Origin of the sequence: Kitasatospora sp. NPDC058243, from assembly GCF_042882025.1 — a bacterium.
GTDB lineage: Bacteria > Actinomycetota > Actinomycetes > Streptomycetales > Streptomycetaceae > Kitasatospora.
In genome coordinates this window covers 3,221-60,069 of sequence record NZ_JBHVWW010000047.1, presented here as the reverse complement: position 1 = coordinate 60,069, position 56,849 = coordinate 3,221, and the positions used below count along the sequence as shown (strand labels likewise).

Here is a 56,849-nt window from a genome sequence, read left to right as displayed (position 1 = left end):
GGTTCGGTTGCAGACAGCGAGCCGAGGCTGACTCTAGGGTGGCCGGACATGATCACCTCACCTATGGGGTCCGGTACGGTCGATCCGGGGCGGCTGGGCCGTCTCACCCACTGGACGTTGCTCGCTCTGGGGCCCCTATGGTTGTTGCTGGCCGCGAACGACCTCGTCTTCAACCTCGGCCCCGGACACCAGGCACTGGTCGCTCCGGTGCTCGTCGCCGTCGCGGTCCAGCACACTCGGCTCATCCGCCGGGCGGTGCCGGGTGGCCTCGCCGGCCAGGTCCCCCGCCATGGCTCCGCCACCGCCGAGGGGCGGTGGAGCCTCCTGCTGCTGGCCGCAGCGATCGCGACGTGGGGCGACATGGCGGTCCGTCCGTACACCGCACTCGACTGGGCCATGCTGCCGGGGGCCATGGCAGCGGCGATGGCCCTGACCCTGCCCGCCCGGGCGCGCCGCCGGCTGCTCACGACAGTCGCGCTGGGCTGTGCGGTGCTGGGTGAGGCAGTGGCGCAGTGGCGCCAGGACAACCCCTACCTGCCCGGGGTGCCGGCGGCGACCGGTGCGGGGATGGTGCTGTTCATCGCCGGGGTGGAGTTGATGGTGGCCCGGCTGTGGCGGGCGGTCCTGGAGGCCGAACACGTCCGCGAGACCACGGCCACCCTGGCCGTGGCGGAGGAGAGGCTGCGGTTCGCCGCAGATCTGCACGATCTCCAGGGCCACCGGCTCCAGGCCATCACACTCAAGGGCGAGTTGGCCGAGCGACTGATCGGCCGCAGTGACCACGAGGCGCGCGCGCACGTCCGGGAGATCATCGAACTGGCTCGCTCCGCACTCGAGGAGTCCCGGGCCGTGGTCCACGGCTACCGGCGCGCCAGCCTGAGTAGCGAACTGGCCAACGCCGCGGGAATCCTGGAAGCCGCCGGAATCCGCACCGCGATCGACGGAGACGCCGCACGCATCCCTCACCAGCTCCAGCCGGCCTTCGCCGCCTTGGTCCGCGAAGGCATCACCAACATCCTCCGCCACAGCCGTGCCCGCCACTGCCAGATCACCATCACCGCTGCCGCGGGTCAGGCCCGCGTCCTGCTGCGCAACGACGGTGCCCCGTCGCACCCTGCGGACCCCGGCAGCGGCCTGGCCGGACTGCAGGAACGCTTCCACGCCATCGGCGGTTACATTCGCATCGCCACCCACCCCGGCGGCCACTTCGAACTGGTCGGCCACACCCACCGGGAGACCCCGCGTGATTCGCATCCTGCTCGCCGATGACGAAGACCTCACCCGCGGCGCCCTCGCCGCACTCCTCGACCTCGAACCGGACCTGACCGTCACCGCCCAGGCTCCTGACGGCCTCACGGCAGTCCAGACCGCCGCCCGTCACCCGATCGACATCGCCCTGTTGGACCTGGAGATGCCCCACCTCGACGGCATCTCCGCCGCCCAGGAGATCCGCCGCCACCGCCCCATCCCCACTGTCCTCGTCACGCGTCACGCCCGGCCCGGCGTCCTGCGTCGCGCTCTGGCCGCAGGCATCCAGGGCTTTGTCCCCAAAACCACTCCCGCCACCCAACTGGCCGACATCCTGCGCGACATCCACACCGGCGGCCGCTACATCGACCACCAGCTCGCCACCCACGCCCTCACCGAGACCCCCTGTCCTCTGACCCCCCGCGAACTCGATGTCCTGCGTGCCGTCCACCACGGCCACGCCGTCAGCGCCCTCGCCGAACAGCACCATCTCGCTCCCGGCACCGTCCGCAACTACCTCTCCGGTGCCATCACCAAACTCGCTGTCCGCACCCGCCACGAAGCGGCTCGCCGTGCCTGGGAAGAAGGGTGGATCTGATCCTGAACGAGGTGTACTCGCGTCCCGCCCCACTGGCGACGGGTTGGTGGCGTACGGGAGCTGGTGAATAGGGTGGGTACGGCCGATGACCGAGCGCACCACTGGAGACCTCATGAGTTCGACCGCTGTTCCCGACACCCTGCTCCCGGTCGGGGTCATCGGCCTCGGTGACATCGCCCAGAAGGCGTACCTGCCCGTCCTCGGAGCGATGCCGGGCCTCGACCTGCGGTTGATGACCCGGGACCGGGCCAAGCTCGATCGCCTCGGCGACGTCCACCGGATCGCGCCCGAGCACCGCTTCACCGATCTCGGGGAGTTGATCGGGAGCGGGATCCGGGCGGCGTTCGTGCACGCCGCGACCAGCCAGCACGTGCCGATCGTGGAGCAGCTGCTGACGGCCGGTGTCGATGTCTACGTGGACAAGCCGCTCGACTACACCGTCGACGGCGCCCGCCGGCTCGTCGACCTCGCCGACCGGACGGGCCGCTCGCTGATGGTCGGCTTCAACCGCCGGCACGCGCCCGGCTACGCCCAGGCCAAGGAGCGCCCCCGCGACCTGATCGTCCTGCAGAAGAACCGCGAGGGCCTCGCCGAGGCCGCCCGCTCCCTGGTGTTCGACGACTTCATCCACGTCGTCGACACCCTGCGCTTCCTGGCCCCCGGCGAGATCGGGCAGGTGGACGTCCGGGCCCGCGTCCGGGACGGGCTGGTCGAGCACGTCGTGCTGACCCTCGGTGGGGACGGCTTCACGGCGCTCGGCATCATGAACCGGCTCTCCGGCTCGACCGAGGAGATCCTGGAGGTCTCCGGCGCCGACTCCAAGCGGGCGGTGCACAACCTCGCCGAGGTGATCGACCACCGCGGCCAGCCCACCGTCCGCCGGCGTGGTGACTGGGTGTCCGTCGCCCGCCAGCGCGGCATCGAGCAGTGCGTCCAGTCCTTCCTGGACGCCGTCCGGGCCGACAAGACCCTGGACGCGCACGACGCCCTGCGCACCCACGAGCTGTGCGAGCTGATCGTGGAGCGGATCGAGGCGGGCTGAGGGGGCGTCGAGGCAGGCTGAAGGAGCGGGCTGAAGGGACGGGGGTGGGAGCGGAGGCAGGAGCAGGGGCCGGGGCGAGTGTCGGAGCGGAACCAGAAGTTCACTGACGGGGTCTTGTCGCGTCATTTTCTACGCGCGTATCTTGGGGTCGCTGCGGGGGGCGGGTGACCGGCTTCCGCTTCATCTACGCGGGTAGCGCGTGCCATGGGCACGCCGCCTGACCATGCGTCACGGCCCGGCGGCCGCAGACCCGCCGGGTGGACGACGCCCTGTGCCCCGCTCCACCCTCGACCGCCGTGCCACGACCGTGCCGCACGACGGAGCTAGGAGTCATGCCCCGGTGACCACCGCCCCCGCTCCCCGCCCCCGCCGGGCCCTGCTGCGCGCCGCGATCCTCCCGGCCGGACTGGCCGCCTCGCTGGTGCTCGTCCCGCTGCCGGCCGCGAACGCCGCGCCCGCCGCCGCGAACGCCGCCGCCCCGGCCGGGCCGACCGAGGCCGGACCGCTGCGCATCCACGACATCCAGGGCACCACCCGGATCTCCCCGCAGGCCGGGAAGCCCGTCACCGGCGTGCCCGGCGTCGTCACCGGCGTGCGCGCCTACGGCAGCGCCAAGGGCTTCTGGATGCAGGACCCGAACCCCGACGCCGACCCGGCCACCAGCGAGGGCGTCTTCGTCTACACCGGCGGCAACCCGACCGTGAAGGCCGGCGACTCGGTCCTGGTCAGCGGCAAGGTCACCGAGTACTACCCGGCCTTCGCGGGCGGCTCGCAGTCCGTCACCGAGCTCACCGGCCCCGCCGTCACCGTGCTGTCCTCCGGCAACCCGCTGCCGGCCCCGGTGGTCGTGGACACCCGCAACATCCCCGGCACCTACGCCCCGCCGGCGCCCGCGGGCGGCAGCATCGACGCGCTGCCGCTCAACCCGGAGAAGTACGCCCTGGACTTCTACGAGTCGCTGGAGGGCATGCTCGTCCAGGTCAAGGACGTCCGGGTGATACAGGCGACGGACAAGTACAACGAGCTGTGGGTCGCCGCCGACCGGCAGGACCAGCGCAGCAAGCGCGGCGGCGTGCTGTACGAGTCGTACGCGGAGCCCAACGTGGGCCGCCTGATGGTGCAGCAGCAGGCGGCGGTCACCCCGCAGCAGCCGTTCCCGGTGGCCAACGTGGGCGACGTGCTGACCGGCACCACCACCGGCCCGCTGGACTACAACCAGTTCGGCGGCTACACCCTCGTCGCCGGCACCCTGGGCACGCTCCAGGACAACCACCTCCAGCGCGAGGTCACCGCCAAGGCGGCCGACCGCGAACTCGCCATCGCCACCTACAACGTGGAGAACCTCGCCCCCGGCAACCCGGACGCCAAGTTCGCCGAGCTGGCCCAGGGCATCGTCACCAACCTGCGCTCGCCCGACATCGTCGCCCTGGAGGAGATCCAGGACAACAACGGCGCCAAGAACGACGGCACGGTCGACGCGAGCCAGACCGTCGCCAAGTTCATCGCCGCGATCAAGGCGGCCGGCGGCCCGGCGTACGACTGGCGCTCGATCGACCCGCAGGACGGCAAGGACGGCGGCGAGCCGGGCGGCAACATCCGGCAGGTGTTCCTGTTCAACCCGCAGCGGGTCTCCTTCACCGACATCCCCGGCGGCGCCGCCACCAGCGCCGTGGACGTCGCCGGCAGCGGCGCCACCACCGCGCTGACCGCCTCGCCCGGCCGGATCGCCCCGGCCGACGACGCGTGGACCAACAGCCGCAAGCCGCTGGTCGGGCAGTTCTCCTTCCGCGGCAAGAAGGTCTTCGTCATCGCCAACCACTTCAACAGCAAGGGCGGCGACCAGGGCATCGACAGCCGCTTCCAGGCCCCCACCCGCAGCTCCGAGGTGCAGCGGGTCAAGCAGGCCACCATCGAGCAGGCCTTCGTCGCCAAGCTGCTGGCCGCCGACAAGGAGGCGCGCGTCGTCTCGCTCGGCGACTTCAACGACTACCAGTTCTCGCCCGCGCTGGCCGCGCTCACCAAGGACGGCGTGCTGCGCGACCTGGTGAACGAACTGCCGGAGACCGAGCAGTACTCGTACGTCTACCAGGGCAACTCGCAGGTGCTGGACCACATCCTGGTCAGCCCCGAGGTCGGCTACGCCAAGTACGACGTGGTGCACATCAACGCCGAGTTCGCCCAGCAGGCCAGCGACCACGACCCGCAGGTGGTCCGGATCAAGCCCTGACCGCTCCGCATCAGGTCCTGACCGGTCCGCATCGGACCCTGACCTGCAGCTATGCTGCCTTCGCCGGAGGTGACCACCGCCGGCGAAGGCAGCTGCGGCAGTGGGGGTCGGAGAACATGCGGTACCGGATCGAGCGGATGGGAGCCGAGGACTGGCAGCGCCTGCGGAAGGTGCGGCTGGCCCAACTCCTCGACTTCCCGATGGCGTTCGGCGAGACCCACGAGGCCGCGCAGGCCCTGGGCGAGGCCGACTGGCGGGCCCGGGCGGCCCGGGTGAACGAGCCGGGCAGCGTCGGCCTGGCGGCCGTCGACCCGGACGGCGAATGGGTCGGCACGATGCTGTCCGTCCCCGACCGGGACCAGGCCGCGACCGCCGTCCTGATCGGCGTCTGGGTGGCCCCGCAACACCGCGGCCGCGAACGCGGCGTGACGGACGCCCTGCTGGACGCCGCCACCGACTGGGCCCGCACCGAGGGCGGCGCCAAGCGGATGCTGCTCGGCGTGCACGAGGCGAACGCCCGCGCCGCCGCCTTCTACCTGCGCCGGGGCTTCACCTACACCGGCGGAGAGACCCCGTACGGGCTCGACCCGCAGGCCCGCATCCTGGAGATGGCCCTCCCACTGGACTGAAACGCCCCGAGGTCGGCCGAACGTCCGTTCCCACGAAGCAGGTTGGGCGGAAAAGCGCGGGCCCCGAGCGCGCCCGCGCCCTAGGATCGACGGTCATGGTTGATCTCTATCCTCCGACGAGTCCCTACGGCCACGGTTTCCTCGACACCGGAGACGGCAACCGGGTCTACTACGAGCAGCTCGGCAACCCCGAGGGCAAGCCCGTCCTGTACGTCCACGGCGGCCCCGGGGCGGGGACGCCGGACCGGCCCACCCGGGCGTGGGACCCGGACTGCTACCGCGTGATCCGCTACGACCAGCGCAACTGCGGACGCAGCACCCCGCACGCCAGCGACCCGGCGGCGGACATGAGCCTGAACACCACGCAGCACCTGATCGACGACATGGAGCGGCTGCGCGAACACCTCGGCATCGAGCGGTGGTTGCTGAACGGCGCATCCTGGGGTTCGACCCTCCTGCTGGCCTACGCGCAGCAGCACCCCGAGCGGGTCAGCGAGATCATCATCCAGGCGGTGACGACGACCCGCCGGGCCGAGACCGACTGGCTCTACCGGGGCGCCGGGTCCTTCTACCCCGAGGCGTGGGACCGGTTCCGCGAGGGCGTGCCCGAGGACGAACGGGACGGCGACCTGCTCGCCGCCTACGCGCGGCTGATGGAGAACCCCGACCGGGCAGTCCGGGAGAAGGCCGCCGCCGACTGGCTCGCCTGGGAGGACGCGGTCATCTCGAACGAGCCCAACGGCTCGCCCGGCATGTACAGCGCCCGGGAGGTCGACGAGCAGATCGCGTTCGTCCGGATCTGCGCCCACTTCTTCAGCAACGGCGCATGGCTGGAGGAGGACCAACTGCTGCGCAACGCCCACAAACTGGCCGGGATCCCGGCGGTGCTGGTGCACGGCCGGCACGACATGGGCGGCCCGGTGCAGACGGCGTGGGAGCTGGCGAAGGCGTGGCCGGGCGCGCGGCTGCACATCTCCGAGGACTCGGGGCACATCGGCAGCGAGGAGATGAAGGAGACCGTCCGGGAGGCCATCGAGGAGTTCAAGCACCGCTGATCCCCGGGGTGCCCGGCAGGGCGACGCCGGTCGGGGGCGTCGCCCTGCCCATCTGTAGGCGGGGTCTGGCGGTCGCACCTTCTGCGGTGCCGTGTTGCCGGGTGCGGCTAGTGTGCCGGTCATGTCCGATAATCTGCGGGGCATCCGCCCGCGTGCTGAATCCGTCGTGGCCGTTGGGCGGTTGGCCGATCCGGGGTTCCTGGTGAACGCGGACCCGGGATCGGTACTGGCGTTGCTGGACACGGCGTCGGGCCCGGCGGCGCGGTTGGCCGCGTCGGTGTACCGGGCCTCGACAGACCTGCATCGTGACGTCACTGCGGGGGTGCGCCGACAGCTGCTGGCGCTGGACGCGGCCCGTTACGGGGACCGGGAGCTGTCGGCACGGATCACCGCGGTACCGGTGGAGGGCGAACCCGCCGCACCGTGGGGCGTCGAGTGGGCCACCGGCGGCCAGCTCGACCGGTCCCGGCGTCGTATTCCGACCGTCCACACTACCGATGCGTTGCTGGCGGTCGCGACGGCCGTGGTCGACGGCCGCCCCGTGGCGGTCACCGGCAGTTCCTTGGCGGTCACCAACAGTTCCTTGGCGGTCACCGGCAGTTCCGAGCGGACCGTGCGGGTATGGGACCTGACCACCGGCCAGCAGATCGGCAAACCCCTCACCGGCCACAGCGGCGAGGTGTGCGCGGTGGCGACGGCGGTGCTCGACGGCCGCCCCGTGGCGCTCACCGGCAGTGGTGACCGGACCGTGCGGGTGTGGGACCTGACCACCCGCGAGCAGATCGGCCAACCCCTCACCGGCCACACAGCCGGGGTGTTGGCGGTGGCGATGGCGGTGCTCGACGGCCGTCCCGTCGCGGTCACCGGCAGCGGCGACGTGCGGGTGTGGGACCTGACCACGCGCGAGCAGATCGGCGAGCCGCTCACCGGCCACACCTCTGCTGTGTACTCGGTGGCGACGGCGGTGCTCGACGGCCGTCCCGTCGCGGTCACCGGCAGCCACGACGGGACCGCGCGAGTGTGGGACCTGACCACCCGCGAGCAGATCGGCGAGCCGCTCACCGGCCACGAGGAGGCGGTACGAGCGGTGGCGACGGGGGTGCTCGACGGCCGTCCCGTGGCGGTCACCGGTGGCCACGACGAGACCGTGCGGGTGTGGGACCTGGCCACCGGCCGGCAGCTCGGCCGACCTCTCACCGGCCACGACGGCTGGGTGCTGTCGGTGGTCACGACAACGATCGAAGGCCGCCCCTGCATCGTCAGCGGAGGCGAGGACTGGACGCTCCAGGTGTGGGATCTGGCCACGGGCAAGCCGCTCGGCGAGCCGGTGCGCGGCCATACCGACAAGGTGCGGGCGATGACGACGGCGGTGCTGGACGGCCGTCCCCACGTGATCGCCGGCAGTCAGGACGGGATGGTGCGGGTGTGGGACCTGACCTCGGGCGGCCAGGTGGGTGAGCCGCTCACCGGCCACACCGGCGAGGTGGGCACGGTGGCGACGGCGGTGGTCGAGGGCCGCCCCGTCGCGGTCACCGGCAGTTCTGACCAGACCGTGCGGATCTGGGATCTGACCGCTGGTCGCCATATCGGCCGTCACCTCACCGATCGGGACGGCTGGGTGTGGGCGGTGGCGACGGCGGTGGTCGACGGCCGCCCCGTGGCGGTCACCGGCAGCCACGATGAAACCCTGCGGGTATGGGACCTGACCACGCGCGAGCAGATCAGCGAGCCGCCCACCGGCCACGAGGAGGGGGTGAACGCGGTGGCGACGGGGGTGGTCGACGGCCGCCCTGTAGCGATCACCGGCGGCTTCGATGACGTACGGGTCTGGGACCTGCCTTCGGGTCAGCAGGTCGGTGAGCCCCTGACGGGCCACACCGGCGAGGTGAACGCGGTGGCGACGGCGGTGGTCGAGGGCCGCCCCCTGGCGATCACCGGCGGCGACGACGGCACGGTACTGGTCTGGGACCTGACCACGCGCGAGCAGATCGGCGAGCCCCTGACCGGCCACACCGACTGCGTGCTGGCGGTGGCGACGACGGTGGTCGACGGCCGCCCCGTGGCGGTCACCGGCGGCGACGACTGTACGGTGCGGGTCTGGGACCTGACCACCGTCCAGCGGATCGGCCAACCCTTCACCGGCCACACCGGTGAGGTGAACGCGGTGGCGACGGCGGTGGTCGAGGGCCGCCCCCTGGCGATCACCGGCGGCGACGATGGCACGGTGCGGGTCTGGGACCTGACCACCGGCGACCAGGTCGGGCCGGAGTTGGTGTTCCCACTGCGGGTCTGGGCGGTGGCCGTGGTACCGGATGGCCGGTTGGTGGTGGGCTTCGGCTGGGAGGTCGCGGTGTTGGCCCGCCGCTGACCGGGCCCCGCACAAGCGGCTCGCAGTACGAGCCACTTGGGAGACGGTCCCCCGAGGGGCGTGGGGGCAGTGGCGGGAGATGCCGCGTGAGTTCGGCGTCTGGTCGACCGTGCACAACCACGTCCGGCAGCCAGAGCGAAGTCCGTCTCGTCGCCGACCGCAGGTGCCGACCGCTGGAGTTCGTCCCCGTGCTGACGGGCCTACAGCCAGCGGTCGTACCAGGTGCGGATGCGCCGGAGGGCGTCGAGTTGATGGGCGCGCTCGTGCAGCCCGTGGCCCTCTCGGGGGTAGACGACGAACTCGTGCTCGACGCCGAAGTGGCGCAGTGCGCGATGGAAGTGGATCGCCTGGCCGAGGGGCACGTTGGTGTCCTGCTCGCCGTGCAGGATCAGGACCGGGGTGCGGATCCGGGACACGTGGGAGATCGGGCTGTTCCGGTCGTGGAGGTGCGGTCCCGGCCCGTTCCAGCCGGTGCTGCCGCCGAGCGCCGCGTCCATGACTCCCCACTCGCCGGTCCCGGCCTGCAGGCCCCAGTCGGTGATGCCGGCGCCCATCATGGCGGCCTTGAAGCGCTCGGTCTGGCCGATGGCCCAGGCCGCCATGAAACCGCCGTGGCTCCAGCCGGAGATGCCCAGGCGTTCGGGATCGGCGACTCCCTCGGCGACCAGCAGGTCGATCCCGGTGAGGATGTCGGTCCACTCGTCGCCGCCCACCGCGCCCGCCACCACGGCGGCGAATTCATGGCCGTGGCCCGACCCGCCCCGGGGATTGGGCAGGAAGACCGCGTATCCGGCGGTCGCCAGCCACTGCCCGCAGTCGACCGCGGTGAGCGCGAACTCGTCGGCATGGCGGAAGTAAGGGCCGCCGTGGACCATGGTGACGAGCGGGAACGGACCCTGGTCCCGAGTCCGGCCGGCGGGCAGGATCAGCAGGCCGTCCAACTGGAGTCCGTCGGGCGCCTGGTAGCTGAGCCGTTCCTGGACACCCCAGCGGATCCCGCGCAGTTCGGGACTGGTGTCGCTGAGCCGGAGCAGTGGCCCGCCCGTGGGTCCCGCGTGGACGTTCCTGGGCTCGCGCGCGGTGCTCATCAGCACGGCGAGGGTCTCTCCGGAGTGGCTCGCAGTGAGCCCGGCGAGCGTGCCGGGCGTGCCGAACGTGCCTGGCGTGCCGGGCGCGCAGGACAGTCGGCGGAACCGCAGCGACTGCGGATCGAGCCGGTACAGCGGGGTGTCCAGCCCGTCGGCGAACAGCGCCAGCGGCGGCCCGTCGGCGACCTGCACCAGCTCGGTGGGGCAGACGGACATGCCGGCCGTGAGATTGCGCTGTTCGACGGTCGGGCCGGTCGCCGGCGGCACGGTGTCGATCACGGCGAGCGCGCCGACCAAGTGCCCGGGCGTCACAGCCAGGTGGGCCAGATGCCATTCACCGTCGTGATGCCACCAGGCCGGGGACTGTGCCTCGAATCCGACCGGGCCCAGGTCCTGGACGGCTCCCGTCTCCGGGGCGACCAAGTGCAGTCCTGCCGTCGTGACGCCGGGGTCGAGCTCGGGGGTGGCCCAGCTCAGCACGGCCAGCGGGCCGCCGTCCGGACGCTGGGCCACCTCCACGACATGGCGGTCTCCGAGGCCGTCCACGGTGCGGACCACGCCGGTCGCCAGGTCGAGCAGGCGCAGCCGGGTGGCGGGGAGGTGCCGGCCCCAGACCTTCGCGTCGTCACCCTCGGCCTCCCGGTGTTCGTCCTCCGGAGTGGGCTCGTCCTCGGCGAGCAGCGCGACGGTGCGGCCGTCGGCGAGCGGGTAGTGGTCGCCGATGCCCCCGCGCCACCTGGTCAGGGGCTCCGCCTCGGCGCTGTCCTCGCTGCCGTCCAGAAGGATCCGCTGGAGTTGAGCGGTGCCCCGTTCCTCGCGGTCGGAGGTGAAGAACAGGAAAGCCGAGTCCGGCGCCCACTTCGGGGCGGCGGCGCGGGCCGTGCCGTCGGTCAGCCTGTGCGGGGCCGCGCTGCCATCGGCGGCGGCGACCCAGACCGAGCTGTGCGGCCGTCCGTCCCTGCCACTGTTCGCGACCACGCCGTAGGCGACCAGGCGGCCGTCGGACGAGATGGCCGGGGCCACGGGGGCGGCCATGTCCACCACCAGTTCCGCGGTGAGCAGGTCGGTCGATTCGGGAGTCGGTCGCGGTGCAGGCTGCGGCATGCGGACTGCCTTTCACTCGCCAGTACGACGGACGGACATCCTGTCGCACCGACGGGCCGGTGTCAGTCGGGTTTCGGAGAATCAGGCCAGGCAAGGCAGGGCAGGGCAACTGTCGCCGAATCAGTGAGGCTCAGGGGTGCGTGGTTCGACGCGAACGGCGGAGCCATCCTGAAACAAGCAGGCGTGATTGCTTTTTTCTGCGCCCGGTGCCACGCTGCTGCCCGGCGGCGCTCGTGTGGGAGCGTCGCCAACCCGTCGGCAGGGGAGGCGCTTTGGCGCGCGAACGCTCGGTACTGCGGGTCGGCAACGCCTCGGGGTTCTACGGGGACCGCTTCGCGGCGGTGCGGGAGATGCTCACCGGCGGGCCGCTGGACGTGCTCACCGGGGACTACCTGGCGGAGCTGACCATGCTCATCCTGGCCCGGGACCGCCTGAAGGACCCGTCCCTCGGCTACGCCCGGACGTTCCTGCGGCAGATGGAGGAGTGCCTCGGCCTGGCGCAGGAGCGCGGGGTGAGGATCGTGGTGAACGCGGGCGGGCTGAACCCGGCCCGGCTCGCCGCCGAACTGCGGAACCTGGCGCAGCGCCAGGGCCTCGCGGTGGCCGTCGCCCACGTCGAGGGGGACGACCTGTTGCCGCGTCGGAGCGAACTCGGCTTGCCTGAAGGGCTGTTGGCCGCGAACGCCTACCTCGGCGGCTTCGGGGTGGCGGCCTGTCTGGCCGCGGGCGCCGAGGTGGTGGTCACCGGGCGGGTCACGGATGCGGCGCTGGTCGCCGGGCCCGCGATCGCCCACTTCGGCTGGACGGCGGCGGACCTCGACGCCCTCGCCGGGGCGGTGGTCGCCGGGCACGTGCTGGAGTGCGGCGCCCAGGCGACGGGCGGGAACTACGCGTTCTTCCGCGAGCACGACGTGACCCGCCCGGGCTTCCCGATCGCCGAACTGCACGCCGACGGCTCCAGCGTGATCACCAAGCACCCGGGCACCGGCGGCGCCGTCACCGCGGGCACCGTCACCGCCCAACTCCTGTACGAGACGGGCGGAGCGCGCTACCTGGGCCCGGACGTCACCGCCCGGCTGGACACCGTGCGGCTCGCCGAGGAGGGGCCGGACCGGGTCCGGATCGACGGGGTGCGCGGCGAGGCGCCGCCGCCCACGCTGAAGGTGGGCCTGAACCGGCTCGGCGGCCACCGCAACGAGGTGGTGTTCGTCCTCACCGGCCTCGACATCGAGGCCAAGGCCGACCTGGTGCGGCGGCAGTTCCTGGACGCCCTGCCGCCCGCCGCCCGGCCCGCCGAGCTGCGCTGGACGCTCGCCCGGACCGACCACCCGGACGCCGGCACCGAGGAGGCCGCCTCCGCCCTGCTCCGGCTCACCGCCCGCGACCCGGACCAGGCCAAAGTCGGGCGCGAACTGGGCAAGGCTGCCGTGGAGTTGGGGTTGGCCGGCTACCCGGGCTTCCACCTCACCGCCCCGCCCGGCCCCGGCGCGCCGTACGGGGTGTTCGCCGCCGCGTACGTCGACGCCAAGGTTGTCGAGCACACCGCCGTGCTGCCGGACGGCCGCCGGCTCGCCGTCCCGCCGGCCCCGGTGACGAGCCGGCCGGCCGAGACCTCCGAAGAGCCGAAGCTCCCCGACGCGCCCCCCGACGCTCTCCCCACCGGCCCGACCCGCCGCGCCCCGCTCGGCCTGGTGGCCGGCGCCCGCAGCGGCGACAAGGGCGGCGACGCCAACCTCGGTGTCTGGGCCCGCTCCGAGGCGGGCTGGCGTTGGCTCGCCCACACCCTCACCGTCGACAAGCTGCGCGAACTCCTACCCGAGACCGCCGACTTGCCCGTCACCCGGCACCTGCTCCCGAACCTGCGCGCGGTCAACTTCACCCTCACCGGCCTGCTCGGCGAGGGCGTCGCCGCCCAGCACCGCTTCGACCCGCAGGCCAAGGCGCTCGGGGAGTGGCTGCGCTCCCGCCACCTCGACATCCCGGAGGCCCTGCTGTGACCGTGCTGCCCACCCGCGTCGACCCGGCCGGGCCCGAGCACGCCGAGTACCGGGCCGCGATGCTCGCCAAGCTGGCCGGGCTGGACGCCGAGCACGCCAAGGCGCTGGCCGGTGGCGGCCCCAAGTACGTGGACCGCCACCGCGCCCGCGGCAAGCTGCTGCCGCGCGAGCGGATCGAGCTGCTGGTCGACCCGGACTCGCCGTTCCTGGAGCTGTCGCCGCTGGCCGCCTGGGGCAGCGACTACCCGGTGGGCGCGGCGCTGGTCACCGGCATCGGCGTGATCGAGGGCGTGGAGTGCCTGATCACCGCCAACGACCCGACGGTGCGCGGCGGCGCCAGCAACCCGTGGACGCTGCGCAAGGCCTTGCGCGCCAACGAGATCGCGTTCGACAACCGCCTCCCGGTGGTGAACCTGGTCGAGTCCGGCGGCGCCGACCTGCCCAGCCAGAAGGAGATCTTCATCCCCGGCGGCGCGCTGTTCCGCGACCTCACCCGGCTCTCCGCGGCCGGAATCCCCACCGTGGCCGTGGTGTTCGGCAATTCGACGGCCGGCGGCGCCTACGTGCCCGGCATGTCGGACCACACCGTGCTGGTCAGGGAGCGCGCCAAGGTGTTCCTCGGCGGCCCGCCGCTGGTCAGGATGGCCACCGGCGAGGAGGCCGACGACGAGTCGCTCGGCGGCGCCGAGATGCACGCCCGCACCTCCGGTCTGGCCGACCACTTCGCGGCGGACGAGGCGGACGCGCTGCGGCTGGCCCGCCGGATCGTCGCCCGGCTGGACCACCGCAAGCCGGGCCCGTCGCCGGACCGGCTGGCCGAGCCGCCGAAGTACGACGAGGAGGAGCTGCTGGGCATCGTCCCGGGCGACCTCAAGGTGCCCTTCGACCCGCGCGAGGTGATCGCCCGGATCGTCGACGGCTCCGACTTCGACGAGTTCAAGCCGCTCTACGGCACCAGCCTGGCCACCGGCTGGGCCCGGCTGCACGGCTACCCGGTCGGCGTGCTGGCCAACGCGCAGGGCGTGCTGTTCAGTGCGGAGTCCCAGAAGGCCGCCCAGTTCATCCAGTTGGCGAACCAGCGGGACATCCCGCTGCTGTTCCTGCACAACACCACCGGCTACATGGTCGGCCGGGCGTACGAGCAGGGCGGCATCATCAAGCACGGCGCGATGATGATCAACGCCGTCGCCAACTCCCGGGTGCCGCACCTGTCGGTGCTGATCGGCGCGTCCTACGGCGCCGGCCACTACGGCATGTGCGGGCGGGCGTTCGAGCCGCGCTTCCTGTTCGCCTGGCCGAGCGCCAAGTCCGCGGTGATGGGCCCGCAGCAGCTCGCCGGGGTGCTGTCGATCGTCGCCCGGCAGTCGGCCGCCGCGAAGGGGCAGCCGTACGACGAGGACGCGGACGCGGCGATCCGCGCCATGGTCGAGCAGCAGATCGAGGCCGAGTCGCTGCCGGTCTTCCTGTCCGGGCGGCTGTACGACGACGGCGTGATCGATCCGCGCGACACCCGTACGGTGCTCGGCCTGTGCCTGTCCGCGATCCACAACGCGCCGGTCGAGGGCGCGCGCGGCTACGGCGTCTTCCGGATGTGAGGCCGAGCCGCGAGATCGAGCTGCGAGACGGAGCTGCGAGACCGAGCTGTTCGACGGAGCTGTGAGGCCGAGTTGTGAGGGGCACCCGAGACATGATCACCAACCTGCTGGTCGCCAACCGTGGCGAGATCGCCCGCCGGGTCTTCCGCACCTGCCGGGCCCTGGGCGTCGCGACCACCGCCGTCCACTCCGACCCGGACGCCGGGGCCGCGCACGTCCGTGAGGCCGACGCGGCCGTGCGGCTGCCCGGCGCCGCGCCCGCCGACACCTACCTGCGCGCCGACCTGATCATCCGCGCCGCGCTGGCGGCGGGCGCGGATGCCGTCCACCCCGGGTACGGATTCCTGTCGGAGAGCGCCGAGTTCGCGCAGGCCGTGCTGGACGCCGGGCTGGTCTGGGTCGGCCCGCCGCCAGCCGCGATCGCCGCGATGGGCTCCAAGACGGCGGCCAAGCGGCTGATGGCCGCGGCCGGGGTGCCCGTACTGGACGCCCTGACCGACCCCACCGAGGCCGACCTGCCGCTCCTGGTCAAGGCGGCGGCGGGCGGCGGCGGACGCGGCATGCGGGTGGTGCGCACGCTCGCGGAGCTCCCCGGCGAACTGGCCGCCGCCCGCGCCGAGGCGGCGAAGGCCTTCGGCTCGGACGAGGTGTTCTGCGAGCGCTACCTGCCCGCCGGGCGGCACGTCGAGGTCCAGCTGCTGGCCGACGCGCACGGCACGGTCTGGGCGGTCGGCGACCGCGACTGCTCGCTGCAGCGGCGGCACCAGAAGGTGATCGAGGAGGCCCCGGCCCCCGGCCTGCCCGAGGCGGTGCGCGCCGGGCTGCACGCGGCGGCCGTCAGCGCCGCCCGGGCGATCGGCTACACCGGCGCCGGTACGGCGGAGTTCATGCTCGGCGAGGACGGCCGGTTCCACTTCCTGGAGATGAACACCCGCCTCCAGGTCGAGCACCCGGTCACCGAGGCGGTCACCGGACTGGACCTGGTGGCGCTCCAACTCGCCGTCGCCGAGGGGGAGCGGCTGCCCGGGCCGGTCCCGCCGCCCGCCACCGGCTGCGCGATCGAGGCCCGGCTGTACGCGGAGGACCCGGCGAAGGACTGGCAGCCCGCCACCGGCACCCTGCACCGCCTCGAACTCACCGTGCCGTACCAGGAGTTCGGCGGGCAGGGCGTCCGGCTGGACTCCGGCGTGGCGGCCGGCGACGAGATCACCCCGCACTACGACGCGATGCTCGCCAAGGTGATCGCCTGGGCGCCGACCCGCGCCGCCGCCGCCCGCCGCCTGGCCGACGCGCTCGCCCGCGCCAGGGTCCACGGGCCTGCCACCAACCGGGAGTTGCTGGTCCGGGCGCTGCGGCACCCGGCCTTCCTGGCCGAACGCCTGCACACCGGCTTCCTGGCCGAGCACGCGGCCGAGCTCACCGCCCCGGACGGCAAGGAGACTGCGCGCGCCGCCCTGGCCGCCGCCCTCGCCGACGCCGCCGCCCGGCGGACCGGCCCGCACGGCGCACTGCCGTCGGGCTGGCGCAACCTGCCCTCGCAGCCGCAGTCCAAGCGCTACCGCGCCGACGACGGAGCCGAGTTGGAGGTCCGCTACCGCCTCACCCGGGACGGCCTGCGGGCCGACGACCACCCGCAGGCGGAGCTCCTGGACGCCTCGCCCGAGCAGGTCACGCTGCGCGAGGGCGGCGTCCGGCGCGGCCACCGCGTCGCGCGCTACGGCGACCGGGTGTACGTCGACACCCCGAACGGGGGCATCGCGCTCACCGCCCTGCCGCGCTTCCCCGCCCCGGCCGCCCGGACGGACCCGGGCGCGCTGCTCGCCCCGATGCCCGGCACCGTCGTGCGCACCACCGCCGCCGTCGGCGACACCGTCACGGCCGGTCAGCCGCTGCTCGTCCTGGAGGCGATGAAGATGGAGCACCGCGTCACCGCCCCGGCCGACGGCGTCCTGGTCGAACTCCGTGCCGTCCCCGGTCGTCAGGTCGAGCTCGGCACCCTGCTCGCCGTCGTGCAGCCCGCCGCACCGCCCGAGGCCAGGCCCGCCGCAGTACCCGAGGCCGGGCCCGCCACAGATCCCGCCGCCGGGTCCGCCGCAGATCCCGCCGCCGGGTCCGCCGCAGAACCTGCCGCCGGGTCCGCCGCAGAACCTGCCGCCGAGCCCGCCGCAACAGCCGCCGTCCAGCCCGCCGCAGAAGCCTGAGGAAGGACCCCGCATGTCCACCATCGGCAGTCAGCTCATCGAGACCCCCGAACGCCGGGCCCTGCGCCAGGCCGTCGGCGACCTCGGCCGCCGCTACGGCTCCGCCTACTACATGGCCAAGGCCCGGGCCGGCGAGCCCGCCGACGAGCTGTGGGCGGACGCCGGCAAGGCCGGCTACCTCGGCGTGAACCTGCCCGCCGAGTACGGCGGCGGGGGCGGCGGCGTCACCGATCTGGCCATCGTGCTGGAGGAGTTGGGCACGGCCGGCTGCCCCCTGCTGCTGCTCATCGTCTCCCCGGCGATCTGCGGCACCGTGATCGCCCGCTTCGGCACCGAGGAGCAGAAGCAGCGCTGGCTGCCCGGACTCGCCGACGGCAGCCGCAAGATGGCCTTCGGCATCACCGAGCCGGACGCCGGTTCCAACGCGCACCGGATCTCCACCGTCGCCCGCCGGGACGGCGGGGACTGGCTGCTGACCGGCCGCAAGGTGTTCGTCTCCGGCATCGACCACTGCGACGCCGTGCTGTTCGTCGCCCGCACCGAAGACGCCCGCACCGGCAGGCTCAAGCCCTGCCTGTTCATCGTCCCGCGCGACGCCGCCGGCTTCGAGTACCGGGCGATACCGATGGAACTCGTCGCCCCCGAGAAGCAGTTCCAGGTCTTCCTGGACGACGTCCGGCTGCCCGCCGACGCCCTGGTCGGCGACGAGGACGCCGGCCTGCTGCAACTGTTCGCCGGCCTCAACCCCGAGCGCGTGCTGACCGCCGCGTTCTCCCTCGGCCTGGCCCGCCAGGCCCTCGGCAAGGCCGTCGAGTACGCGAAGACCCGCACCGTCTGGTCCACCCCGATCGGTGCCCACCAGGGCCTGGCCCACCCGCTGGCCCAGTGCGCGGTGGAGATCGAGCTGGCCCGGCTGATGACCCAGAAGGCCGGGCTGCTCTACGACGCGGGGGAGGACGTGGCCGCCGGGGAGGCCGCCAACATGGCCAAGTACGCGGCCGGCGAGGCCGCCGCCCGTACCGTCGACCAGGCGGTGCAGACGCTGGGCGGCAACGGCCTCACCCAGGAGTACGGGCTGGGCGCGCTGCTGGCCGCCACCCGGGTCGGCCGGGTCGCCCCGGTCAGCCGCGAGATGGTGCTCAACTACGTCGCCCAGCACACCCTCGGCCTCCCGAAGTCCTATTAGTCCGCAGCGCCGGACGCACCGCACCCAGCGGACGCACCCACCGGACGCACCCGCCGGGCGTGCCCCCGGTGGGTCACCAGAGGGACATCTCGGCGAACTTTGCAGTGGCGGACGTCATGGTCCGTATGCTCCTGTTCGTACCCTCGGTCGACCTTTTGCCGCGCCAGTCGATGCGTCAACTACCTTCCTGGAGGCTTACTTTGGTGTTCCGCAGCGAATTCCCGGACGTGCCGACGGTGGACCTGCCGATCCATGACGCGGTACTCGGCGGCGCGGCGGCGTACGGCGACGGGCCGGCCCTGATCGACGGCGTCACCGGGGAGCGCGTCAGCTACGCGCGGCTCGCCGCCGGCGTCGAGCGGGTGGCCGCCGGGCTGGCCGCGGCCGGGGTGCGCCAGGGCGACGTGGTGGCCCTGTTCAGCCCCAACACGCTCGGCTACCCGACGGCCTTCTACGGCGCCACCCGGGCCGGCGCCACCGTGACCACGGTGTCCTCGATGGCCACGCCCGCCGACCTGGCCGGGCAGCTCGGCGACAGCGGCGCCCGCTGGCTGGTGACCGTCTCCCCACTCCTGCCGACCGCCCGCAAGGCCGCCGCCCTGCTCGCCGAGCAGGGCGGCCCACTGGCCGAGATCCTCGTCCTGGACGGCGCCGAGGGCCACCGCTCGCTCGCAGACCTGCTGGCCACCACCGGCCCCGCCCCCGGGATCGCCATCGACCCCGGCCGGGACGTCGCGGTGCTGCCCTACTCCAGCGGCACCACCGGACTGCCCAAGGGGGTGATGCTCACCCACCGCTCGATCGCCACCAACCTCGCCCAGTGCGACGCCCTCTACCGGCCCGCCGTGGGCGAACGGGTGCTCGCCGTGCTGCCCTTCTTCCACATCTACGGCCTGACCGCGCTGCTCAACCAGCCGCTGCGCTGCGGCGCCACCGTGGTGGTGCTGCCCCGCTTCGACCTGGAGCAGTTCTGCCGCACCATCGAGGAGCAGCGGGTGCAGGCGCTGGTGGTGGCCCCGCCGATCGCGCTCGCCCTGGCCAGGCACCCGGTCGTGGAGCGCTTCGACCTCTCCTCCGTCGAGTACCTGCTGTGCGCGGCCGCCCCGCTGGATCCGGAGCTCGCCGCCGCCTGCGCCCGCCGCCTGGGCCTGCCGCACCTGCTCCAGGGCTACGGCATGACCGAGCTGTCCCCGGTCACCCACGTGGTCTCCCCGCTGGAGCGCGACCCCTCGCCCGGCTCGGTGGGGCGGCTGATCCCGTCCACCGAGCTGCGGGTCGCCGCCCTGGACGGCGCCGGCGAGGACCTCGGGCCCGGCGAGCCGGGCGAGCTGCTGATCCGGGGCCCGCAGGTGATGAAGGGGTACTTCGGCCGCCCCTCCGACACCGCCGCGGTGGTCGACGCCGAGGGCTGGCTGCACACCGGCGACGTCGGCTTCGTCGACGACCGGGGGTACCTGTACATCGTCGACCGGGTGAAGGAGCTGATCAAGTACAAGGGCCACCAGGTGGCCCCGGCCGAGCTGGAGGCCGTGCTGCTCGGCCACCCGCAGATCGTCGACGCCGCCGTGATCGGCGTCCCGGACGCCGACGGCACCGAGTGCCCCAAGGCCTTCGTGGTCCGTGCTCCGGGCAGCGGCCTGAGCGCGGAGGAGGTCACCGGCTTCGTGGCCGGGCTGGTGGCCCCGTACAAGAAGGTCCGCGCGGTGGAGTTCGTCGAGGCCGTCCCCAAGTCCGCGGCCGGCAAGATCCTCCGGCGCGAGCTGCGCGCCCGCGAGGCCTCGCGCCGTGCGTCGGCCTCCGTCTCTACTTCCGCCACCGCCCCCGAGGCCTCCCGCTGAGCGGCCGGGCCCCCGGCGGCCGAAGACCGGCGCCCGTCTGTGAGGATCGACCCGCCGAGCACGGCGGGCCCGCCGAGAGCGACGGGCCCGTCGGGCACGACCGGCCCGCCGAGCCCCCACCGGAACAGGAACCGCCGCCAGCCATGACCAGCCACCCCGCCGCCCGCGCCCCCCAGCAGGACCGCAGCCGCGCCACCCGGGCCCGGCTGCTCGCGGCGGCCGTGGACTGCCTGGCCGAGCTCGGCTGGCACGGCTCCACCGTCACCGTGGTCGCCGAGCGCGCCGGAGTGTCCCGGGGCGCCGCCCAGCACCACTTCCCGACCCGCGAGGACCTGTTCACCGCGGCCGTCGAGCACGTCACCGCCGAGCGGCTGGCCGCCGTCCGCGCCCACACGGGCGAGCTGCCGGCCGCCGGCCCCGACCGCACCCGGGCCGTCGTCGACATGATCGTGCGCCTCTACACCGGCCCGCTGTTCCGCGCCGCCCTGCACCTGTGGACGGCCGCCGCCACCGAGGAGCCGCTGCGCGAGCGGATCATCGCCCTGGAGGGGCACGTCGGCCGGGAGGCCCACCGGGCCGCCGTCGAGTTCCTGGACGCCGACGAGGCCCGCCCCGGCGTGCGCGAGTCCGTGCAGGCCACCCTCGACCTCGCCCGCGGGCTGGGCCTGGCCAACCTGCTCACCGACGACAGCGTCCGACGATCCGGGGTGATCCGGCAGTGGACCGGCGTTCTGGAGAGTACGCTGCGGCCGGTACGCCCATGACTCCCGTACTACCGGAACGGCCGGACGACCCCTGACCAAGGGGTCGCCGGGCGGCCGATGTCCGTGCAGTCTGGAGAAGAATCCCGGCCGGCACGGACCGTGAGGCCCCCGGCCGGGCACGAGCCGAACCGGGGTGCTGCCTGATCATGCACGGAAACGAGTGGGACGTGACCTCCGCCGCCGGCCCCGCACCGGGCGCCACCCCCGTACGCCCCGAAGGCCACCGACTCGTCCCGCTCGCGACGGCCCTGCTCCAGGGCGACGGCCTGATCCTGCACTGGAGCGAGGACGCCGAGGCGCTGCTCGGCTACTCCGCCGAGGAGGCCGTCGGCAGCTACGCCGCCCAGCTGCTCACCGACGGCACCGACCGCCCCGAGGTGCTGTCCCTGTTCGCCCACATCATGGGCGGCTCCGCCGGCTGGTCCGGCGTCTTCCCGGTCCGCCACCGCGACGGCCACAAGGTCGACCTGGAGTTCCGCACCTACCCGATCGCCGGCCCGGCCGGCACCCTGCTGCTGCTCGCCACCGCCTCCGACATCCGCGCCCTCCAGGCGGTCGAGGCCGACCTCGCCGTCCTGGACGGCGTCTTCGACCGCTCACCGATCGGCATGGCCGTCTACGACACCGAGCTGCGCTACGTCCGGCTCAACGAGGCGCTCGCCCGGATGAACGGCGTCCCCGTCGCCGCCCACCTCGGCCGCCGGATACCCGCGGTGCTGCCCGGCATCAACAGCGTCGAGATCGAGCAGACCATGAGACAGGTGCTCAGGAGCGGCAAGCCCGTGGTGGACGCCCGCTCCCACGGCCGGGTGCCAGGCGACCCGAAGCGCGACCGCGCCTGGTCAGCCTCCTACTTCCGGCTGGAGGACTCCACCGGCCGGGTCTTCGGCGTCTGCTCCTCGATCATCGACGTCACCGAGCGATTCCAGGCCGAGGCCCGTGCCGCCCGCGCCCAGGAGCGGCTCGCCACCATCGCCGAGGCGACGGCCCGGATCGGCACCACCCTCGACCTCCAGCGCACCGCCGAGGAGCTGATCGAGGCCGTCGTCCCCCGGTTCGCCGACTTCGCCACCGTCGACCTGCTGGAACCGGTGCTGCGCGGCGCCGAACCCACCCCCATCCCCTCCGACCGGACGGTCACCCTGCGTGCCGTCGCGGTCGGCGAGTCCTACGAGTCGGGCCTCGCGCACGCCGTGGACACCGTCGGCGAGACCTCCGAATACGCCCCCGACCGCAGCTACACCCAGTGCCTGCGCAGCGGTCGCCCCCTGCTGCGCGCCCACGTGGACGCCGAGGTGCTGCGCGGCCTGGTCTCCAGCGAGGACCGGGTCGAGCCCGGCATCGCGGCGGGCATTCACTCGTACCTGATGGTGCCGCTCACCGCCCGGGGCATGGTGCTCGGCGGCTCCGAGTTCATCCGGATGCGCAACTCCGAGCCGTTCAGCGACGCCGACGTGGCGCTCGCCGAGGAACTGGTCGCCCGCACCGCGCTGGCCATCGACAACGCCCGGCTCTACCGGCGCGAGCGGGAGACGGCGCTCACCCTCCAGCGCAGCCTGCTGCCACAGGAGATCCACCGCACCCTGGGCCTGGAGATCGCCTACCGCTACCTGCCCAGCAGCGTGGTCAGCGAGGTCGGCGGCGACTGGTTCGACGTCGTGCCGCTGTCCTGCGGCCGGGTCGCCCTGGTGGTCGGCGACGTGATGGGCCACGGCATCCGGGCCGCCGCCACCATGGGCCAGCTGCGCACCGTCGCCCGGACGCTCGCCACCCTCGACATGCCGCCCGAGCAGGTCCTCACACGCCTGGACGAGACCGCCTCGGGCATCGGCGAGGGCCAGTTCGCCACCTGCATCTGCGCCGTCTACGACCCGCTGGAGCGCACCGTCCAGATCGCCTCGGCCGGCCACCTGCCGCCGATCTGGGTCGCCCCCGACGGCACCGCCCGCCGGGTCGAGGTGCCGCCCGGCGTGCCGCTGGGCGTCGGTGGGGTGGCCTTCGAGTCGATCGAGTTCACCCTGCCCGAGGGCGGCATGGTCACCCTCTACACCGACGGCCTGGTCGAGCGGCGAGGCCAGGACCTCGACGACGGCATCGACCTGCTGGCCGACACCCTCGCCGGGCCCGGCCGCACCCTGGAGGAGAACTGCGACGCCGTCCTCGGCGCACTCGTCACCGACGGCACCGAGGACGACATCGCGATGATCATGGCGCGGGTCCTGCCGCTGCCCGCCGACCGGATCGCCACCCTCCCGCTCACCGGCGGCGGCCGGCTGCCCGGCAAGGCCCGCCGCTTCACCCGCGCCACCCTGGACGCCTGGGGCCTGACCGCCCTCTCCGACTACGCCGAGCTGCTGGTCAGCGAACTGGTCACCAACGCCTTGCTGCACGCCGACGCCCCGCGGCGGCTGCGGCTGTTCCGCGACCGGGTGCTCACCCTGGAGGTCTCCGACGCCGGCGGGGCGACCCCGCAGCTGCGCCCCTTCGCCGAGCAGGACGAGGGCGGGCGCGGCATGTTCCTGGTCAGCGAGCTGGCCCAGCGCTGGGGCAGCCGGCTGACCAGGGACGGCAAGGTGGTCTGGGCGGAGCTGGAACTGCCCTTCGGGGCTGCTTAGTTCCCCGCGGGTTGGTCCCCTGTCAGTGTGCTTCCCCGGTCAGTTCGCTTCTCCGGTCAGTGCGCGGCGAGCGGGTAGTGGTCGGAGAGGTCGGTGTAGGTGTAGCTCTTGCCCCAACTGCTCACCGTCCACGGCGCGCTGTGCGTGCGCAGGACCTGGTTGGTGTACTGCTGCGGGCGGGCGTGGTCGGCCCGGTAGAGCACGTAGTCCAGGTCCTCCTTGGGCTCGCCCGGGTAGCGGTAGGCGGCGACGGAGTTGTCGGCGGTGTCGAAGGAGTACGGCCAGCCGGTGCGGGCGGAGGCCGGCGCCAGGTTGGCGTTGTCCAGCAGGGCCTGGTACTCGGAGCCGTGCGAGTCGATGTTGAGGTCACCGGCGAGCAGGATCGGCTCGTTCGCCGGTATCTGCTTGGCGTCCAGGAAGCCGCGCATGGCCGTGAGCTGCTTGGCCCGGATGGCGGCCGGCTGGCCGCTGGAGCAGCCCGAGTCGGTGGACTGCAGGTGGGTGCCGACCACGTGGGTGCGCTGGCCGTTCACGTTCAGGACGGCGTAGACGAAGCCCTTGTTCGAGAAGTAGTCCGAGCCGCAGGCGTCCTTGTAGACGTACTGCTCCTTGCGCAGGATCGGCCACTTGCTGAGCAGCGTCACGCCGCCGTCCTCGGGGGTGGCGGAGCTGTAGCTGCCGGAGGTCGCGTCCCAGCCGCTGGTGGAGCGGCCGACCACCGGGGTGTGGTACGGGTAGGCGGCCGAGGCCTTCGCGGTCAGGGCGTCGGAGGCCGCGTTGTCGAAGGCCTCCTCCAGCACGACCACGTCGTGGCCCTGGAAGAAGTCCGCCGAGGCGATCGCCTGCGCCCGGTACTGCTGGCCCCAGTTGGGGTAGAGGGTCGTGCTCATCAGGAACGCGTTGTACGTGAGGACGTCCAGCGCGGGCGCGGTGACCGGGGCGCTCTCGGTCGTGGCGCCGGTGGCAGCCGTGGCGGGGGAGGTGGCGAGCGCGCCGAGCACGGCGGCGGCAGCGCAGGCGGCGGCGGCCTTGCGGAGGGACGACAGCGGCATTGGGGCTCCGTGAGGGTATGACGTGAACGCGACGGTCAGCGGATGTTGTACATCCAACGTTGCCGCCCGCACGGTGCACAAGACCGCGCACGAGCATTCGGTGAACGCAGTTGAAACACTGTCACCACCCAGAACGCGCGAACCCCACCACCCGCCGTGGGTGGTGGGGCTCGGACAACGTGCGTGCGTCAGACCTCGCCGAACTCGCCGGCCTGGACGGCGGCGACGAACGACGACCAGGCGTCGGCAGGGAAGACGAGGGCAGGACCCTCGGGGTCCTTGGAGTCACGGACGGGCAGTACACCCGGGAAGCCAGGAGCCACCTCGATGCAGTTGCCCCCGTTGTTGCTGTAGCCGGACTTACGCCACTCGGCACTGGCCAGGTTGGGGATGGGGCCGGTCATTCATAGTCCTTCCGAACAGCGCGGATCTTGGCAAGCGAAGCCACCTTGGAAAGTGACTCCACCTGGAGCTGATCGTAGTCACGGCTCCACGCCTCGACCGTCTTGCGGTCCCGTTCCAGGATGCCACGTGCCTGTGACTCCGCATAGCCGATGGTGGAGCGATCCGGCAGGGTCAACAGAACGATGGGCATCGTGAACGGGATGTGCTCGCCAAGCGTCACCGGGGCTACCTGGAGTGTGAGAAACGGGAGTTCGGCCAGGCTCTCAAGGTGCCGAAGCTGTGCCTGCATGACGGCCGGGCCTCCGACGGGTCGGCGCAGGCAGCTCTCGTCCATGACCGCGTGAAGCACGGGGATGCGTTCGGCTCGGATGATTTGCTGCCGATCCATGAGGAAGGCGACTCGTTGTGCGGCCTGCTCCTTGGTGATGCTGCCTCGGAGAACTGCGGCGTTCGCCAGGGCGCTTGCATACTCCTCGGTCTGGAAGAGTCCCGGGACCACGTTCAGCTCGAACGTCCGTATCTTCCGGCAGCGGGCCTCCTCCCTGGCGAACTCTTCGAACCCCTCCAGCAGGCTGGCGTGCTCGATCTGGCGGAACAGTTCCCGGAACTTGTCCCCTGTATCGAGCGCTTGATCGGCTGCCGTGGCGAAGTTAATGGTTACGGGCTTCTTAGCTCCTTCGACGTACGACACCAGGGCGTGACTGAAGCCCATGATCTTGGCGAGCTTGGTCTGGGAGAGGTTCCTCGCACGCCGTGACCTGCGAAGCTCGTTTCCGAAGCGGATGGCCGGAGATGACGGTTGATCAGTCTCCTCGAACTCCATGATTCACCGTGCCTTGTAACTCGACGAAACGGTCAAGGGTTAAGCCCTTCCGATCGTAGAGGCTGTCGCGCCACCATGGCTACACCAAGTGACACGCCGAGAGCGAAGCGCTACGGAGACTCCCATGCCCGAAAACCCGAAATCCGCGCTGCCCGACTTCGTCCGCAACGAGGTGGTGCGGGACCTGAAGCACCGAGACGACGACGGCAAGCCGAAGGAGGGGGTCTTCATGGAGATCCTCTGCGGGGCGGCCTTTCTGAGGCCGCTCGGCGGGGGGTGCGAGTGGACGACCAGGCCCGATCAGCTGCGACGGTGCGACCCCAGGGAGATCGCGCCGGGCACGGGGAGCAACTCCCAGCGTCGGCCGATGTTTCCGGAGCCGGCGTGACCTCGGGGGAGATGCTGCTCGCCGGGCTGCACCTCAGCTCGTTGGCGGCCGGCGGCTTCACCGCTATGGCGGGGACGACGCAACGAAACGCGGTCGAGGCGGGTGACGAGCCGACCACCGAGCCGCCGCTTCAACGCCCGTGCAGATGCGGCACGTCCGTGCCGGACTGACAACACGCTCCCGCCACCGCGCCGCGAGTGCTCATCCCGCGCGGCGGCGGGGTTCAACGCCCGTCCGTGAAGGACAGTCACGGACGGGCGCCGGCAGGCCTACCTCCCCTGCCGGCCGGCTCCGAGGGCACGTTGGCGCCAGACCCTCGCCGAGCCACACCGCTCCCCGCCGAAATCGCCGCTCCGGCGGGGAGCGGCCGCCCCTCGATCGGAGCTGCTCCCGCCGCAGTTCCTTCTGACGCGCGAGCCCCACTGCCCGCCATGGGTAGTGGGGCTCGCGAGAGCTGTGCGCGTCAGACCTCGCCGAACTCGCCGGCCTGGACAGCGGCGACGAACGACGACCAGGCGTCGGCGGGGAAGACGAGGGCAGGACCCTCGGGGTCCTTGGAGTCGCGGACGGGCAGTACACCCGGGAAGCCGGGAGCCACCTCGATGCAGTCGCCCCCGTTGTTGCTGTAGCCGGACTTGCGCCACTCGGCGCTGGCCAGGTCAAGGGTGGGGTCGGTCATTCGTGCTCCTTCCGAGCAGCGCGGATCACGGCAAGCGAAGCCACCTTGGAGAGCGACGACTCCACCTGAAGCCGATCGTGGTCACGGCTCCATGCCTCGACCTTCCTGCATTCCCGTTCCAGGAAGTCCGAACCGGCCACCGGGGGTTGCGGGCTGGACGCGATTCCTCCCGGCCGTGAACGGCCGGGGCTCTGCACGAATTCATTGAAAGGATCCCGAGGCATGACACACATCCCATGGGAAGGACGGGCCGCCGATCTGGCTTCCCGGGCGACCGATCCGGACTCCCGATGGCGGAACCCGGTGGCCGGCGTTCCCCGGCACGAACTGGTCCCCAGGTGGTGGGAGCCTGCCGAGGGCGGCACTTGGCAGCTTCAGGTAGGGGAAGCGAACCCGGACTTCTGGCTCCAACGGGCCTACGGGAACGAGTCCCTGGTCACCAGCGTGGGCGGGTTGCACGCGGACCACGCGAAGCCGGATGACCGCCCGACCGGGCTGCCAACGTCGTCGGCCACGCTCACGCCGCTCGTGGTCAAGATGCTGCGGCACGGCCGGATCGCCGCCGAGCACGACCTGCTGGACATCGGCACCGGCGCAGGCGGGTTGACCGCCATTGCCGCCACGCGGCTCGGTTCGGATCGCGTGACGAGCGTGGACATCGACGGGTACCTGGTCGACGCCGCGCGGGACCGCCTCAAGGCATGGGGCTGAGCCCTCACTTCGTCACTCAGGACGCCACCGACGCCCTCCCGGGCGACTACGACCGGATCGTGGCCACCGTGTCGGCCCGCCCCGTCCCGGTCCCGTGGCTCCAGGCGCTTCGGCGCGGTGGACGGCTCGTCACCACCATCGCGGACACGGCGCTGATCCTGACGGCCTGGAAGACCCCGGACGGCGGAGCGACCGGCGTGATCGAGCGCGACTGGGCGGGCTTCATGACCACGCGCCACGGCTCCGCCTACCCGCCCGGCTTGGACGAGCTGTTCAAGACCGCCCGCGAAGCCGACGGGGAGAACGTCAAGCTCTTCCGTTACCCGGTCACCGACATCCGCAACAACTGGGAAGTCTGGTCGATGCTCACGATCAACATCCCGGGCATCGAAGTCGACTTCGAAGAGACGCCCGAGGGTCGTACGGCCTGTCTCGCCCATCCGGACGGGTCATGGGCGCGCGCAGAGGCAACGAAGTTCGAGCCGCCGACCGTCCACCAGAGCGGCCCCCGCCGCCTGTGGTCGGAACTCGAATCCATCCGGAACTGGCGGGAAGTGGAAGGCGGCCTGCCGCTCTACGGCTGTCACGCCGTCGTCACCCCGGACGGCGTGATCCACCTGTCCCGGGGCCGGTGGTCGGCCACCATCGGCTGACCGCGACCGGACGGCCCCGTCCGGCTTCTCCGGGGCGTGGCCCTGTCTGGAACGGTGTCATCGGCAGCGATGCGCGAGCCCCACTACCCATCTGCGGGTAGTGGGGCTCGCGCGACGTGCGTGCGTCAGACCTCGCCGAACTCGCCGGCCTGGACGGCGGCGATGAACGACGACCAGGCGTCAGCGCGGAAGACGAGGGCAGGACCCTCGGGATCCTTGGAGTCGCGGACGGGCGTCAGGCCAGGGAAGTTCGGAGCTACCTCAACGCAAGTGCCCCCGTTGTTGCTGTAGCCGGACTTGCGCCACTCGGCGCTGGCCAGGTCAAGGGTGGGGCCGGTCATTCATGCTCCTTCCGAGCAGCGCGGATCACGGCAAGTGAAGCCACCTTGGGAAGCGACTCCACCTGAAACCGATCGTAATCACGGCTCCATGCCTCGACCTTCCTGCATGCCCGTTCCAGGAAGTCCGAACCCGCCACCGGAAGTTGCGGGCCGAGCCGGAGCGTCGCGGTCAACAGCTGCCGAGAGGGCTGCACGGTGCCCGGCCCGCGGACCCTGCAGGGGGAGGCAGCCGCAACCGCGGCGTGACAACCGGTTCCGGGCTGGCCCTACCTCGTGAGGGGCTCCACCCCGAGGAGGGCTGCGGTTTTGGTGTAGACGGTCCGGGCGAGAGCGTCGTTCAGGGCCAGGCGTGAAGGGGTGTCCGGCTGGGACTTGCTGAAGAAGCCGCCGCTGGGGCGCGGTGCGGGCGAGGCGCTGGCAAGCCAGACCGGGGTCTGCACACCTTCGTCCGGGGTGATGGCGAACGGACGGAACAGCGGGGCGGTCAGCCGCATCAGACCACCGGTGTTGCTGTTCATCGCGGTGCCCTTGGCCATCCCCGGATTGGCGTTGTAGACGCTCATGCCGTCAGGTAGGCGATGTGCGAGTTCTCGCGCGGCCAGGAGGCTGACGAGTTTGCTCGTCGCGTAGACGTTGATCTGGTGGTAGAAGCGCTTGCTCCACGACGTTCCCGCGACATCTGGATCGGTGGCATCGAGCCTGCCACGCTTTTCCACGAACGAGGACATGTTGATGATCCGCGCTTCGCGCGTGAGCACTCCTTCGGCCAGGAGGGCGTGGGTGAGCAGGAACGGGGCGTGATGGACCCCGTGTAGGTGTCGCCCTCGGGCTGGGGCGGTGCTGCCGAGTGTGTCTGCCTTCGGCTTCCGGCGATTTCGGCACTCCCGCTGCCGTCAACCCGTTTGCGCGGCGTACACCCAGTCGAGTTCACGACGCCTCATTGGCAGTCAGTGAGGGGATCAACTGTGTGAGTATCCAGCGCGGCCGTAAAGGTACGCGCCTCTGACCGGAAACGACGTACGGAAGGACGCAGTGTGGACTCGACAGACCGCCGCACGATCAGGCACCCCCGACCGCCTGGCGTGGACACCCTCCACTACACCACGCGGAGCGGCCTCGACGCCGTCCCCGATCCTCGGCACCGCACCATGATCGCCAGTGTCCTGGCCTCCGGCCTGGTTGACGAGATGATCGCCTTCACCCAAACCTTCGATCCGCCCGTCAACCTCGCGCAGGCCCGCGCCGACGCCGATGTGCTCACCACCGAGTTCGCGGCGTTCGGCGTCACCATCCCCACCGCCACCACCACCAACATCACGTTGATGCGCGCCCTCATGGTGCCCATCGCCGACGACGCGCTCGCCCTCGCCCTCGATCGCATCTGGGTGTTCGTCACCAACACCGATGACGTGTGCTGCCACGACCCCGCAGAGGCCGAAGCCATCCTGCGGGCCGGCATGCTGCCCGAGCAACGCGCATCCTCGCCGAACGCCCGGTACATCCGGCACATGTTCAAAGAGCTCACACAGTTCTGCGATCCGACGTTCCTCGCCGTCTTCAAGACCTTCTTCTACAACGCGATCACCGGCGTCCTCATGGAGGCGGAGTTCACGCCGGAGGCGTCCGACGGGGTCGACAGTGACTTCGTCCGTGTCTTCAACGGCTTCTCCCAGTTCTGGTTCACCTCACTTCAGTTCACCGACCCCTGCTTGAGCGCCCACCACAATCGGGCATTCTGGTCGGCGGCGCTGAGCTCCTGTGTCGCGTTTCTCAACGACATCAACGACGTCTTGTCCTTCTACAAGGAGGCGGTGCACGGCGAGGACTTCCTCGCCAGCCGGATCTACCGCCGCTCGGTGAGCGAGAACATCCCCTACCTCGCCGAATACCACCGGAGCCTCGACAGCGGCCTGGCTGCCTACCGCCGCGTCCTGGACCTCGCCACTGACGAGCAACGCCCGCACCTCGACCGTTACATGACCGCCTTCGCCTACTGGCACTTCCACTGCCGTCGCTACCTCTGGCACGACATCTACCCCGGCCTGACCCCGATCGACATCTGATCCGGTCTACTGGTGAGCTCGCGTATTCAACTGTCGCCAATGTCCCGCCACAAAGGAAAATGAGCCCAACTGTCAGCTTATCGAGCGGCGTCTGATGGCCGACCCCACGACTCTCGTCAGCATCTGCGAGGAACTCGCAGGAGTCGAAGCCGCAGAGCTGTATGTCGATGAATATGGAGAAAGTCCGATAGTTCTCCGAGGTTCCCAGCCTTCTGATGCCCGTGTGTGATCCTCTGCGGCGTATCGGCTCCTGTTCCGCCGGTCTCCCTGAGGTGGCGGCTGGTGGTCTTGTCGTGGTAGCCCAGAGTGGCCGCGACGACGGGGGCAGGCGGCTCAAGGAGTTGCTGTCGAATGGCGGCGCCGCGGGCGGCGGCGACGGGGATACCGATCTCGCGCAAGAGACATGACAGGCCGCTTCCAGGCTTGTCCATCGCTACCAGCCGGTTGAACAGGGGGGTCAGCGCGGGGCGGACGCGGCCCGTGCCGTCGGCACCCCGGACGGCGTGATCCACCTGTCCCGGGGCCGGTGGTCGGTCACCATCGGCTGACCGAGACCGGACGGCCCTGTCCGGCTTCTCCGGGGCGGGGCCCTGTCTGGAACGGTGTCATCGGCAGCGATGCGCGAGCCCCACTGCCCGTCGTGGGCAGTGGGGCTCGGACAAGGTGTGCGTCAGGCCTCGCCGAACTCGCCGGCCTGGACGGCGGCGATGAACGACGACCAGGCGTCGGCGGGGAAGACGAGGGCCGGGCCCTCGGGGTTCTTGGAGTCGCGGACGGGAGCGAGGTTGGGGAAGTCGGTGGCGACCTCCACGCAGTCACCACCATTGTTGGAATGCGAGGACTTGATCCAGGAAGCGCCGGACAGGTCTGCGCGGTCACTCATGACTGGAGTTCCTTTCGGGCCCGATTGTGAACTGTCAGGTGTAGTAGGGCTACCCCGGCGGTAAGACGGACAGGCGTTGGTGATCAGCGGTCAGCCCGCGTCGGCTTCCGCCCTCCACATGGTGCGGAGTTGCGCGTCGACGTCGCCGGCCTGGCGAACACCCGCCTGGTAGGCCGGTTCCCAGGCCGCCAGGTCGCCCGCGTCCGAGCCGAAGGCGCGCACCGAGGCCGGGTCGGGGCCGATGGTCACCACGGTGTCCGCCCCCACTGCCGCCAGCTGCTGGTTGAGTGGTTCCCGGGGGAACAGGTGGGCCATCGGCTCGACCACGACCAACGTGCGGGCTCCGGTGGCGAGATCGGCGTTGGGGCCCGCGCGCAGCGCACCGTCCATGTACCGCCGGCCGTCGATGGCGACGGGCGGTGCGGCTCCGGGGAAGGCGCTGCTCGCCGCCACCGCGTGGACCAGCGGTACGCCGCTGTCGCGGTCCCACACCACGGGCTCACCGGTGGTGGCGCAGACGGCGGTGATCAGCAGTCGTCGCTCCGGCCACGTGTCCGCACCGATCAGGGCGGCGCGCCCCGCGATCAGCGCTTCCTCGGCTTGGGGGTCGCCGCCGTCGAGCGCGAGGCGGCCGACGCGGCGCCTCGCCTCGCCGGGTTCCAGGCTGCGGTCGCCGAGTACGGCGAACACCGCGCCCATCCGCTCAGGGTCGGGCTTGACCCGGTGGGCGGCCTGGCGAGCCGAGGAAGCGAGCCGCCCCGGGTCCTGGCCGGTGGCGAGCAGCGCTCCGACGATCGAGCCGGCTGACGTGCCGACGATCAGGTCGGCCTCGCCCAGGTCCACGCCGTTGCGGCGCAACCCGTAGGCGAGTCCGGCTGTCCAGGCCGTGCCGACGTGACTTCCGGGGCCCAGGACGAGTGCTCGGTCGAAGGTGTGCATGTGGTCTCCCCTCGTTATTGAAACAGTCGTACCATATACTCGCTAATGTCGTCTCAACTCCGATGCGCCGAAGGGAGATCCACCGTGGGGCGACCCCCTGACCCCGCCCGTCGCGAACGCACGCTGGCTCGGGCGACCGACTACGTGCTGGCGCACGGCCTGGCCGGGCTGAGCCTGCGGCCACTGGCCGCAGCCCTCGACACCAGTCCACGGATGCTGCTCTACGACTTCGGCAGCAAGCAGGAGTTGGTCGCGGCGGTCCTCGCCGAGGCCCGTCGCCGAGGCGCGGTGCGTCTGGCCGGGCACCCCGCGCCGATGAAGGGCTCCGTGCAGGAGCGGCTGCGTGGCATCTGGGGGTGGATGAGCGCGGACGAACGTGCGCCGTTCGTCCGGCTGTTCTTCGAGGTGCACGCCGACGGCCTGGTCCACCCCGAGAACTACCCCGACCAGGCCGAGGCGATCACGGACTGGTTCGACACTCTCGGCGCCACCTTCCGGGACGTCTCCACCGGCCCTGACGACACCGTCACGCCCACGTTGGTGATGGCCGTTGTCCGGGGCCTGCTGTTCGATCTCACGACCACCGGCGACCGCCGGCGCACCGATCTCGCGCTGGACCGCTTCGCCGAACTCCTGGGGCGGTGAACACGCGACAGCGGTGAACGCGCGAGAGGCGTGACGGGCGAGAGGCGTGACGGGCGGGGCTGCGTGCGGTGATGGTGACGTCAGCGAGGCCGAGGAAGGCGCACGTGGCGGTCCTGCCCCGCGCCGTATCCGGCTGCCGCCATGGCGATACCGAGGACGGCCAGGACCGTGAGCGGAAGCGTCCAGCTGCCGGTGGCGTCGTGCAGGATGCCGAGGAGGAGCGGGCCGGCCGCCGCCACGAGGTAGCCGATGGACTGCGCCATGCCGGCCAGCGCGGCGGCTTCGCCGGAGCTGCCGGCGCGTTCGCTCTGGAAGGTCAGCGCGAGGACGAGGCACGCGCCGCCGCCCAGTCCGAGCAGGGTGCACGCCACGACGGACAGTGCGGGGGCGGACACCAGCACGGTGAAGCCGCCGGCCACGATGACCGAGGCGACGGCCGCAGTCCACCGCTGGTCGTGGCGGCCCCGGGTGAGCAGGGGCAGCAGGCCGCTGGTCGCCAGGGAGATCAGCTGGTAGTAGAAGAGCATCCATCCGGCGGTGGTGCTGCTCGTGCCCTGGTGGATCAGGATGCTGGGCAGCCACGCGACGGCGGTGTAGAAGGCCAGGGACTGCAGGCCCATGAACATGCTGACCTGCCAGGCCAGTCCCGACCGCCAGGGTGCCGGACTGCGGGTCGCGCCGGTGGAGGCCCGGGCCCCGTCGCCCCGCATCCGGGGCAGCCAGACGAGGAGCGCCGCGATGGTGAAGGCGATGCCCCAGGCGAGCGCGGTGTGCCAGGAACCCGGCAGGGAGTGGGAGAGCGGGGCGGAGATCCCGGAGGAGACGGCGGCCGTGACGCCCATGACGGTGACGTAGAGCGCGCTGATGCCCTGGATGCGGTGTGCGGGCACGCTGCGCCTGATCATGGCGGGCAGCAGCACATTGCCGAACGCGATGGCGGCGGAGAGGATCACCGTCCCGGCGAACAGGCAGCTCACGGAGGGCAGCGACCGGACCACCGTTCCGACGGCCAGCGCGCCGAGGGCCGCCACCAGCAGACGCGCGCTGCCGAACCGGTGGGAGGCCCGGGCCACCAGGGGCGACGTCGCGGCGAACGTCAGCAGGGGGAGGGTGCTCAGCAGCCCGCCCCAGCTCGCTGTCAGGCCGCTGCCCTGCTCGATCGCCGGCAGCAGCGTGCCGACGCCGGTGAGGCTGGTCCGCAGGTTGGCCGCCACGAGGCAGATCGCGAGGACGAGCCCGATCGACACGGCGGGCCGCGTGCTGTCGGTGGCCGCCGTCCCGGAGACGGAGTGCTGACGGGGCGTCGAGGACAGTTGTGGACTCATTGCTCCTCCGTCGCCGGTGATGCCTGGACCTCGTAGTCGTGGGTGATGCGTTTCATGGAGGCAGCCTATACAAACATCAGACATTTGAACATCGGATGTTTTTGGGCCTGAGTGGCCCCCGGTTCCGGCCGCCCGGCACGCCACCGGCGGGAACGGCCGTGGCCGTTCCCGCCGGCGGGTGCGGAGGCGGGTGCGGAGGAGGAGGGCGGACCGGCTACAGCAGGTGCTGCGCCCGGAGGTCCGCCACGTACTTGGTGATCAGGTCCCGCGACAGGTGCGGGATGTCGTTCTCCTCGTTGAGGGCGGCGGCCCGGACCGCCGCGCGGAACCGGTCCGCCGGCAGGGCGGATCCGGGCAGCGGCTCCGACGGCGTCGCGAAGGCGTGCAGCAGGGGGAGCAGCGAGTGCTGCCGCTGGCGGTCGGGCAGGGCGCGTATGGCGCTCTCGAAGCGGTCGAGCCACTCGTCGTAGTCGTGGATGCGCGTCAGGGGGTGTCCGGCCGCCACCAGCCAGTCGACGAAGGTGTCGAGGGAGATTCCGTCCTCGTGCGGGTTCACGATGTTGAAGGTCCGGTACCCCTCTCGGGTGTCGTCGCCCAGCGCGGCGACGGCCTGCGCGGTGAAGTCCACGGGCAGTGCGTCGTAGTGGCCGCCGCCGTCACCGGTGCCCCGGGTGTAGAAGCTGCCGGGGGCGATGCCGGTCGCCAGCAGGCTCAGCAGGAGGCGGGTGAACACGTCCGGGACGTTGAGCTGCCCCCGGTAGCGCGGGTGGGCGAGGATCAGGTTCGAGCGGAACACGGCGACCGGGAGGTCGAACGTGTCGTGCGCCTCGCGCAGCAGCACCTCGCCCGCCCACTTGCTGGCCGCGTAGCCGTTCGCGTAGCCGCTGCCGAGGTCGCGCGTCCCGCTGGCCGTGCGGATGTCCGCGTCCTCGTCGGCCGCGGCCGTGTCGTCGAAGACGACGGCGACCGTCGACAGGTAGGTGAACTGTTTGGCCCTGGAGGTGACCGCGAGCCTGATCAGTTCGGCCGTGCCCAGCACGTTGGGGCCGAACAGCTGGTCGTACGGCAGGACGTGGTTGACGAGTGCCGCCGGGTGGACGATCAGGTCCACGGTGTCGGCCAGCCGCTGCCAGGTCTCCCGGTCTAGCCCGAGGTCGCGCTCCCCGACGTCGCCGGCGACCACCTCCAAGTGGGCTGCGGCCAGGCCGTGGTAGCGCCGGAGGAGCTCCGGGTCGCCGCTGTCGAAGGCCGCGTCGAGCCGTGCCCGGGCCGACTCGTCGGTGGCGCCGCGGACCACGCAGACCAGTGTGCCGCCGCGCTGCGCGACGCGCTCCAGCCATTCGAGGCACAGGAAGCGGCCCAGGTAGCCGTTGGCGCCGGTCAGCAGGACGGTCCGCGCCTCGGGCAGTGGGCCGGTCGGCCTGCCGGTCCGCGCCTCGGTCCCCGTGTCGAGGAACGCGTCCAGTGTCAGGTCGCCCGCCACGAGCCGCGTCGCGCCCGGTCCGTGGACGCGGTCGGCGGTCGGGCGCCGGTCCCCGGAGGCGAGGGCGTTCTCGATGTGGTCGGCCACCCGCTGGAGCGTGTTGACCGGGTTGATGACGACGTCGACGGGGACGTCGACGCGGTAGACCTCCTTGAGCAGTTGGGAGAACGACAGCGCGGAGAGGCTGTCACCGCCGAGTTCGAGGAAGCGCGTCCCGGGGTGGACGTCGTCCTGCCGGTGTCCGAGCAGCGCGCGGGCGGCCTGGCACACGGTCTCCGGTACGGGCCGGGACGGGCCGGCCTGGCGCAGTGCCCGGAGTTCGTCGCTCTCGCGCTCGGTCAGCTCGGCGTACAGCGCTTCGAGGCGCTCGCCGTAGCGCTTCGCCAGCGCGGGGCGCAGCAGCTTGCGCACGCCGGAGAGCAACCCGTTCTGCTGGCTGAACGGCTCGGTCTCGATGAGGAAGTCCCGTGGGATCTCGTACGAGTTGAGGCCCGCCCCGGTGGCGAGGCGGTGCAGGGACTCGCGCAGGAGCGACCTGAGGCGCGGGCCGTCCCCGGCGGCGAGGTCGAGCGCCTCCGGGGTGGGCACGATGACCGCGAGCAGGTAGGCGCGGGCGCTGTTGCCGTACACGAAGACCTGCCGGACGAGCGGACTGTCGGCGAAGAGGGCCTCCAGCCGGGAGGTGGCCACGAACTCGCCCTGCGACAGTTTGAGGACGTTGGAACGGCGGTCGACGTACACGAACTCGTCGGGGCCGGTGAGGGCCACGATGTCGCCCGTGCGGTAGAAGCCGTCCTCGTCGAAGACCTGGGCGGTGGCGTCCGGCCGCTGGAAGTAGCCGGGAACGAGGCGTTCCGACTTGACCAGCAGTTCGCCCCTGGGGTGCGGGGAATCGGTGCGGAAGTACCCCAGCTCGGGCACGTCCGCCAGCCGGTGGTCGGTCACCGGAGGGCGCAGCACCCGGCCGTCGAGCGAGACCAGCCCGGCTTCCGTCGACCCGTAGCCGTTGAACACCCTGATCTGCAGGCAGCTTTCGAGGAACGCCGACAGCTCCGCGCTCATCGGGGCCGAACCGTAGGTGGCCCACAGGAGGCGGCCACCCAGGGTCTTCTCCCGCAGCTCCTCCTTCGCTCGCTCCGCCTGCCCGGCGGTGTCGCTCCCCGCCTCGCTCCGGTAGCGCTCGAAGAGCATGTCGCAGATGCGGGGCACCAGGATGAACTCGGTGGGCCGGACCAGGGAGAGGTCCACGAAGAGGGTCGACAGGTCGCTCGACGCCACGAAGTGGGCGGTGCCCCCCTTGGCGAGCGTGCCGAACAGCACGCCCCGTCCCATCATGTGGCTCAGGGGCAGGTAGTTGAGGACGATGGACGGCTGCGTCCCCTGGCCGGGCACGAAGTCGATCCAGAAGTGCTTGACGAGACGCTCGGTGTACACGGCGCCCTTGGGGGTGCCGGTGCTCCCCGAGGTGTAGATCAGCGCGCTGAGCGCGTCGGCCGTCGAGCCCTCGGGGACCCGGGGGAGCGGTGGCAGGCTCCTGCCCCGCTCGACGATCGACGCCAGCGCGTCCAGGGTGACACCGCGGCCCTGCGCCGCGAGCCGTCCGCGGGCGGCGTCCAGCACCTCCTGGTGGTCGGTGACCTCCGGGCGGTGGCCGAGCACGACGATCCTGCCCAGTGACGGGGCGTCCGCCGCGACCTGGAGCGCGACGTCCAGGTGTGCCACGTCCACCGCCAGCAGACGCGGTCCGGTCTGCGCGACGACGGGGGCCAGGTGTTCCGCCGAGGCGCCGGCCTGGAGGGGGACGCTCACCGCGCCGGAGCGGACGCAGGCCAGGTCCAGCACGGCGTACTCGGGGCTGGTGGAGCCGAGGAGGGCGACGAAGTCGCCCGGGCCCACGGCGTGGTCGGGGTGGTGGCGCCACTCGGAGGCCACCGCGCCGACGCGTTCCCACAGTTCGCCGTAGGTGACGGTGTCGAACCGGTCCAGGAGGCGCAGGGTGGTGCGGCCGGTGTCCGGGTCGGTCACCGGCTCGGTGGCGCGCTCGCCCAGGGCGGGGCGGTCCGCGTACCCCTCCATCACCGTGGCCACGAGGTCGGCGAGCGGTAGGCCCGGCCGCCGGATCGCCTCGCTGACGGTGTCCAGGGGTGCGGCGGCGCGGAACTGCGGATCCGTCGCGTACAGGTGGGCGGTGCGCCGGGCGGTGCGTGCGTCGAGGTCGTCGGCCGGGGGCGGTAAGACGGGCATCGGTGTTCTCCTCTACGGCCTCGAAGGCCTGGGCAAGGGGCGGGCGGTCTTCATTCTTCGGTGGAGGCCGGTTCGGTGGAAGTGAGTGGTGCCTGGACCCCGTGGTCGTGGGTGAGCCGGACGATCGCCGCCGCCGCGGTGCGGGCGCCGCTCTCGTCCTGGGCCTCGATCGCGTCGACGAGTCGCCGGTGCAGGTCGGCGTGCTCCTCGGCGGCGGTGGCGTCCCAGGGCAGGCCTCCCAGGGCGGAGGTGAGGGCCGTGCCGAGGTAGTCGTAGACCTCGATCAGGAGGTCGTTCCCACTCGCCCGGACGACGGCCCGGTGGAACAGCGCGTCGACACTCATGGCCGCGGACCTGTCCTCGCCGGCGCAGGCCGCGTCGGCGTCGGCCAGCAGCTCCCTCAGCTGGTGCAGCTGGTCCTCGCTGCGCCGCAGGGCGGCGGCCCCCGAGGCGTACTCCTCGAGGACGGTGCGCAGTTCGAGGACGTTGTCCCGCCGGGCGGAACTCGCCCGCCGCACCATGACCGACTGGAGCTCACTCGACGCGCGGACGTAGGTGCCGTCTCCGGCCCGGGGTTCCAGCAGGCCGAGGTGCACGAGCGCGCCGATCGCCTCGCGCAGCGTGCTGCGTCCGACCCCGAGCTCCTCGACGAGGACCTGCTCCGGCGGGATCCGCGTCCCCACCGGCCAGCCGCCCGCCTCGATGTGCGAGCGGAGGCTGTCCACGAGCTGCGCGGACAGGCTCGCCGTTCTGCGCGGTGTGCTGATGCGTGTCATGGAGGCAGCCTATACAAACATCAGACATTTGAACATCGCATGCCCCTGGGCCTGGGTCGCCCCGGCTCCGGCCGCCCGGCCCGCGATACGCCACCGGCGGGAACGGCCGTGGCCGTTCCCGCCGGTGGCAGGGGTGTCGGGCGTGCTTACGCGTCGACCTTCTCCGGCTTCTCCGGCTTCTCCGGCTGCTCCGGAGCGGGTACCTCGACCGCAGTGGCCGGGGTGGTCGCGCTGGTCGTGCTGTCCAGGCCCCGCAGCAGCCGCCAGGCCATCGCGGCCGCGCCGATCAGCAGGACGGCGGCCAGCAGGCCGGCGCTGTTCATGCCGTGCGTGAAGGACTCCCGGGCGCTCGCCAGCAGCGGCTCCGCGACGCCCTGCGGCAGTGCGTGCGCCGTCTCGACCGCCGCGCCCAGCGACTCGCCGGCCCGCGCCGCGGCCGCCGGGTCCGTCCCGGCCGGGACGACGAGCCCGCCGGCGTAGATCGAACCGACCACCGAGCCGACCAGCGCGATGCCGAGCGCGGTGCCCAGCTCGTACGCGGTCTCCGAGACCGCCGAGGCGGCGCCGGCCTTGTCGGCGGGCGAGGCGCTCAGCACCAGGTCGGCGCCGAGCGTGTAGACCACGCCCTCGGCCGTTCCGACCAGCAGGAAGGAGGCGGCCAGCAGCAGGTAGGTGGTGTCCTGCTGGAGCCAGCCGAGCACGCCCACGCCGAGGCCCATGGCCAGCAGGCAGCCGGTCAGCGCCGCCCGGGCGCCGGTGCGGCGCACCAGCCGGGCCGTCAGCAGGCCGCCGACGACGGCGCCGACGAAGGCCGGCAGCTCGGCCAGGCCGGCCCGCAGCGGTTCGTAGCCGCGGACCAGCTGGAGGTACTGCGAGGTCACGAAGACCACCCCGGACAGGCCGATCAGGGCGATCAGCGAGGCCAGCACGGCGGCGGTGAACCGCCGGTCGCGGAACAGCCGCACGTCCAGCAGCGGGGTCTCCAGCCGCAGCTGGCGGCGGACGAAGACGGTCAGCGCGGTGACGCCCAGCACGAAGGCGACCGGGACGTCCCAGCGCGCCACGCCGTGCGCGGCGGCCTCCTTGATCGCGTAGACCGTGCCGATCACCCCGGCCATCGACAGGGCGACGCTCAGCACGTCCCAGCGGCCCGGCTTCGGGTCCTTGGACTCCGGCAGCAGCCAGGCGCCGAGCACCAGCAGCAGGAGCAGGATCGGGATGTTCATCAGGAACACCGAACCCCACCAGAAGTGCTCCAGCAGCACCCCGCCGACCACCGGCCCGAGCGCGGCGCCGGCGGTGGCGGCCGCGCCCCAGATGCCGATCGCGGTGGCCCGCTCCCGGTCGTCCGGGAAGAGGCCGCGGATCAGCGACAGGGTCGAGGGCATGATCGTCGCGCCGGCGACGCCGAGCAGCGCGCGGGCCAGGATCAGCCAGCCGGCGCTGGGTGCGTAGGCGGCGAGCAGCGAGGCCGCGCCGAAGGCGGCCGAGCCGATCAGCAGCAGCTTCTTGCGGCCGATCCGGTCGCTGAGCGAGCCCATGCTGACCAGCAGGCCGGCCAGGACGAAGGAGTAGGAGTCGCCGATCCAGAGCAGCTGGGTGCCGCTGGGCTCCAGCGTCTCGCTGATGGAGGGGATGGCGAGGGAGAGGACGGTCGCGTCGAGGGCGACCACGGTGACGGCCAGGACGAGGACGGCGAGGCCGGTCCAGCGCTGGCGGGGGCTGGCAAGGACGGTACTGCTCATGGGGTATCGGTTTCCGGTGTGCGGGCCGAAGGTGCTGTGGGCGGGGGAGTGGCGGCGTCGGGCCGGCGCAGCGCGCCGCCGAGGAACAGCTCGGCGAGTGAGAAGGCGGCGTCGCGCGGGGCGAGGCGGCCGTCCTGGATGGCCCAGCCGACGCCGGCCACCAGGTCGAAGAAGGCCTCGCTGAGCCAGGCGGCGCTCAGCTCGATGCGGAACGTGCCCTGCTGTTGGCCGCGCAGGAAGAGCGCGTGCAGTCGAACGATCTGGAGCTCCCAGAGGTCGTTGATGCTGTCGTCGTCGTAGAGCTGGTTCTCGCCGGCCAGGAAGGCGCAGAGCGTGGCGTCCGGGACGGCGGCGTCGACCAGGCGGCGCAGCGCGGCCTCGGCGTCGCCGTCCTCGACGGCGGCGGTGTCCAGGGCGGCGGCGAACCGGCGCAGGCCGAGCAGGCCGACCTCGCGGATCAGGGCCTCGCGCCCGGGGAAGAGCCGGTGCAGGGTGGCGCGGCTGATCCCGGCGGCGCGCGCGATCTCGTCCAGGTGGGCGGTCGGGCGGCGGGAGAGCACGCCGACAGCGGCTTCCAGGACGGTGTCGCGATCGGTGGCCATGAATCGAGTGTAGGCCACATGAGACATGGATGTCTCAAAATTATGGCTGTCGTCTCGGATGAGGCGTTGACCGCCACGGTCGGGGCGGCAAAAAACCGGGGACGGCGGGTGCCGTCCCCGGTCGGGGTGCCGCTGTCGTGCGGCTGGTTCAGCTCGGTCGGTTCAGTTCGGTCGGTTCGGCCCGGTCGGGCCGTGCGCCGCCCGGATCAGCTCTGGTTGTAGAACCCGGTCTCGTCGAGCGGGCGGTCGATCACCATGACCTCGACGTCGGCCGGGGTGAGCAGGAACACCCGGCGGGCGATCCGCTCGATGCCGCCCTGGGTGCCGAAGATCAGCCCGGAGGCGAAGTCCACCATCCGCTTGGCCTCGGCTTCGTTCATCTCGGTGAGGTCCATGACCACCGGGATGCTCGCCCGGATGTGCTCGCCCACCGTGCGGGCCGCCTCGAAACCGGTCGGCCGCAGGGAGACGATCTTCGCGGGCGCGGGGACGGCCGGCATCGTCTCCTGATCGACCCACTCGTCCTCGTACACCGCGGCCGGGTAGTTCCCGGAGGGCATCAGCCACCCGTTGTGGTGCTCGTCGCGAAGTGCTCCCATGCCGCGCCTCCCTGCCTCGTCCCGTCCTGGTCCCCCGGGGTCGCGTGTCCTTTTTGACACGTCATCCACTCGTCGGAACTGTCCGAGTATCGCACTGTTCACCGGTCCCGTGCCCGCTCGCGGCCCCCGTACGAGTCGCGCCGCGACGGAAACCCGGGCGAACCCGGGCAACATCAGCGACGCGGCGGTGAGCCGTACGGTTGCGCGCGTAGACCATATCGGTCGCGGTCACCGCGCAATTGACCATCTGTCAACAATGAGGAAACGATTTCACTCGCCGGTGGTGCCGTCCACCAGTTCGCGCAGAAGATCGGCGTGGCCGTTGTGCCGCGCGTACTCCTCGACCATGTGCACCAGGATCCAGCGCAGCGTCACCTCCTCGCCGCGGCGCAGCCGCTTGCCGACGGTGTCCAGCGACAGGCCGGCGCTCGCGCGGCGGGCGGCCTCGACCTCGGCGCGCCAGGTGGCGAAGTCGGCCGCGACGTCGGCGGTGTCGACGTTGTTGAAGTCGCCGTCCTCGTCGGCCGCGGTCCAGTAGTGGTTCTCGGTGTACTCGTCGCCGCGCAGGATGGCCTGGAACCAGTACTGCTCCACCTCGGCCATGTGCCGGACGAGGCCGAGCAGCGAGAGGGCGGACGGCGGGGCGGAGCGCAGCCGCAGCTGGTCGTCGGTCAGGCCCTCGCACTTGAGCGCGAGGGTGCTGCGGTGGTAGTCGAGCCAGGCGGTGAGCATGGCGGTCTCGTCGGCCGCCATCGGCGGGTCGACCCGCGGGGAGAGTTCGGTCATGCGGGCCATCCTGGTGCCCACCGACCGGCGGGCGCGAGCGAATTGTCGAGCGCCCCCCGAGTGCCTCGGAATCTCGGCCGGTCAGGGGGGTGTGGCGGTCAGGCGCTCAGATGCTCAGGCGGCCGGTGCGCGGCGGCGGGCGGCCACGGCCCGCCACAGTCCGACCACGCTGCCCAGCACGAGCAGCGCGATCACCCCGGCCGACACCAGGAAGGCCGCCGAGCCCGGCTCGCCCGCGCTGGCCGCCGCCGTCACGTACACCGCCGTGGTCGGCACCACGCCGATCGCGGTGGCGAACAGGAAGGGCGCGAAGCGGACCCCGGAGAAGGCCGCGCCGTAGTTGGCCGCCTGGAACGGCATGCCCGGCAGCAGCCGCAGCACCAGCACGCTGCGGAAGCCCTGCTCGGTGAAGCGCCGGTCCAGCGTGCCGAGCACCCGCCCGCGCAGGTACGGCCGCAGCGCCTCGCGCCCGAGGCCCCGGCCGAGCCCGAAGGCCATGGCCGCGCCCAGCGTGGTGCCGAGCACCGACAGCAGCACGCCCTGCTGGATGCCCAGCAGCAGCCCGGCGGCGGCGTTCAGTGCTGGCCGGGGGACGAAGGCGAGCGTGCCGACCGCGTACACGGTGGCGAACAGCGGCGCGAACCAGTACCCGGGCATCCGGTCGGCGAGGCCGCCGTTCAGCAGCGCCGTCGGGCTCCACAGCAGCAGCGATCCGGCCGCGGCGCCGAGCAGCACCACCAGCAGCGCGAACCGCCACCACGGCGAACGCGGCGCGGGGCCGGACGGCGGCTGCTCGACGGCGGGCGGGGTTGTTGCGGGCGCAGGCGGCGCGGGTGCGGGCACCGGCCGAGCCTAACCGGTGCCCGGTTGCGGGCGTCGAGGGCGGTCGCGGTCAGCTGTACGGGGGCTTCTCCGGGTTGTAGTGCCAGAACTGGTTGTCGCCGCTGTGGAACTCCCACTGGATCACCGGGGTGCCGTCGGTCAGGGCGCCGCCCGAGACGTCCAGGACGAGGCCGCTGTAGCCGTTCACGATCCGGCGGGGCGTGCCGGGGTGGCTGGCCGGGGGGTCGCTCCAGCTCTGGTTGGCGCCGCCGTCGCAGGTCCACTGGTCGGCCTGGGTGCCCCAGGTGGTGCTGAAGGCCGGGATGTCCAGGCACTTGCCGCTGTTCAGGTTCACCCAGCCGCGGGCGCTCTGGGTCCACTGCTGGTTGGCGCCGCCGGTACAGGTCCAGATCCGGACCGGGGCGCCGTCGTCGGTGCGCCAGTCGGCGACCTCCAGGCACAGGTCGTCCGGGCCCGCGTACATGCCGGTGCGGATCTCGGCGGGCCCGAAGTCGGCGGCGACCGCGGGGGTGATCGTGGGGGTGGCCGCGGGGGCCGGCGGGGCGGTGAGCGCCACCGCGGCGGTGGCGAGGGCGGCCGTGGCGGCGGCGAGCCGCGCACGACGGGACGGGCGAGGCAGACGGGACGGGCGGGACATCAGGGCGTCCTCCGGGGGGTCGCGGATGCGGAGCGGTCGGCGAGGAATCCCAGCAGACGTCGCCAGGAGTCCTGGGCCGCGTCCGAGTATTCGACGGCGGAGAGCTCGAAGAAGTTGTGCGGCGCGCCCGGGTAGGTGACGAACTCGTGCGGGTTGCCGGCGGCGGTCAGGGCCGCGTCGAAGGCGTCGACGGCGGTGGGCGGGATGTGCTCGTCCGCGCCGCCCCAGAAGGCGAGGATCGGCGCGCTGAGGCCGGCCGCGAGCTGAGTGGGCCCCGGGGAGCCGTTGATCGCGTCGGGGTATCCGTAGAAGCCGACCGCGCCGGCCAGCCCGAACCGGGGCGCGGCGGCGCGGAAGGCCTGCCGGCCGCCGAAGCAGAAGCCGAGCGCGACCACCTCGGCCGGCCCGCTCGCGCGCAGCCGGGCGAGGCCGGCGGCCAGGTCGGCGTCCAGGCCTTCGGGGGTGAGGGCGAGCAGGTGGCGGAGCAGGCCGGGCAGGTCGCCGAATTCCTCCGGGCGGCTTTCCGGATCGGCTCCGGCGGTGCGGCCGTAATAGTCGACGACGAGCGCGGGGTGGCCCTGTTCGGCGAGCCGGGCGGCGGTCTGCCGGTAGAAGCCGGAAAGGCCCTTGTTGTCCGGCAGGACGAGGACGCCGACCCCGGTAACCACCTCGGGGCGGGCCAGGAAGGCGGCGAACTCGGTGCCGTCCGCCGAGGTCAGGGTGAGCGCCGCCGCCTCGGCCAGGGGCCAGAGCGCGGGGGTGACGGCGGGCGGGGCGGCGTCGGGGTCGTAGCACACGGGGTCCACCTCACGGATCGCGAAACCGCCGGGCGCGGAATGCGCCCGGCGGTCGGCGATATTAGCGAGGAATTCCCCGGAATTTCCTAGATCATATCGCAGAGAGATCTTTTTTCGAAGTGCTTTCCGGTGACGTTGCGGTCACATTCTCGGCGCCGGATCCGGGGGAATTCCGTTCGGCCCGGCGCAGCGCCCCGGCGCTCAGCAGCAGCGCGAAGGCGAGCGCGGTGACCAGGCCGAAGGAGACGGTGAGCGAGGTCGCCTGGGCGAGGGCGCCGATGATCGCGGGCGCGACCAGGCCGGAGGTGTAGGTGACGGTGGCGACGCCCGCGATGGCCTGGCTGGGGTTGCTGCCGATCCGCCCGGCCGCCGCGAAGGCCAGCGGGACGGTGACCGCGATGCCGATGCCGATCAGGGCGAAGCCCGGGATGGCGAGCGCCGGGCTGTCGGCGGCCACCACCAGCAGGCCGCCGACGGTGGCGACGGCGCCGCCGAGACGGGTGGTGCGCACGGCGCCGAGCCGGCGGACCACCGCGTCGCCGCAGAGGCGGCTGACGGCCATGGTGAGGGAGAAGGCGGTGTAGGAGGCGGCCGCGACGGTGGCCGAGGCGCCGGTGACGTCCCGCAGGTAGACGCCGCTCCAGTCCATCGAGGCGCCTTCGGCGAAGACGGCGCAGAAGCCGACCAGTCCGATCACCAGCGAGCTGCGCGGCGGCAGTGCGAACCGCGGCGGCTCCTCCGCCCCCTCCGGCGCCCGCAGGTCGGGCAGGTTGCGGCAGACGGGCTGCGCGAGGGCGAGCAGCACGAGCGCGGTGACGGCCAGCTGGAGCCGGGCGTCGAGGTCGAGGTGGGCGGCCAGGATGCCGAAGCCGGAGGCCAGCAGCCCGCCGGCGCTCCACATCCCGTGCAGTCCGGACATGATCGAGCGGCCGAGCCGCTGTTCGATCTCCACGCCCTGCGCGTTCATCGCGACGTCCGCCATCCCGGCCGAGGCGCCGTACGCGAGCAGCGCCACGCACAGCACCGGCAGTGAGGGGGCGAGCGCGGGCAGGGCGAGGGCCAGGCACCAGAGCGAGATCAGTCCGCGGACGGCCGCCCGCCCGCCGTAGCGGTGGACGAACCGGCCGGCCAGCGGCATCGCGAGGGAGGAGCCGATGGCGGGCATCACCAGGGCCAGGCCGAGCTGGCCGGGGGAGAGGTCGAGGCGGTCCTGGATCCACGGGATGCGGGTGACGAAGCTGCCGCTGACGGCGCCGTGCACGCCGAAGACCAGGGCGATGCCCGCCCTGGCCCGGCGTGGGGAGGCCAGAGGTTCCAATGGCTGTGCGGTGGTGCTCATCCGGCGTTCCCTCCCGGGTCGCGCAGGCGGGGCGGCGCGACGGTGCCCTGTGTGGGTGGTTGACGTGCTGGTGGGTGGTCTGACGTGCCCGGCGGTGGTTCTGACGTGCCTGAGGGTGGTCTACGTGCAGGCCGTTCGGTCCGCGCGGCGGCGACGGCCGTCCGGCGGATGGTCCGATAAAATTATCAGGAAGGGACCCTGATAGAAACACTCTGGAAGGATGAGCCGCCATGACCACCGCGCGCACGGCCACGCCGAGCACCGCCCGGGCGATCAACGACCGGCTGGCCCTCAACCTGCTCCTCGAACAGGGCCCCCTGACCGCGACGGAGCTGCGCGACCTCACCGGCCTCTCCCGGCCGACCGTCGCCGACCTGCTCGACCGCCTCCAGCGCACCGGCCTGGTCGCCGTCGTCGGCGAGCGGGGCGAGCAGCGGCGCGGCCCCAACGCCCGGCTCTACGCGCTGGTCGCCTCCCGCGCCCACCTCGCCGCCTTCGACGTGCGCTCCGGCGGCGTCAGCCTGGTCGTCGCCGACCTCGCCGGGCGCACCCTCGCCAGCGCCGAGGTCCCGGTGCACGGCGACGGGACGCCCGACACCGCCCAGCACCTGGTGCGCACCCTGCTGGACACCGCGCGCGGCGTCGGCGTCGAACGGCTGCACACCGTCGCCGTCGGCGCCCCCGGGCTGGTCGACCCCGCCACCGGGCGCCTCAACAGCACCGGGAAGCTCCCCGCCTGGCACGCCGAACTGCTCGCCGAACTGCGCGGGCTGCCCGGCACCGAGGTGATCCTGGAGAACGAGGTCAACCTGGCCGGCCGGGCCGAGTACCGGATCGGCGCCGCCCGCGACCGCGACACCTTCGTGCTGCTCTGGCTCGGCCACGGCGTCGGCGCCGCCGTCGTCCTGGACGGCCGGCTGCGCCGGGGCTTCTCCGGCGGCACCGGCGAGATCGGCTTCCTGCCCGTCCCCGGCACCGGCGGCCTGCCCAGCGCCACCGGCTGCGACGGCGGCTTCCACAGCCTGGCCGGCAGCGCCGCCGTCTGCGAGCTCGCCCGCGCCCACGGACTGCCCGCCGGCGCCGCCGGGGACGCCCCCGCCGCCGAGGCGGCCGTCCGCGCCGCGCTGGACGCCCTCGGCCCGGACGGGCCCGGCGGGCCGTTCCTGGACGAGCTGGCCGCGCGGATCGCGGTCGGCGCCGCCAGCATCTGCGTCGTCCTCGACCCGGGCTGCGTGGTGCTCGGCGGCGAGCTCGGCCGGGCCGGCGGCGCCGAACTGGCCGGCCGGGTCGAACGGCGGCTGGCCGAGCTGTCGCCGCTGCGCACCGAGGTCCGGCCCGGCACGGCGGGCGGCGGCGCGGTACTGGCCGGGGCCGTCCTCACCGCCGGGGACGCGGTGCGCCGCGACCTCTTCGGCGAGCCCTGACCCGCCTCGCTTGGCGGCCCCGGCCGCCGGTACGGCAGGATGACGGCGACGGCCCGCCGCGCGTGCGGCGTCCCCGTTCCCGTCCCACGTTCCCCGGGCCAGCCCCGGGGCAGTTCCCGAGTCAGTGTCAGGAGTCGTACATGGGCCAGTCCGAGGCGCCGGTCAACCCGTACCGCATCGGTGAAGCCGCGGCGCTGCTCGGGGTCAGTGCCGACACCATGCGGCGCTGGGTGGACGCGGGGCGGGTCGCGGCCGAGCGGGACGAGCACGGCCACCGGATCATCCCCGGCGTCGACCTCGCCGCCTTCGCCCGTGAGCTGGCCCGCCCGGAGAACGCCGAGGCCGAGGGCCGTCCGTCCTCGGCCCGCAACCGCTTCCCCGGGATCGTCACCCACGTGGTGCTCGGCGACGTGGCGGCCCAGGTGGAGGTCCAGGCGGGGCCCTTCCGGGTGGTGTCGCTGATCAGCCGGGAGTCGGCGGAGGAGCTGAACCTCGTGCCCGGCGCCCCCGCCACCGCGGTCATCAAGTCCACCAATGTGATGATCGAGCGGCGTTAGCCGCGCGCCGCGCGCCGACGGCGCGTCGAGCCCCGTCCGTACCGGTTCCGAACGAGAGGCCCGCCCGGGATGTCCCACCCGCATCTGCCGACCACCCAGAGCGCCGTCCGCGCGGTCGGGGAACCGACCGCCGACCGCCGCCGGGTGCTCGCCGTCGCCCACCGCGGCGACCCGTACCGCCACCGCGAGAACACCCTGCCCTCCGTCGAGTCCGCGCTCGCCGCCGGCGCCGACGCCGTCGAGGTGGACGTCCAGCTCACCCGCGACCGGGTGCCCGTCCTGCTGCACGACCGCACCCTGGAACGCCTCTGGGGCGACCCGCGGTCGATCGGCCGGGTCACCACCGCGCAGCTCGACGAACTGCGCCGGGGGCCGCTCGCCGTCCCGACCCTCGCCGAGACGGTCAAGGTCGTCGCGGCCGCCGGAGGCCCCCGGCTGCTCATCGACCTCGACGATCCCGGCCCCGTCGCCGCCACCTGGTCCGTCGTCACCGGCCTCGGCGCCGAAGGGCTGGTCTCCTTCTGCGGCCCCGCCACCGCCATGCTCGCCGTCCGCGCGCTGGCGCCCGGCGCCGAGATCGCCCTCACCTGGAAGGAGCCCCGGCTGCCCGTCCGCGCCCTGCTCGACGACCTGCGCCCGCGCTACCTCAACCCGCCGTTCGGCCTGGTCACCCCCGAGTTCACCGCCGCCGCCGCGGACGCCGGGCTCGCCGTCTCCACCTGGACCGCCGACCTGCGCCGCACCATGCGCCGGCTGCGCGACACCGGGGTCGCCTCCATCACCAGCAACCGGATCGGCGTGCTGCGCGCCGTCCTGGACGGCCGCCGGTGAGCCTGCCGCCTGCTGGACGGGGTCGGCCGCTCCGGGTGGACGGGCGTTCCGGGGCGAACTGAGGTCCGGCGCTCGAACGCGTCCGCCAGGGCGCTTCGTCCGATGAGGTGAGCTCCACCGGCTGCTCTGTACGCGACGGACGGGGGCGGATTGAATCGGCTCCACCCTTGATCGGCCGGACGGCGGCGTGCCGTTGTCGCCGGGGAGCCGGCCGGAAGCGGGCACGCTGACGGATCGTCCGTCGAGACGGGGTGATTCGGACTCGTCGACGAGCCAGGCGGAGGTGGCCGTGCCCGAGGAGCATCCGGCTGGGGAGGGTCCGGCGGTGGAGCCCCGGTTCGTGGTCGGGGCCGCGCCGGACCCCCGCAGGCCGTACCTGATGCTGCCGCCGGTGGTCCGGCAGGCGGCCGCCTGGGCCGCGGCGGTGATCCTGCTGCTCGCGCTCGCCTCACTGCTGGTCCTCGCGCTGGTCGAGCTGCGGGCCGCGACCGTGCCGGTGGTGCTGGCGCTGCTGGGGGCCTCGCTGCTCTACCCGGCGGTGCCGTGGATGGTCCGGCGGGGCGTGAACCGGGGGCTGGCCGCCGGGCTCACCTGCGTGCTGCTGGTCGCCGCCGTCAGCGGGGTGATCGCGCTGCTGGTCAACGCGCTGGTGCACAGCGCCCCGCAGATCGCCGAGTCCCTCCAGCAGGCGGGCAACCAGCTCGCCGCGTGGCTCGGCCCGACCGGGGAGAAGATCCGGCACGCGCTGGACAACGCCAAGGGGGAGACCAACTCGCTGGTCTCGACCGTCACCAACGGCGTGCTGTCCGGGCTGGGCCTGGCCACCCAGCTGATCGCCGGCGGCGTGCTGGCGCTCGCCCTGGTGTTCTTCTTCCTCCGGGACGGCCACCGCACCGGCGACACGATCCGCTCCTACCTGCCCGAGCGCAGCGCCGAGACCGTGATCGCCTGTGCCGAGCGGGCCTTCGACGCGATGGCCGGCTTCATGCGCGGCACCTCGCTGATCGCGCTGATCGACGCCACCTTCATCACCATCGGCCTGGTGGCGCTCGGCGTGCCCGGTGCGCCGGGGCTGGGCGCGCTGGTGTTCATGGGCGCCTACATCCCGTTCGTCGGGGCCTTCCTGTCCGGGGCGGTGTCCGTGCTGGTCGCGCTCGCCGACGGCGGGATCGGGACGGCGCTGTGGGCGCTCGGCGTGGTGATGGCGGTCCAGCTGTTCGAGGGCAACGTGCTCCAACCCCTCATCCAGAGCCGGACGGTGGAGCTGCACCCGGCCACCATCATGGTCGCCGTGGTGGCCGGCTCCGGGATCGCCGGCATCCTCGGGGCCCTGCTCGCCGTCCCGGTGTGCGCCGCCGGCGTGGGCATCGTCTCCGTCCTGCGCGGTGTCCCCGCTCCGCGGGCCGCCCGCCGCGCGGGGAACGGGGAGTAACCCGGTTGCCGGGGGCGGGGCGGGCGTGCGAGCATCACTAATGCGATAAAAGTCGCGATAGTGAGGGTGGGGGTTCGCATGACACGGATCGCGGAGCTGATCGAGGTCGCCGAGGAGGGGGCCGGACCGTACGGGGTCGCCGTGGGGCCGGACGGGGGCGTGTGGTTCACGCTGGTGCACGCCGGGGAGATCGGACGGCTGGCGGCGGACGGCACGGTCGAGCGCTACGGCCTCGGGGCGCCGGAGTGCGGGCCCGCGGTGCTCGCCGTCGGCCCGGACGGCGCGCTCTGGTTCACCCGGATGCGCGACCACCGGATCGGACGGATCGACACCGACGGGAAGGCGCGCTCCTTCGCCGTCCCGACGGCGGGCGCCGGGCCGTACGGGATCGCGGCGGGGCCCGACGGGGCGCTCTGGTTCACCGAGCTGAACGCCGACCGGATCGGGCGGATCACCGTCGAGGGCGAGGTGACGGAGTACCCGCTGCCGCGGGCCGGGGCCTTCCCGTCGTTCATCACGGCCGGCCCGGACGGCGCGCTCTGGTGCACGCTCAACCAGGCGGACGCCGTCGCCCGGATCACCGTCGGGGGCGAGGTGGCCGTCCACCCGCTGCCCACCGGGGGCACCGCCCCCGTCGGGATCACCGCCGGGACGGACGGCGCGCTCTGGTACGTCGGCATCGGCGGCGGGCTGGTCGGCCGGATCACGGTGGACGGCGAGGTCACCGAGTACCCGCTGGCCGACCGGGCGGCCCGGCCGCACGCGATCACCTGCGGCCCGGACGGTCGGCTCTGGTTCACCGAGTGGGGCGCCGGCCGGATCGGGGTGCTCGGCCCGGACGGGCAGCTCGACGGCCACCGGCTGCCCGGACCGGCCGCCGAGCCGCACGGCATCGCCGTCGGCCCGGACGGCGCGGTGTACGCGGCGCTGGAGCGCGGATCGATCGCGCGGTTGGCACCGCGTCAGGGCTGACGGCGCAGCAGCTCCTCCAGGTCGGCCAGCAGGTCGAGGGCGGCGGCGCGGTCGGGCACCGCCGCCGGGGCCGGGGAGCGCTCGGCGATGACCCGCAGGGCGGCGGCGGCCTGGCGGGCGAACAGGGCGAGCAGGTCCAGCTCGGGCAGGCTGGACCGGGCCTGCGGGGCCGGGTCCAGCACCTCCAGGACGCCCAGCACCCTGCTGCCGTGCGTCAGCGGCGCCGCCATCAGCGCGTTCGGAACGTACGCGGTGGACTCGGCGAAGGCCCGGTCGAAGGTGCGGCTCGCGCCCAGGTCGTCGACCACCATCGGCTCGCCCGAGGCGGCGACCCAGCCCGCGATGCCGCTGCCCGCCGGGAAGCGGCGGCCCACCAGGGACTCCTCGCCGCGCCCCGAGACGGCCTGGAACACCAGCTCCCCGGCCGCCTCGTCGAGCAGGCAGACCGAACCGGCCTCGGCGCCGAAGATCGCTCGGGCCACGTCCACCACGGACTGCAGCAGCTCGCGGGCCAGCGGGTCGACGGCGGGATCAGTGCTGAGGGTCATCGGGCGCCTCCGTGATGGGGGTGGACGGGGTGGGCCCGGTCGTCGAACTCCCGCCTGGGGGACGGTGAGGACCGGCTCCGGTGCCGACCTGGACGTTGGCTGCGGTGAGGTAGAGCGCGCTCTTCAGCTGGAAGGTCGTCAGCCTCGGGTGGCCGGACAGGATGCGGGCGCACAGCCCGGCGACGTACGGGGTGGCGAAGCTGTTGCCGGTGGTGCGGATGGTGGAGCCGCCGAGCCAGGGGACCCGGACGTTCTGGCCGGGGGCGAAGAACTCGACCGGCGGCGCCGGATTGTACAGGTGCAGGGCCGGGTCGTCCTCCTGGTGGCTGCCGACCGAGATGACCGAGGAGAACCGCCAGGGGTAGCTCTCCACCGGGGTGTTGTGGGCGGAGGCGACGATCGCGGTGCGGGCGAAGAAGGCGTCGTCGGCGATCGCGTGCAGCTCCTCCAGGAAGCGGGTCCGGGTGGTGGAGAGGCTGAGGTTGACGACGTCGAAGCCCTGCTCGACGGCCCAGCGCAGCCCGGTGATCAGCATGTCGCCGGTGCCGGTGAAGCGTTCGCCGAGCACCCGGACGCTGTACAGCTCGCAGTCCGGGGCGGTGCGGCGGATGATGCCCGCGCAGGCGGTGCCGTGGCCGCAGGTGTCGCCGGTGCGGTCGGGGCGGACCACCAGCTCCCGGGTCGTCGGGTCCTTGACCACCACCCAGGAGCCGTTCAGCGGGCCGACCAACGGGTGGTCCGGCTCGATGCCGGAGTCCACGACGCACACCCGCACACCCTTGCCGGTGCCCCCGCCGTCGGGACCGGTGGTGTCGGGGCCGGTGGTGTCGTGGGCGGCGCTGCCGTGCGCGGTGGTGTCGGCGAGCACCGGCAGGTCCGCGGCGGCCCGGCCGCGCAGGCTCCAGGTGAGGCCGGCCGGGCCGCTCACCGGGCGCCGCCGAGCCGCTCGGCCCGGCGCACGCCCGGCAGGTGGCCCTTGGCGGCGAACCGGTCCCGGGCGGTGGCGGCCGCCACGGCGGCCTCGGCGCGCCGGTCGAGCAGCAGCAGCGCGTGGGCGCGGTCCAGCGCGGTGAGCGCCTGGAGCAGCAGCGACTCGGTGGCCTCGGCGGCCTGCGCGGCGGCCGCGGTCAGCTCCAGCGCCGGGTCGGCCTCACCCCGGGAGGCGGCGAGCCGGCCGCGCAGCGCGTCCAGCTCGATCGCCAGCACCGGCGGCAGCGCGGACGTGGCGTCGACGCCGTCCAGGTGGCGGGCGGCCGGGCCCGGGCGGTCGGTGTCCAGCAGGGCGCGGGCGGTGGTGAGGGCGAGCCGGGGCAGCGGGGCGGCGTTGCCCAGCCGGCGGGCGACCTCGGCGGCGTCGGCGAGCAGGTCCAGCGCCTGCCCGGTCTGGCCGGTGGCCGCCGCGGCCTGGGCGGTCAGGGCCGGCAGCGAGACCATCGCGTCGGCCAGCGACAGCTCGCCCGCCAGGCCGTTGGCCTCGGCCAGCAGCAGTTCGGCCTCGCCGGGCCGGTCGCGCAGGGCGAGCAGGACGGCCAGCGGGCCGTTGAGCGCGACCCGCACCGTCCGGTGGCCGGCGCCGTGCCCGGCCAGCAGGGCCCGCAGCCGGAAGACGGCGTTCGGGACGGGCTCGGGGCCCGCCAGCAGGGAGGCGGCCAGCGCGGCCAGTACGGCGGCCCGGTCCAGCTCGGCGTCGGTGCGGGCGGCGTGGTCGAGGGCGTCGTCCAGCAGCCGCTCCGCCTCGGTGTGCCGGCCCGCCAGCAGGTGTTCCTCGGCCAGGCGCAGCCCGGCCCGGGCCTGGCCCAGGTCGTCCCGCAGGTCGATGAAGAGCGGGAGGACGGCGCGGGCGGTGGCGGCGGGCTGCTCCGGGCCGGGCGGCAGGCCGCGCGCGGCCAGCGCGAGCCGGGCGTGCGCGGCGTCCAGCGGGTCGGCGGCCGAGTCGCGGACCTGCGCCAGGACGGGCAGGGCCTCGTCGGCCCGGCCGAGCGCCAGCCGGGCCTCGCCGAGGCGGCGCAGCGTCGGGCCGGCGGTGCGCTCGTTCGGGTAGTGCAGCCGGACGGCGCGCTCCAGCAGGTCGGTGGCGGCGGGCAGGTCGGCGTGGGCGAGGGCGTGGGCGCCGGCCACGCCGAGGGCGGCCGCCGCGCGGGTGCGCAGGGCGTCCGTCCGGGCGTCCAGCAGGCCGAGTTCGAGCCGGTAGCGGTGGGCGCGCTCCAGGTGGCCGCCGACGGCGGCGTCCCCGGCGGCGCGGACGGCCGGCAGGTCGGCGGCGCGTTCGTGGCGCTCGGCGCGGGCCCGCTTGGACATCGACTGGTAGACCGACTCCTGGACCAGGCCGCTGCTGAACCGGAAGCTGGTGCCGGCCGGTTCGACCAGGCGGCGCTCGGCCAGCCGGGCCAGCGCGGCGTGCAGCCGCGGCGGGGTGTCGTCGCCCGCGGGCAGGCCGGGGAGGCCGTCGAACGGACCGGTGAAGACGTCGTCCTCCGGGTCGGCGAAGGCGTCCTGGTCGGCGCCGCCGCGGGCGAGCTGGGCGAGTTCGGCGGCGGTGAAGGCGCGACCGAGCACGGCGGCCAGGTCCAGGGTGGTGCGCTCGTCGCGCTCCAGGTCGTCGATCCGCGCGCTGAGCAGCGCCCGGCCGGTGGGCGGGAGTTCGTCGGCGAGGGCGGGGCCGTCCGCCTCGGTGAGGGCGGCCAGCAGCTCCTCCAGGTGCAGCGGGTTGCCCTCGGCCCGCTCCAGCAGCCGGGTCGGCACCGCGTCCTGGTGGGCGCTCAGCTCCGTCAACTGGGCGGCCAGCAGCGCCGATTCGTCCCAGGACAGGCCGCCGACCGGCAGCGCCGGCAGCTCCGGGCGGGAGGCCGGCAGCTCCGGCCGGGCCAGGCACAGCAGCAGCACCGGGGCCTGGCCGAGGGCGGCGACCAGCCGCTCGGCGGCGTCCAGCAGCACCGGGCCGGCCCACTGGCAGTCGTCCAGGACCAGCACGGCCGGGCGCTCGACGGTCCGCCCGCGCAGGACCGCGGCCAGCCGGTCCAGGGACTGTTCGGCGCCCACCCCGGGCGCGGTGGCCTGCGCCAGCCGGTCCAGCGCCTCGGCGGGCGCAGGCGTCCCCGGGCCGCCGAGCAGGGCCCCGACGGCCTCCGCGAGCGGGGTCAGGACGCCCTGCTCGCCGTAGCTGCGGCAGCGGCCGGTGCCGCAGCGCGCGGTGTGCCGGCCCGTCCGCTCCTGCCACTCGCGCACCAGCCGGGTCTTGCCGATCCCGGCCTCGCCGACGACCAGCAGCAGTTCGGCGCCCTGGCCGCCGGACACCCGGGCCAGCGCGGCGTCCAGTTGGGCGAGTTCACGCTCCCGCCCGACCAGCGGGACGTCGAAGCGGCGCAGCAGCTCGGGGTCGTCCTCGTCCAGCCCGACCAGGCGGTACGCGGTGACCGGCTCGGTCTTGCCCTTGAGCCGCAGCGGGCCGACCTCGTGCACCTGGGCGGCCGGCCCCGCCGCGCGCAGGGTCTGCGGGCCGATCAGCACCTGGCCGGGGGCGGCCTGGGTCTGCAGCCGGGCGGCGATGTTCACGGTCTCGCCGGAGATCAGGGCCTGGCGCGCCGAGGCGTCCGAACCCGCCACCACCTGGCCGGTGTTGACACCGATCCGGACGTCCAGGCGCACCCCGAGGGTGGCGTCCAGCTCGGTGTTGAGGTCCTCCAGGTCCTCCAGCATGGCGAGCGCGGCGGCCAGCGCCCGGTGGGCGTCGTCCTCGCGGATCACCGGGACGCCGAACACCGCCATCACCGCGTCCCCGATGAACTTCTCCAAGGTGCCGCCGTGCGCCTCGATCTGACGGTGCATCCGTTCGAAGTAGCGCAGGATCACCTCGCGCAGCGTCTCCGGGTCGAGCGCGCCGGACAGGGCGGTGGAGTCGACCAGGTCGCAGAAGACCACCGTCACCAGCTTGCGCTCCTCGGCGGCCAGGTCGAGGGCGGCGGCCCGGGGGGTGCCGCAGGCGGGGCAGAACTGGTCGTTCGTGCTGGCGAGTTGGGCGCAGAGCGGGCAGGGCATGGTGGCAGTCCTTCGCTAGTCCTTCGCGGTGCGGGGAGTGCATCGGGGAGTACATGAGGTTGGGTGGTGCACGGGGTCGGGGGTGCGCACGGAGCCGGGGTGGGCGTGGTCGGAGCCGGGCGTGCGGGCGTGCCGGGCCAGGCTCCCCGGCCCGGCTTCGGGCCCGGTTCGCGGCCGCCTTGCCGGCGGTATGGCCGCAGCCCGGAGCGGGTGCGCGGGCCCGGCGGACGGGTGCGGCAGGCCGGACGGCGCCGCCGTCGGCGCCCCGACCTGCGGCCATACCGGTGCCGTACCGGTTCCCAGGCCGTGCGCAGCCCCGCCTGCCTACCGTCTTCACCACGGCGGGCCACCACCCGTCGAACCCCCACCGATCAACCCAGTGAAGGGAGTTCAGCCATGGCCGAGAACATCGACCCGATCGTCGGCGAGGACAGCGAGGAGACCCCGGAGGTCGAGGCGCACGCCGCCAACGTCCTGGACCTCCAGGCGATGAAGGTCCTCCAGGAGGCCTCCGACGGCAGCTGCTTCAGCCTGATCAGCTACGTCAGCTCCGCCGAGACCTCCGCCTGACCAGCGGCAGGTCAGCGGTGTCCGGCGCGGGGGCGGGCGCACCACCGCCCCCGGCCGCCGGGCAGTGATTGGCTTCCGGGGCGGTCCCGCCGGGGTGGGGACGCCCCAGCCCAAGCCCCCCCCCCCCCCCCCCAGGAAACAACGGAGCTGTTTCTTCTCCAACCCTC

Annotated in this window: 48 protein-coding genes; 25 read left to right on the top strand and 23 right to left on the bottom strand. The window is 73.0% G+C overall.

Going from position 1 to position 56,849, the window contains the following annotated elements; genetic code table 11:
* The first annotated feature begins 48 nt into the window (after positions 1–48).
* From ACFVX9_RS26815 to ACFVX9_RS26785, 7 genes are all read left to right on the top strand, one after another.
* A complete protein-coding gene (locus ACFVX9_RS26815) occupies positions 49–1,269 on the top strand; it encodes a sensor histidine kinase (protein ID WP_387983859.1) in 1,221 nt (406 codons plus the stop codon).
* A complete protein-coding gene (locus tag ACFVX9_RS26810; protein WP_387983856.1) occupies positions 1,244–1,846 on the top strand; it encodes a response regulator in 603 nt (200 codons plus the stop codon). Before ACFVX9_RS26815 ends, ACFVX9_RS26810 begins: the two co-directional genes overlap by 26 nt.
* Before the next feature lie 85 nt (positions 1,847–1,931).
* Positions 1,932–2,888: a Gfo/Idh/MocA family protein gene (locus ACFVX9_RS26805; RefSeq protein WP_387983853.1), complete on the top strand. Its 957-nt coding sequence runs from the start codon at positions 1,932–1,934 to the stop codon at positions 2,886–2,888.
* A 340-nt stretch (positions 2,889–3,228) separates the two neighbouring features.
* Positions 3,229–5,115, top strand: a complete 1,887-nt coding sequence (locus tag ACFVX9_RS26800; RefSeq protein WP_387983850.1) for an endonuclease/exonuclease/phosphatase family protein — start codon at positions 3,229–3,231, stop codon at positions 5,113–5,115.
* A gap of 116 nt (positions 5,116–5,231) precedes the next feature.
* The gene (locus tag ACFVX9_RS26795; RefSeq protein WP_380344031.1) at positions 5,232–5,744 is read left to right on the top strand and encodes a GNAT family N-acetyltransferase; all 513 of its coding nucleotides are present in this window, start codon (positions 5,232–5,234) and stop codon (positions 5,742–5,744) included.
* Positions 5,745–5,839: 95 nt separating this feature from the next.
* Entirely contained in the window at positions 5,840–6,799 is a 960-nt protein-coding gene (gene pip / locus ACFVX9_RS26790) for a prolyl aminopeptidase (protein ID WP_380344028.1), read from the top strand.
* 121 nt (positions 6,800–6,920) lie between these two features.
* Positions 6,921–9,167, top strand: coding sequence for a hypothetical protein (locus ACFVX9_RS26785; RefSeq protein WP_387983881.1), 2,247 nt, complete (start codon positions 6,921–6,923; stop codon positions 9,165–9,167).
* 200 nt (positions 9,168–9,367) lie between these two features.
* Here the strand turns inward: ACFVX9_RS26785 and ACFVX9_RS26780 are convergent, their stop codons facing one another.
* The gene (locus ACFVX9_RS26780) at positions 9,368–11,359 is read right to left on the bottom strand and encodes a S9 family peptidase (protein ID WP_387983847.1); all 1,992 of its coding nucleotides are present in this window, start codon (positions 11,357–11,359) and stop codon (positions 9,368–9,370) included.
* Positions 11,360–11,631: 272 nt separating this feature from the next.
* Between ACFVX9_RS26780 and ACFVX9_RS26775 the strand changes: the two genes are divergently transcribed.
* From ACFVX9_RS26775 to ACFVX9_RS26745, 7 genes are all read left to right on the top strand, one after another.
* Positions 11,632–13,356: an acyclic terpene utilization AtuA family protein gene (locus tag ACFVX9_RS26775; protein WP_387983844.1), complete on the top strand. Its 1,725-nt coding sequence runs from the start codon at positions 11,632–11,634 to the stop codon at positions 13,354–13,356.
* On the top strand, positions 13,353–14,951 hold the full coding sequence (locus tag ACFVX9_RS26770; RefSeq protein ID WP_380371988.1) for an acyl-CoA carboxylase subunit beta: 1,599 nt from the start codon (positions 13,353–13,355) through the stop codon (positions 14,949–14,951). The genes ACFVX9_RS26775 and ACFVX9_RS26770 overlap by 4 nt, the downstream gene beginning before the upstream one ends.
* Positions 14,952–15,043: 92 nt before the next feature.
* Positions 15,044–17,152 carry an acetyl/propionyl/methylcrotonyl-CoA carboxylase subunit alpha gene (locus ACFVX9_RS26765; RefSeq protein WP_387983841.1) on the top strand — a complete coding sequence of 703 codons (2,109 nt, stop codon included), beginning with the start codon at positions 15,044–15,046 and terminating at the stop codon, positions 17,150–17,152.
* Between the two features lie 13 nt (positions 17,153–17,165).
* Positions 17,166–18,338, top strand: coding sequence for an acyl-CoA dehydrogenase family protein (locus ACFVX9_RS26760; RefSeq protein WP_063346212.1), 1,173 nt, complete (start codon positions 17,166–17,168; stop codon positions 18,336–18,338).
* Between the two features lie 200 nt (positions 18,339–18,538).
* Positions 18,539–20,176 (top strand): AMP-binding protein, encoded by a 1,638-nt coding sequence (locus ACFVX9_RS26755; protein WP_387983837.1) that lies wholly within the window; start codon positions 18,539–18,541, stop codon positions 20,174–20,176.
* A gap of 143 nt (positions 20,177–20,319) precedes the next feature.
* Positions 20,320–20,940 (top strand): TetR/AcrR family transcriptional regulator, encoded by a 621-nt coding sequence (locus tag ACFVX9_RS26750; protein ID WP_380486631.1) that lies wholly within the window; start codon positions 20,320–20,322, stop codon positions 20,938–20,940.
* A 146-nt stretch (positions 20,941–21,086) separates the two neighbouring features.
* Positions 21,087–23,555, top strand: coding sequence for a SpoIIE family protein phosphatase (locus ACFVX9_RS26745; RefSeq protein ID WP_387983833.1), 2,469 nt, complete (start codon positions 21,087–21,089; stop codon positions 23,553–23,555).
* 56 nt (positions 23,556–23,611) lie between these two features.
* Here the strand turns inward: ACFVX9_RS26745 and sph are convergent, their stop codons facing one another.
* From sph to ACFVX9_RS26730, 3 genes are all read right to left on the bottom strand, one after another.
* Positions 23,612–24,607: a sphingomyelin phosphodiesterase gene (sph, locus tag ACFVX9_RS26740; protein ID WP_387983830.1), complete on the bottom strand. Its 996-nt coding sequence runs from the start codon at positions 24,605–24,607 to the stop codon at positions 23,612–23,614.
* 188 nt (positions 24,608–24,795) lie between these two features.
* A complete protein-coding gene (locus tag ACFVX9_RS26735; protein ID WP_380372005.1) occupies positions 24,796–25,011 on the bottom strand; it encodes a DUF397 domain-containing protein in 216 nt (71 codons plus the stop codon).
* Complete coding sequence (locus tag ACFVX9_RS26730) at positions 25,008–25,835, bottom strand: helix-turn-helix domain-containing protein (RefSeq protein WP_380372008.1); 828 nt, start codon at positions 25,833–25,835, stop codon at positions 25,008–25,010. Before ACFVX9_RS26730 ends, ACFVX9_RS26735 begins: the two co-directional genes overlap by 4 nt.
* 124 nt (positions 25,836–25,959) lie before the next feature.
* On the opposite strand from ACFVX9_RS26730, the gene ACFVX9_RS26725 reads away from it, so the two are divergent.
* Entirely contained in the window at positions 25,960–26,223 is a 264-nt protein-coding gene (locus ACFVX9_RS26725; protein ID WP_063346205.1) for a hypothetical protein, read from the top strand.
* A gap of 463 nt (positions 26,224–26,686) precedes the next feature.
* Here ACFVX9_RS26725 and ACFVX9_RS26720 read toward each other — a convergent pair whose 3' ends face one another.
* On the bottom strand, positions 26,687–26,902 hold the full coding sequence (locus tag ACFVX9_RS26720) for a DUF397 domain-containing protein (RefSeq protein ID WP_387983826.1): 216 nt from the start codon (positions 26,900–26,902) through the stop codon (positions 26,687–26,689).
* A gap of 222 nt (positions 26,903–27,124) precedes the next feature.
* Here ACFVX9_RS26720 and ACFVX9_RS26715 point away from each other — a divergent pair, with 222 nt between their 5' ends.
* Both ACFVX9_RS26715 and ACFVX9_RS26710 read left to right on the top strand, forming a co-directional pair.
* Complete coding sequence (locus ACFVX9_RS26715; protein ID WP_387983824.1) at positions 27,125–27,613, top strand: 50S ribosomal protein L11 methyltransferase; 489 nt, start codon at positions 27,125–27,127, stop codon at positions 27,611–27,613.
* A complete protein-coding gene (locus ACFVX9_RS26710; protein WP_387983821.1) occupies positions 27,604–28,266 on the top strand; it encodes a hypothetical protein in 663 nt (220 codons plus the stop codon). The genes ACFVX9_RS26715 and ACFVX9_RS26710 overlap by 10 nt, the downstream gene beginning before the upstream one ends.
* Before the next feature lie 125 nt (positions 28,267–28,391).
* On the opposite strand, the gene ACFVX9_RS26705 is transcribed toward ACFVX9_RS26710, so the two are convergent.
* Together ACFVX9_RS26705 and ACFVX9_RS26700 are read right to left on the bottom strand one after the other, a co-directional pair.
* A complete protein-coding gene (locus ACFVX9_RS26705; RefSeq protein WP_387983818.1) occupies positions 28,392–28,607 on the bottom strand; it encodes a DUF397 domain-containing protein in 216 nt (71 codons plus the stop codon).
* 266 nt (positions 28,608–28,873) lie between these two features.
* Entirely contained in the window at positions 28,874–29,335 is a 462-nt protein-coding gene (locus tag ACFVX9_RS26700) for a hypothetical protein (RefSeq protein WP_387983816.1), read from the bottom strand.
* Positions 29,336–29,641: 306 nt separating this feature from the next.
* On the opposite strand from ACFVX9_RS26700, the gene ACFVX9_RS26695 reads away from it, so the two are divergent.
* Positions 29,642–30,670 carry a hypothetical protein gene (locus tag ACFVX9_RS26695; protein WP_387983813.1) on the top strand — a complete coding sequence of 343 codons (1,029 nt, stop codon included), beginning with the start codon at positions 29,642–29,644 and terminating at the stop codon, positions 30,668–30,670.
* A 670-nt stretch (positions 30,671–31,340) separates the two neighbouring features.
* On the opposite strand, the gene ACFVX9_RS26690 is transcribed toward ACFVX9_RS26695, so the two are convergent.
* Positions 31,341–31,553 (bottom strand): DUF397 domain-containing protein, encoded by a 213-nt coding sequence (locus tag ACFVX9_RS26690; RefSeq protein WP_380372043.1) that lies wholly within the window; start codon positions 31,551–31,553, stop codon positions 31,341–31,343.
* A gap of 90 nt (positions 31,554–31,643) precedes the next feature.
* Positions 31,644–32,492 (bottom strand): patatin-like phospholipase family protein, encoded by an 849-nt coding sequence (locus ACFVX9_RS26685; RefSeq protein ID WP_380372046.1) that lies wholly within the window; start codon positions 32,490–32,492, stop codon positions 31,644–31,646.
* 84 nt (positions 32,493–32,576) lie between these two features.
* On the opposite strand from ACFVX9_RS26685, the gene ACFVX9_RS26680 reads away from it, so the two are divergent.
* Positions 32,577–33,137: a TetR/AcrR family transcriptional regulator gene (locus tag ACFVX9_RS26680; protein WP_063346201.1), complete on the top strand. Its 561-nt coding sequence runs from the start codon at positions 32,577–32,579 to the stop codon at positions 33,135–33,137.
* A gap of 80 nt (positions 33,138–33,217) precedes the next feature.
* On the opposite strand, the gene ACFVX9_RS26675 is transcribed toward ACFVX9_RS26680, so the two are convergent.
* From ACFVX9_RS26675 to ACFVX9_RS26625, 11 genes are all read right to left on the bottom strand, one after another.
* Positions 33,218–34,462: a CynX/NimT family MFS transporter gene (locus tag ACFVX9_RS26675; protein ID WP_387983809.1), complete on the bottom strand. Its 1,245-nt coding sequence runs from the start codon at positions 34,460–34,462 to the stop codon at positions 33,218–33,220.
* Between the two features lie 214 nt (positions 34,463–34,676).
* Positions 34,677–38,189 (bottom strand): carboxylic acid reductase, encoded by a 3,513-nt coding sequence (gene car, locus ACFVX9_RS26670; protein WP_387983806.1) that lies wholly within the window; start codon positions 38,187–38,189, stop codon positions 34,677–34,679.
* A 50-nt stretch (positions 38,190–38,239) separates the two neighbouring features.
* Positions 38,240–38,965, bottom strand: a complete 726-nt coding sequence (locus ACFVX9_RS26665) for a FadR/GntR family transcriptional regulator (RefSeq protein WP_380423960.1) — start codon at positions 38,963–38,965, stop codon at positions 38,240–38,242.
* A 146-nt stretch (positions 38,966–39,111) separates the two neighbouring features.
* Entirely contained in the window at positions 39,112–40,710 is a 1,599-nt protein-coding gene (locus ACFVX9_RS26660) for an MFS transporter (protein WP_387983803.1), read from the bottom strand.
* The gene (locus ACFVX9_RS26655) at positions 40,707–41,312 is read right to left on the bottom strand and encodes a TetR/AcrR family transcriptional regulator (protein WP_380372057.1); all 606 of its coding nucleotides are present in this window, start codon (positions 41,310–41,312) and stop codon (positions 40,707–40,709) included. Before ACFVX9_RS26655 ends, ACFVX9_RS26660 begins: the two co-directional genes overlap by 4 nt.
* 206 nt (positions 41,313–41,518) lie before the next feature.
* Positions 41,519–41,911 carry a cell division protein SepF gene (locus tag ACFVX9_RS26650; protein WP_063346197.1) on the bottom strand — a complete coding sequence of 131 codons (393 nt, stop codon included), beginning with the start codon at positions 41,909–41,911 and terminating at the stop codon, positions 41,519–41,521.
* Positions 41,912–42,181: 270 nt separating this feature from the next.
* Positions 42,182–42,697, bottom strand: coding sequence for a DinB family protein (locus ACFVX9_RS26645; protein WP_063346196.1), 516 nt, complete (start codon positions 42,695–42,697; stop codon positions 42,182–42,184).
* Between the two features lie 114 nt (positions 42,698–42,811).
* Positions 42,812–43,540 carry a TVP38/TMEM64 family protein gene (locus ACFVX9_RS26640; RefSeq protein WP_079135361.1) on the bottom strand — a complete coding sequence of 243 codons (729 nt, stop codon included), beginning with the start codon at positions 43,538–43,540 and terminating at the stop codon, positions 42,812–42,814.
* Positions 43,541–43,589: 49 nt separating this feature from the next.
* A complete protein-coding gene (locus tag ACFVX9_RS26635) occupies positions 43,590–44,177 on the bottom strand; it encodes an RICIN domain-containing protein (protein ID WP_387983799.1) in 588 nt (195 codons plus the stop codon).
* Positions 44,177–44,974, bottom strand: coding sequence for a dienelactone hydrolase family protein (locus tag ACFVX9_RS26630; protein WP_387983797.1), 798 nt, complete (start codon positions 44,972–44,974; stop codon positions 44,177–44,179). Before ACFVX9_RS26630 ends, ACFVX9_RS26635 begins: the two co-directional genes overlap by 1 nt.
* A gap of 91 nt (positions 44,975–45,065) precedes the next feature.
* Complete coding sequence (locus ACFVX9_RS26625) at positions 45,066–46,313, bottom strand: MFS transporter (RefSeq protein ID WP_380486815.1); 1,248 nt, start codon at positions 46,311–46,313, stop codon at positions 45,066–45,068.
* A gap of 230 nt (positions 46,314–46,543) precedes the next feature.
* On the opposite strand from ACFVX9_RS26625, the gene ACFVX9_RS26620 reads away from it, so the two are divergent.
* The 5 genes from ACFVX9_RS26620 to ACFVX9_RS26600 all read left to right on the top strand — a co-directional run bounded on the left by ACFVX9_RS26620 (position 46,544) and on the right by ACFVX9_RS26600 (position 51,529).
* Entirely contained in the window at positions 46,544–47,737 is a 1,194-nt protein-coding gene (locus ACFVX9_RS26620) for an ROK family transcriptional regulator (protein WP_063346192.1), read from the top strand.
* A gap of 140 nt (positions 47,738–47,877) precedes the next feature.
* Complete coding sequence (locus ACFVX9_RS26615) at positions 47,878–48,294, top strand: molybdopterin-binding protein (protein ID WP_208869038.1); 417 nt, start codon at positions 47,878–47,880, stop codon at positions 48,292–48,294.
* 69 nt (positions 48,295–48,363) lie between these two features.
* Positions 48,364–49,125 carry a glycerophosphodiester phosphodiesterase gene (locus tag ACFVX9_RS26610; RefSeq protein WP_387983794.1) on the top strand — a complete coding sequence of 254 codons (762 nt, stop codon included), beginning with the start codon at positions 48,364–48,366 and terminating at the stop codon, positions 49,123–49,125.
* A gap of 325 nt (positions 49,126–49,450) precedes the next feature.
* Positions 49,451–50,557: an AI-2E family transporter gene (locus tag ACFVX9_RS26605; RefSeq protein WP_387983791.1), complete on the top strand. Its 1,107-nt coding sequence runs from the start codon at positions 49,451–49,453 to the stop codon at positions 50,555–50,557.
* Between the two features lie 78 nt (positions 50,558–50,635).
* On the top strand, positions 50,636–51,529 hold the full coding sequence (locus ACFVX9_RS26600) for a virginiamycin B lyase (protein ID WP_387983788.1): 894 nt from the start codon (positions 50,636–50,638) through the stop codon (positions 51,527–51,529).
* Here the strand turns inward: ACFVX9_RS26600 and ACFVX9_RS26595 are convergent.
* The 3 genes from ACFVX9_RS26595 to ACFVX9_RS26585 are packed head-to-tail and all read right to left on the bottom strand — an operon-like array spanning position 51,520 to position 56,112.
* Positions 51,520–52,077, bottom strand: a complete 558-nt coding sequence (locus ACFVX9_RS26595; RefSeq protein ID WP_063346190.1) for a GAF domain-containing protein — start codon at positions 52,075–52,077, stop codon at positions 51,520–51,522. The genes ACFVX9_RS26600 and ACFVX9_RS26595 overlap by 10 nt on opposite strands.
* A complete protein-coding gene (locus ACFVX9_RS26590; protein ID WP_387983785.1) occupies positions 52,061–53,005 on the bottom strand; it encodes a S8 family serine peptidase in 945 nt (314 codons plus the stop codon). Before ACFVX9_RS26590 ends, ACFVX9_RS26595 begins: the two co-directional genes overlap by 17 nt.
* Positions 53,002–56,112 carry an adenylate/guanylate cyclase domain-containing protein gene (locus ACFVX9_RS26585; RefSeq protein WP_387983782.1) on the bottom strand — a complete coding sequence of 1,037 codons (3,111 nt, stop codon included), beginning with the start codon at positions 56,110–56,112 and terminating at the stop codon, positions 53,002–53,004. Before ACFVX9_RS26585 ends, ACFVX9_RS26590 begins: the two co-directional genes overlap by 4 nt.
* A 396-nt stretch (positions 56,113–56,508) precedes the next feature.
* Between ACFVX9_RS26585 and ACFVX9_RS26580 the strand changes: the two genes are divergently transcribed.
* Positions 56,509–56,682, top strand: coding sequence for a hypothetical protein (locus tag ACFVX9_RS26580; RefSeq protein ID WP_159398320.1), 174 nt, complete (start codon positions 56,509–56,511; stop codon positions 56,680–56,682).
* Positions 56,683–56,849 lie beyond the last annotated feature (167 nt).

Bases quoted from the DNA above. Each gene is read 5' to 3' on its own strand.
- ACFVX9_RS26655 (WP_380372057.1), bottom strand. From the start codon at position 41,312: ATGGCCACCGATCGCGACACCGTCCTGGAAGCCGCTGTCGGCGTGCTC.
- ACFVX9_RS26615 (WP_208869038.1), top strand. From the start codon at position 47,878: ATGGGCCAGTCCGAGGCGCCGGTCAACCCGTACCGCATCGGTGAAGCC.
- ACFVX9_RS26625 (WP_380486815.1), bottom strand. From the start codon at position 46,313: ATGAGCACCACCGCACAGCCATTGGAACCTCTGGCCTCCCCACGCCGG.
- ACFVX9_RS26715 (WP_387983824.1), top strand. From the start codon at position 27,125: ATGACACACATCCCATGGGAAGGACGGGCCGCCGATCTGGCTTCCCGG.
- ACFVX9_RS26660 (WP_387983803.1), bottom strand. From the start codon at position 40,710: ATGAGCAGTACCGTCCTTGCCAGCCCCCGCCAGCGCTGGACCGGCCTC.
- ACFVX9_RS26635 (WP_387983799.1), bottom strand. From the start codon at position 44,177: ATGTCCCGCCCGTCCCGTCTGCCTCGCCCGTCCCGTCGTGCGCGGCTC.
- ACFVX9_RS26580 (WP_159398320.1), top strand. From the start codon at position 56,509: ATGGCCGAGAACATCGACCCGATCGTCGGCGAGGACAGCGAGGAGACC.
- ACFVX9_RS26730 (WP_380372008.1), bottom strand. From the start codon at position 25,835: ATGGAGTTCGAGGAGACTGATCAACCGTCATCTCCGGCCATCCGCTTC.
- sph (WP_387983830.1), bottom strand. From the start codon at position 24,607: ATGCCGCTGTCGTCCCTCCGCAAGGCCGCCGCCGCCTGCGCTGCCGCC.
- ACFVX9_RS26750 (WP_380486631.1), top strand. From the start codon at position 20,320: ATGACCAGCCACCCCGCCGCCCGCGCCCCCCAGCAGGACCGCAGCCGC.
- ACFVX9_RS26760 (WP_063346212.1), top strand. From the start codon at position 17,166: ATGTCCACCATCGGCAGTCAGCTCATCGAGACCCCCGAACGCCGGGCC.
- ACFVX9_RS26725 (WP_063346205.1), top strand. From the start codon at position 25,960: ATGCCCGAAAACCCGAAATCCGCGCTGCCCGACTTCGTCCGCAACGAG.
- ACFVX9_RS26710 (WP_387983821.1), top strand. From the start codon at position 27,604: ATGGGGCTGAGCCCTCACTTCGTCACTCAGGACGCCACCGACGCCCTC.
- ACFVX9_RS26735 (WP_380372005.1), bottom strand. From the start codon at position 25,011: ATGACCGGCCCCATCCCCAACCTGGCCAGTGCCGAGTGGCGTAAGTCC.
- ACFVX9_RS26700 (WP_387983816.1), bottom strand. From the start codon at position 29,335: ATGTCCTCGTTCGTGGAAAAGCGTGGCAGGCTCGATGCCACCGATCCA.
- ACFVX9_RS26585 (WP_387983782.1), bottom strand. From the start codon at position 56,112: ATGCCCTGCCCGCTCTGCGCCCAACTCGCCAGCACGAACGACCAGTTC.
- ACFVX9_RS26765 (WP_387983841.1), top strand. From the start codon at position 15,044: ATGATCACCAACCTGCTGGTCGCCAACCGTGGCGAGATCGCCCGCCGG.
- ACFVX9_RS26690 (WP_380372043.1), bottom strand. From the start codon at position 31,553: ATGAGTGACCGCGCAGACCTGTCCGGCGCTTCCTGGATCAAGTCCTCG.
- ACFVX9_RS26745 (WP_387983833.1), top strand. From the start codon at position 21,087: ATGCACGGAAACGAGTGGGACGTGACCTCCGCCGCCGGCCCCGCACCG.
- car (WP_387983806.1), bottom strand. From the start codon at position 38,189: ATGCCCGTCTTACCGCCCCCGGCCGACGACCTCGACGCACGCACCGCC.
- ACFVX9_RS26685 (WP_380372046.1), bottom strand. From the start codon at position 32,492: ATGCACACCTTCGACCGAGCACTCGTCCTGGGCCCCGGAAGTCACGTC.
- ACFVX9_RS26620 (WP_063346192.1), top strand. From the start codon at position 46,544: ATGACCACCGCGCGCACGGCCACGCCGAGCACCGCCCGGGCGATCAAC.
- ACFVX9_RS26815 (WP_387983859.1), top strand. From the start codon at position 49: ATGATCACCTCACCTATGGGGTCCGGTACGGTCGATCCGGGGCGGCTG.
- ACFVX9_RS26610 (WP_387983794.1), top strand. From the start codon at position 48,364: ATGTCCCACCCGCATCTGCCGACCACCCAGAGCGCCGTCCGCGCGGTC.
- ACFVX9_RS26645 (WP_063346196.1), bottom strand. From the start codon at position 42,697: ATGACCGAACTCTCCCCGCGGGTCGACCCGCCGATGGCGGCCGACGAG.
- ACFVX9_RS26785 (WP_387983881.1), top strand. From the start codon at position 6,921: ATGTCCGATAATCTGCGGGGCATCCGCCCGCGTGCTGAATCCGTCGTG.
- ACFVX9_RS26705 (WP_387983818.1), bottom strand. From the start codon at position 28,607: ATGACCGGCCCCACCCTTGACCTGGCCAGCGCCGAGTGGCGCAAGTCC.
- ACFVX9_RS26795 (WP_380344031.1), top strand. From the start codon at position 5,232: ATGCGGTACCGGATCGAGCGGATGGGAGCCGAGGACTGGCAGCGCCTG.
- ACFVX9_RS26650 (WP_063346197.1), bottom strand. From the start codon at position 41,911: ATGGGAGCACTTCGCGACGAGCACCACAACGGGTGGCTGATGCCCTCC.
- ACFVX9_RS26720 (WP_387983826.1), bottom strand. From the start codon at position 26,902: ATGACCGACCCCACCCTTGACCTGGCCAGCGCCGAGTGGCGCAAGTCC.
- ACFVX9_RS26600 (WP_387983788.1), top strand. From the start codon at position 50,636: ATGACACGGATCGCGGAGCTGATCGAGGTCGCCGAGGAGGGGGCCGGA.
- ACFVX9_RS26675 (WP_387983809.1), bottom strand. From the start codon at position 34,462: ATGAGTCCACAACTGTCCTCGACGCCCCGTCAGCACTCCGTCTCCGGG.
- ACFVX9_RS26595 (WP_063346190.1), bottom strand. From the start codon at position 52,077: ATGACCCTCAGCACTGATCCCGCCGTCGACCCGCTGGCCCGCGAGCTG.
- ACFVX9_RS26665 (WP_380423960.1), bottom strand. From the start codon at position 38,965: ATGACACGCATCAGCACACCGCGCAGAACGGCGAGCCTGTCCGCGCAG.
- ACFVX9_RS26780 (WP_387983847.1), bottom strand. From the start codon at position 11,359: ATGCCGCAGCCTGCACCGCGACCGACTCCCGAATCGACCGACCTGCTC.
- pip (WP_380344028.1), top strand. From the start codon at position 5,840: ATGGTTGATCTCTATCCTCCGACGAGTCCCTACGGCCACGGTTTCCTC.
- ACFVX9_RS26805 (WP_387983853.1), top strand. From the start codon at position 1,932: ATGACCGAGCGCACCACTGGAGACCTCATGAGTTCGACCGCTGTTCCC.